Genomic DNA, 56657 nt, shown 5'->3' on the forward strand with positions numbered 1-56657 from the left:
GCGCGCGGCCGCGACGACCGCACAGCGCGAGGCGGCGATCCGCGAGGCGGCAACCGCCGCGGCGAACTTCCGCACGATCGCCGGCGCCTGATCCTGTTTCGAAGGACTTTCCGATGAAGAAACTCATGCACCTGGTCGGCGCGATCGTGCTGATCATGGTCCCGTCGCTTGCCAGCGCGCAGGCCGGTACCGCCAACTCGGTCGCCGCGCCGGCGGGCTTCGCCCCCATGCAGGCGCCGTGTGTCCAGCAGGCCGACAAGTCCTGCGTTGCCGTCAGCACGACCGCGCCGTTCCCGACGTCGGCCGTACCGCTGTCGGCCGCGGCGTCGACGGCGCTGACCGGTACCGTCACCAGCTCGGCCGTCACTCCGACGTCGGGCGCGGCGACGATCGCCGCCGGCGTCGCGACGATCGGCCCGCTCGCGCCCGAGCTCGGCCGCGGGATCCGCGTTATCCTGCGCGGCACCTGGTCCGGCACTTTCGCGCTCGGCACCTCGGTCGATGCCTGCGCGACGATCAATCCGCTGACGATCGGCGGGTCGACCTGGGGCAGCTTCACCGGCAGCGCGAACGAGATCGTCGATATCCCGACGCTCGCCGGCGTCGCCTACTGCGCCACGGCGACCGTCTCGGCCGGGACCCTCACCTATGGAGTCCGCCAGTGATCTCGATGATCATGCGGCGGCTGATGGCGCTCGCCGCCTTCGGCATGGTCGCCATGCCGGCGACGGCACAGGTAGATCCGGCCGCGCGCGGGCTGGCCGTGCAGGCGCAGCAGCAGACCGCGACGCTCGCACGCGAAGCGAGCATGCAGGGCGCGTCGCTCACGAAGTGGCGGGCGTGCCGGAGCAAGATCCGGGTCGCGGCGCTGGCGACGTGCAAGATGGCGATCGTCGGCGACAGCAAGTCGTTCGGCGCCGGCGCTGGTACCGGCGCGAAGTTCACGATCAACGCCTTCGGATCCTCGCGCCCGTCGCGCCTGGCGGCGCTGCTCGGACAGCAGGGCCTGGCGACGCGCACGAACAGTTGGTTCGGCGCTGGCGGTATGGCGACGCTCGCCGATGTCCTGGCGTATGATCCGCGCCGGACGGGGTTTTCTGCCTGGTCGGGCGGGTCCGTCTCCCTCGGCGGTGCCGCGCTCGCCACCGGCAACACGAACCCGGGCAATTTCCAGCCCTCGGTCGCAGTCGACCGCGCTTCGATCTTCTTCGTGCAGACGCCAAGCCAGGGCCAGTTCACCGTCTCCAAGGGCTCGGAGACGTTCACGCTCAACGCCGCGAACGCGACCAACGCGATCATCCGGAGCGAGATCACCTTCACCACGAAGGACGCCAGCCCGATCGTGATCACCCGCACCGCCGGCGGGTTCGTCAACATCGTCGGGATGATCGCCTGGGACAGTGCGACGCCTGGGATCGAGGTGAGCAACTTCTCGGTCTATGGTGTCGTCAGCGGGTACCAAGCCGATGTCAGCAACCCCTGGTCGCCGCTCAACGCGCTCGGTTACTATGCGCCGGATCTGACGATCATCAACCTGTGGACCAACAACCTCAACACGTCGGTACCGCTGGCGACGTCGGTTGCGGACGTCCAGGCGATCATCACCAGGGCGAAGCTGACCGGCGATTGCATCCTCGAATGGCCGTCGATCGCCGGCACGGCGCCGGCATATGGATCGGACGCGGTCCGCGCGCAGTGGCGGGCATCGCTCGTTACGCTCGCCTCGACCAACGGGTGCGCGTTCGTCGACGACGAGGCGTTGCTCGGAGGCCGCGCCGGGGCGGTTGCCAACGGCGCGACCGCGGACGGTGTCCATGAGGCCGGCTGGGCCTATGATGTCGAGGCGCAGACGCTGCTGCGCTACCTGCTCCAGTAGCGCGGTTGTCGCGGCGCCACTCACCAAGGCAGAGCTGACGCCGCGACAGCCTCTGATAGACGCCCGTTTGCCGATCTGACATAGCTGCGAGCGCCGACCGGAGCTTAGCCGCGACGACCGGCCCACGCGCGTGGTCACTCTGGGTCACCGGTTCGCCGGGTGGCCCGTGGAATATAAGACCCTTCGGGGAAATACGCGGGGCGTAGTTCCCAGAGTCTGCGCGGCTAACCACCCGGTCCGTCCGGTGGGTCGGCCGCGCAGTACCCCACCAATTCATCGAGATCGACGGCGATACGCCGTCTCCGACATCCTGCCGCGATCCGCGGCGGGCACCCGCCGATCGTCCCGATCGGCCCCCACCAGCGCGCGTAGCCGAGTGCTTTCATCCGGAAGGACCAAGCCCACCTATGCATGCCACCATCGCCGCCGCGCCGCCCGCCGCCTATCTCGGGGGCAAGCGTAACCTGGCGAAGCGCCTTTGCGCGCTGATCGAGGCAACACCCCACCGCGCCTATGTCGAGCCGTTCGTCGGCATGGGCGGCGTCTTCCTCCGCCGGCCGACGTCGGCGCCGGTGGAAGTGATCAACGACTTCTCCGGCGACGTCGCCAACCTGTTCCGCGTCATCCGCCGGCACTACGAGCCCTTCGTCGACGAGCTGCGCTGGCTGATCGCCAGCCGCGCCGAGTTCGATCGCCAGAACGCGATGGATCCTCGGCTGCTTACCGACATCGAGCGCGCCGTGCGGTTCATGTACCTCCAGCGCTTGGCCTTTGGCGGCCGCGTTGTCGGTCGGACCTTCGGCGTGCGCCGCGATATCGGTTCAAGGATCGACCTGGGCAAGCTGCGGGCGGAGCTGAAGCTGCTGCGCGATCGTCTCGCGCCAGTGACTATCGAGCAGCTGGACTATGCCGATGTCATCCGACGCTACGACGGCGACGGCACGCTCTTCTTCCTCGACCCCCCGTATGACGAGACGGCCGGCTACGGGATCGAGTTCGGCCGCGACCAATATCGAGCGATGGCGGAGCAGCTCGCGGGAATCCGCGGCCAATTCATCATGTCGATCAATGACACGCCGTTCATCCGCGAGACGTTCGCGCGCTTCGCGATCGCCGAGGTGGAGACGACATGGACGTTGTCGACGGCCGCGGCCGGCAGGGGGAAGAAGGTCACCGAGCTGGTCATTCGGAACGCAACGGCCTGAAACTTCGTGCTTTCGAGTAGCTATCCTGCGGTTTGGGGCGGGGTATCACTTGCCCCAAACCGGGGTACATGCCGCGTAAAACCGGCGGAAATGCGTGCTAGCGGCGGAGGGAATATCCGCCGTTCGGGAATGTCCGGAATGGGAAGGAAAGCGGACGGTCCGCTATTGGGAAGGCAGATGGCGTTAGCGGACGTCGCCTGACGCTGCGGCCTTTCTAAAAAGGATCGAATTTTGGAATGTCCGGGTTAGGAAGAAGGCGGGCGCCCCCTTTACGAAGTTAGTCTCGCCAACCTACTCTAGAATAGTCGAGCAGTTTGCGCACGACCGCTGCCGGCACCAGAACGGTTCTTCCATTAAGTCTCGCCCGGACCGGCGCAGGGGTATCCTGCCAGTCTGGATACTCTAGGAGAAGGGGGCTACGATCCCTTTCCCCTTCTACAAAGACGACGATCCGAGCCTCAAATATCGCTGATCTTGCATCAGCTTCTGGCAAATTCGGATCACAAATGCCGGCCATCGCCAAGCGCCAGAATTGTCGAACCATCGAGGCGCTACCTCCATGATCAATGATTTCATCAGGCGATGGAAAGACGCGGCGTTGAATGGTGATGGGAAATACGCGGACCTGGATTTGATCTCGGGGGGAGCCAGATGCACATATCGTAGATGACGCCCTATCAATGGAAGGCGCTGATCCGCTGGTCCCCGTAACAAGGGTCACAGCAGCGAATACGGTAATCCAGCTTCCTAACATCGCCTGCCACTCCGATCCTTTCCTACGGCTGTACACCAAGGGCGAATGTCAGCAATCGGCCGCTTGCTACCGATCCGTCTTCCCGAAATGGCCTGTTGGAGACGGAGAAACGGGAAGATGCGCTTAACGAACGGTCGTTATCGGGAGCCTTGATCGCCAGCCTGAAAGTCCGGGTGTGGGCGAAAGCGGCCGGGGTATCGATGACCCGAAATCGGGGGACGGCCTGCGCCCAAACCCGCTGAAAGGCGTGGTGGCGGCGGATAGGATATCCGCCGTCCGGGAATGTCTGGAATGGAGAGTTGAGGGGACATTCGTCGTCCACCTCCTACGCCACAGATACCCGATCGCTCAGGCGTTAGGCAGCAGCCAGCGGCTGACCTTGACCGGCATTCAGGGCGGCTGCCTGTAGATTGCGCTTCAATACACGCCACTGTTCATGGTGATAGCGTGCACGCGTCATGCATCGGTCGTTGATTTGTGCCGCTTCGTAGAGGCGCGAGACAAGCTTCGGGTATTTCTCCAACCGCTGCACAGGATCGACGCATTCTTCGACTTCGCGCACCGCCTCGCGGATCTTCTGCCAGCGTGAGAATGGCAGATCGATGCCCGTGTCACCGACAATGACCCCCGTAACGAGTCGCGGCGCTCCTGGCCGGAAGTCGCAGTCCTTGTGCGCGCGTAAGCCAGCACGGAAGATAAGGGTCCGCGCCTCGTGGAGCACCGCCCGCCCTGCACCGCGTCCCGACATGGTAATATCGTCGACGTAGCAGGTCATGGTGAGACCCCGACGATCGGCCAGCGCCTTCAGTTCGTCGAATAAGCCCTTGTAGGTATAGTAGGAAATAATCGGGCTCGCGGCGCTGCCAGTTGCCAGCTTGCCGTGAAAGCAGATCAGGTTCGCGAGCAACCCTGCCACATCCGGGGCACAATGCATCACATCGCGGAAGAAGTGCATAACCTTGTGCTGGGGCACTGACTGGTAGAACTTGGCGATATCCAGCTTGACGAGCCCACCAGCGCCGACATGCGCTTCAGCATTCGAGACGTAGGATCGACCCTTGACCGCTGAGTGAAGGTAGGCCGGTGCCTCAACGCGTACGAGGTAGTGATGGATTTTACGGTGAAGGGTTTGCAGAGCCTCACCTGGCTCTTGGATCATGCGACCGGTCTGCTTGTGCGGATAGACCTTGTAGCCGCCGTAGGCAGCTAGCTGGTCGAGCTTGTTCAAGTCCCACTTAAGCCGGTTCGCAAGCGCGTGCGGGGAGCGAATGCCGTACAGGTGACACCGCTCAATGGGTATGGGTTGGTTGCTTTTCCAGTTCGCTTTTGGCATCTTGATCGTCTTCCGCTATCCATTCCAGCATCTTGAGCACCTTGTCAGCGACATAGAGACGCGCTCGATCAAGCTTAGGACTCTGGGTCTGCTCGGCGAAAAGCATGAGCGATGATAAAGGGATGTCAAAGCGCTCTGCGTATTTCGTGAGTATGTCTAAACTTGGCTCTTTCCGCTTTCGTTCAATTTCATTAAGATATGATCGGGACATGCCAAGCTGTTCGGCTAACTCCGACTGAGTAAGCCTATGATAAAGTCTTAATGTTTTTAGCGCTCGTTCATACATGATCGTCTCCAACTAGACGTTGGAAGGAATTAAAGGGGACTTACGTAAGCATTTCCCCGATCTTCGCGACCACACGAATGATTCCATAGATTGCTCTAAGAATCGCCAACATGGTCGTCCAGGTCTTCGGTTTCAGAAGCGCATCCTTGATAGGATGCACCTTTCGACTATCCTCCGCACGCTTCTTCTCGGCATCCGGTACGGGTAAAGAACCCATAGGTACTCACTCCTGCATACTCGCCTCAGAATTAAGGCCAGCTCCACCGCAGCAGTGACAACGAGAGATGAAGCACCCCCCTAACCCTTCGCGCCCGCTCCACACGGGCGCGCCTTATCGGGGCCGGCGGCGGTCCCCGGGCGGGGTGCCTCCACACGAGCCGACAAGTAGGAGGACCGGCCGGAGCTGGTCCCGCAGGTGATTGCTCACCCAGAGGTTGAGTGGGATGTTGCCTTTTTCCCGAATGCTGAAGCCTATCTAAACGACGCAACGTAAGAGTCAACACTCTGTTCGCTGCCAGCGACAAAAATTCAGCCGGGAGTGTCTGCCTCGCAGAGTGGTTGCAGCGAAGGGCCTCTCCGCCGCAACTCGTTATGATTCCCAGTTCAGCGCAAGTAGCCGGCTTTCCCGGACGTGCCACTCAAACTGATCAGTCGTGATCTTCAGCACCCCCTCAGAGCTGGTAGCGTCTCTGGCTCGAAGCGGAAAATCGATGCCGTCGATGAACACATCGACGCTCTTCTGATCTGCCAACGCAGTGAAAAGGCGATGCGTCAAAGCTTCGGTCGCCTTCATATCCTCGTTTACCATCGACTTCGTCTCCCAAGTGGTCGTGGTAACTAGCTAACATGGAACCAGTATGCTGACTAACGCTGCGGTGAAAACCGCGCGGCCGCGCGCGGCCGCCTACAAGCTGTTCGATCAAGGCGGCCTGCACCTCTACGTGGCGCCGACCGGGAGGAAGTCGTTCCGCATTAAGTATCGCCTCGGCGGCAAAGAGCAGCTGCTGACGATCGGCGCTGTTCCCGAGGTGACGCTCGATGCCGCCCGGGATCGGTGCGACCAGGTGCGCGAGCAGCTCGGCCGCGGCGAGGATCCGAGAACTTGCGAACTTGCGCAAACCGGCAAGGCACGTGCTTTCGGGGACGTCGCGCGCCAGTGGCACGCCCACATGCGCCGGCGCTGGACGGAAGTGCATGCCGGCGACGTGATGGCGAGCCTTGAGCGCGACGTGTTCCCGGCGATCGGCGCGATGCCGATCGGCGCCGTTACCGTGCCGGTGATCCTGAACGCGCTGCGCGTCATCGAGGAGCGCGGCAGCCTGGTTACGGCCAGCCGCGTCCGCCAGCGGATCTCGGCCGTATTCGCCTATGCGATGGCGGAGGACCTGGTCGACCAGGATCCTGCGGCGATCGTCAGCCGCGCGCTCACCCCGCCGGCGCCGGCACAGCACCATCCCGCGCTACTCGAGATCGAGGATGCGCGCGCGCTGCTCGCCGCGGCCGAGCTTGTCGACGTCGCGCCGGTGGTGAAACACGCGTCGCGATTCCTGGCACTGACCGCGGTCCGTTTCGCCGCGGTACGCGGCGCGCGCTGGGAGGAGATCGAGGATCTCGACGGGGCCGCGCCGCTTTGGCGGGTACCGGCCGCGCGGATGAAGCTGGCGGCAGCGAAGAAGCTCGATGCGAAGAACGATCACGCGGTGCCGCTGTCGCACCAGGCGGTCGCGCTTATGCGCGAGATCCGCGGGAATATGCATCGGGACGATGCAAATATGCATGGTTTAATCTTCGATTGCGGCGCGGGCCGGATGATCGGCGAGAAGTCGATCGGCGCGCTGTACGATCGTGCGGGGTTCGAAGGGCGGCATGTCCCGCACGGCTGGCGCGCGTCGTTCTCGACGGTGATGAATGAGCGGGGATCGGACGGCGCCGACATCGAGCGGGCGCTGGCGCATACGCCGAAGGACAAGGTCAAAGCCGCGTACGATCGGAGCGAGCGCCTTCAGCGTCTGCGCGATCTGTTCCAGGAGTGGGCGGATCTGTTGGTCGACATCTGATCAGCGCCGCATGCGCGACGCCTGAAGCCGTTGGCACCGCTCGTGCTCCTCCCCCTCGATAGCCCCGGGGCGGCGCAAGCCGCCTCGCTCCGACAGCCGGGTCTTGGCGGTCGGGTTATCGGGTCAGGCCGTTGCGGCATGGGGGAGCATCAAACCTGCGTCGCGTAGCGACTCCTTTTGATCGTAGATCTATGAATCTGTCAGCGGTTCAGGACCGTTTCGGCACTCGCGCCCTGAGCATCGATGCGCGCACCGAGGCGAGCAAGAGCATCCCCCATAGGGCCGCTCAGGGTGGCCCTGGCGAGCTCGCGGCAGTTCAGCTGCGAAAGCATGTGCTGGCAATCTTCGTGCCGCTCAGCGTCCCTCTGAAGCTGGTCGACGGGGACGGGCGCAGGCCGCATCCAGCGCGGCAGGTACGCCAACACCGCCTGCGCTAAAGTCGGGCGGTAGGCATTCGATGTTTGTACATACCTCGGCTTGGCGCCCTCTTCCTCGACGCGTTTGAAACGCCGTTGCCGGAGCACAAATCCAACGTCCTCGAGGATCCGTATGCTTCGCGCTACGGTACGGCGGCCGAGCGAAGTTGCTTCGCTTAGATAGTCGTAAGAGGGGAACACCTTGCCCTGATTGAGCCGCGCAAGGGTAAGCATTTCCTCGAAGACGCGCACCGCGCCCGCGGTGAGCTTGGTGATCTTGCGCTCGGAAACGCTCAGGGTGCGCGCACCTGCCCTTTCGTCGCGCCGCAGCCGTCTGCCAGCATCAAGCGCACGTCGAGCGGTCAGGAGCAGCTTGTCGGTCTCTCCCTTCGCCGGGACGAACCAGAACATATCTTCGAAGGTGCCCGCCTCGCGACTGTCACGACGTACCGGCGCACCAGTTGGATGAGGGGCACCCGACTGCGATCGGCGACGCGCGCCGACGCTAGCGGTTGCCTGCTGGAAAACGGATGCGAACCGGCCGCCGATCGCGACGGCGTTCACAGGCCACCTCCGATCAGGGGTGTCGAGGCCCCTCGATCAGTTGCCCTGGTAGCATCTGCCCCACGCTGAGCATGTCCGCCCATTCCTGCGCGATCTCGCGACGTCGCGGCATGTAGGCGTAGCGATTGTAGATTGCCTCCACGCTGCCGGCGACGTGCGCCAGCATCAGATCGATGACCTCCCGATCGCCCTTGCGATCTTCCTCGGCCGCAAGCCTGTTCATCACAGTCGAGAAGGTTGCCCGCCAGCCGTGCGGCAGGTGAATTCCCGCGTACCCAGCCTCGCGATATAACTTGCTGATCGTACTGTCGCTGATCGGCCGATTCGCGAACCTGATCGAGCGGAAGATCAGCCCCTTCGCGTCGCTGAAGCCGATCGCGACCTGCACGATCTCGACCGCCTGGCGCGATAACGGCACGATGAATTCGTACGCTGGGTCGTTCCGGCGTTCCTGCGCAAGCTTCATCTTCGCAGCGGGAATTCGCCAGATCGGCGAATCGCCGTTCAGATCCTCGAACTCGTGCACCTCGGCGAGACGCAACACGCCCGATCGTACCGCGGTCAGCGCGAGCAACCTCGATGCCAACCGCGTCAGCGGATAGACGCGACGGCTCTCCACGACCGTCAGCAGCTTCCGCGCCTCGACGATCGTTTGCACCGCGGGATAGCGGCCGCGCCGAATCCTGCCGAGCGCTTTGCCCATTTCCGCCGCGGGGTTGTTCGTCGCGATCGCGCTGGCGATCGCATGGACGAAGATGTCCGAGATCCGCTGCCGGGCCCGATGCGCTACGTCCGCCGACCCACGCGATTCGATCGCTCGAAGCAACGCTACGATCTGCGGCGACGTGATCTGCGCGATCGGAATCTTGCCAATCGCCGGGAAGACGTCGTTCTCCAAGGTTCGCAGAACGTGCTTCGCGTGTCTGTCGCTGAACATCTTCGATTGGCTGGCGTGCCATGTCAGCGCGACTGACCTGAACGTGTGCTCGCTCTGCGCTGCCGCCTGCGCGGCCTGCACGAGGCGATCGATTGACGGATCCACACCCGACCGAAGCAGCGCTGCGGCTTGTTCCCGCGCGATTCGCGCCTTCTTCAGCGACACGTCCGGATATAGACCGAACGTCAGCCGCTTCTCCTTGCCGTGGATGCGGTACTTCCAACGCCAGGATCGAGCACCCGACTTCAGAATTTCGAGATAGAGCCCATGCCCGTCGAACAGCTTCGACTTCCCGTTGATCGGGGGCGACTTGCACTGAAGGTCGGTTAGCAACCGATGCCCCCAGCTCTAAAAAACCATGCCCCCATAATGCCCCCGAATGCCCCCGCCTAACATGGCGGCTTATGGAGGCTCCTGACGGCATCTGAAAGCCTGCAAAAGCCCGGAATTGCGTGCTATTTGACTGGCTATGACGGTCGATGGCGGGGGTGAATGGTGCCCGGAGACGGGGTCGAACCGCCGACACTGCGATTTTCAGTCGCATGCTCTACCAACTGAGCTATCCGGGCACGTCCGGTCAGGGACCGGAGAAGCGTCCGACCTTGCGATCGGAAGGGCGCGTTTAGTCGGGGTCTTCGGCGCTGTCCAGCCCCGTTTGCGCAATTGATCGGCCGGGAATGCGATAGCCTTCGCCGAGCCACTGCAACAGGTCGCGGTCGCGGTGGCGGCTCGAGCAGAACGGCTTGTACTCGGCCACCGCAGGCTGGTCGCAGATCGGGCATTTGACGGTGGGGGCGGTGGGCGTCATCGGGCACTCTCCAGTTCGTGGACGACGCCCGTACGGCGCGTGAGTTCCGCGAGCCAATCCGGGCGCGTCATCAGACGTGCATGGACGGCTGCGGGCAGGGTGTGGCGGCGCGAGGCGGTCGGCGGCGTGCGTTCGAGCGTACGGAGTGCCGCGCGGGTCGCGGCGCCAACCGGATCGGCGCGGAGGATCTCGGGGATCGACGCGCGGGGCCTTGGCCGGACGATCTGCAGAAAACCGAACCCGTTCATCGCGGTGCGCTCGAACGGTTGCGGCAGGGACTCGTCGATCGCAGCAGCGACGGCGTTGCGCTGCGACTTGCCGGCGATCGTCGGGAAATCGATCCCGATCGAGCCGCCGATGCCGTGTCGGCGTATCGCCCGCGCCACGCCATGAGCGGCGGCGACTGCGAGCGTATCCAGTGGCGGTGCGCCGTCGACGTCGAACAGAGTCATCGCCGGCGTTGGCGATAGCCGGAGCGCGCCGAGCGGGAACACGATCTCGCCGCTTACAGACTCGTCGAGGAGTTCGGACCAGCCCGCCGCCTCCAACGCGTCGGGTTCGTGGGCGCGCGGGCTGCGGATGGGCAGTCCGGTCGCCATAAGGCGCTCGTACAGTGTCGGGGCGGGGCAGGGCGGCAGGTCGCTGGGGACGGCCTTGGCGAGCTTCGCACGGCCCGCTTCGGGGAGGGCTTCGCGGACGATCTCGACGGTGAGGCTAGCGCCCTGCGTGATGCCGGGGGGGAGGTGGTTGATCAGCGCCTCGCCGCCGTCGAGCATGACGCGACCGCGACGGCCCGGGAGGAGTTCGACGAGCCGCGCGCGGGCGACGAGGCCGACCTTCAGTGCCTCGGTGTCGAGTTCGATCGCAGCTTCGACAATCTGATCATCGTCCACCAGCGCGGCGCGCGCCTCGCCGATACCGGCTTCGTAGAGCCATGTAGGCCCCGAGTCAGGCAAGCGCGACGCCTGCGGTCTTCAACAGCGCGCGCGTTTCGAACAGGGGCAAGCCGACCACCCCCGAATGACTGCCCGACAGGAAACGGACGAATGCCTCCGCGCGGCCCTGGATCGCGTAGCCGCCGGCCTTGCCCAGCCCTTCGCCGCACGCGAGATAATCGTCGATCTCGGCAGGGGAGAGCGGCTTGAACGCAACGATCGTATCGGCGATGCGCGTCCGGACCTTGCCGGTTGCGTCGATCACGCAGACCGCGGACAGACAATGATGACGCCGCCCCGAAAGCTTGCCGAGCAGCTCGCGCTGGATCTCGAGCGTGTCGGCGGGCGGCAGGATACGGCTGCCAAGCGCGATCGTGGTGTCGCCGGCGAGCACGATCTCACCCTCGGCGCGCGCGACGGCACTTGCCTTCTCGATAGCGAGGCGAAGCGCATAGGCGCGGGGCGGTTCGGCCTTGCGCGGGCTCTCGTCGATATCGGGGGATTCCACGCGCGACGGCACGACGCCGAGCCGTGCGAGCAGATCGCGGCGGCGGGGCGAGGAAGAGGCCAGGACCAGCATTGGTGCCTCGTTATAGAAGCGGCAGGCGCCTAGGCACCCACGGGCTTATTTGAAGCGGTAGGTGATGCGACCCTTGGTCAGATCGTACGGCGTGAGTTCGCACAGCACCTCGTCGCCGACCAGCACGCGGATGCGGTTCTTACGCATCTTGCCGGCGGTGTGACCGAGAATCTCGTGGTCGTTTTCGAGCTGAACCCGGAACATCGCGTTGGGGAGGAGTTCCACCACGCGGCCGCGCATCTCGAGCAGTTCTTCCTTGGCCAAATATAATCTCTGAATTGGGGGAATTTCGGGACGAGCGCCCTTACCGCAGGTTCGCGAAAAAGGAAAGCACGGCCAACAGCGCGCACAGGCGTGACGCCCGCACCCGCATGCGTTATCTGTATATCGGCGTTCGACTGCGATTGGACAAGAGCGTCAGACGCGAGCGGCGGACGAGATTCGTCACAACAGGCTGGGTTGAAGCGCGGTCGCCTCGCGGGCGGCGCGGCGGAAGGCGGCGCGGTCGACATTGGGGATGCGGGGGCGCTTTCCCTGGAACAGGTCGGCGAGCGTCAGGATCTGGAGCCTGGGAAACGTCTCCTCGACACCGGCGCGGTAGATGCCGACCGCGGCGGCGCGGCGCTCCATCTCGCGTGTCGGCTTGGCGTTCATGATGAGGATGCCGATCGGCGCCTTCTCGCGCGCGATCGTCGCCGCGAGCGTCTCGACCATGGCCGTGTCGGGGTTGCGCCCGCCCTTCACCGAGACGATCGCACGGTGCGTGACCATCTTCCCCGATGCGGCGTCGTGGTCGTTGAAATAGATCAGCCCGTCGATCCCGCCGTCCGCGCCCTTCTTCCGGCCACCGAACGGCAGCGCGTCGACCATCGACACTGCCCACCACTGGAACTGATATTTGTCGCGCAACGCCAGATCATAGGCGGAGGCGAGATCCTTTGGCGTGCCCTCGACCGTGAAGGTGACGGCGGGGAACGCATCCTTCATGCGCTTTTCGATCAGCGAGATGGCAAGATGGGTCACGTCGATCCCGATCCATTGCCGCTTGAGCTTCTCCGCCGCGTGTACGGCCGTGCCGCAGCCGCAGAACGGGTCTAGCACGACATCGCCTTCGTTCGACGAGGCGGCGATGATCCGCTCCAGCAGCGCCACCGGCTTCTGCGTCGGATAGCCGAGCCGTTCCTTCGAAACGGGCGCGATGATCGGAATTTCCCAGACGTCATTCATCGCGACGCCCACGGAGACACCGGATTCCCGGGTTGGATTTCGTGTGCCATCGGCCATGAACGTGACCTTCTGCATCGCGCCCTTCCACCTCTTGAGCGAACTCGGCGACTGCGGCCCGGTCAGCGTGTTGAACACGTTGCCCGTCTCGCTTTTGGTATAGAATAATAGGCAATCGTGCATCCGCTGGAACCGGTGCGAGACCGACGGCCACCGCCGATAGCTCCAGATGATTTCGTTCTGGAAATGCCGCTTGCCGAAGATCGCGTCGAGCAGGAGCTTCAGGTAATGGCTCGCGGTCGGATCGCAGTGCAGATACAGGCTGCCGGTCGGTTTTAGCACGCGGTGGAGTTCGAGCAGGCGGACCGCCATCATCGCCAGATACGCCATCATGTCGTTGTCGCCGAGGAACCCGCGCATTGCATTGAGCAGGTCGAACGCCTTGGTGCGGCCGCTGCGTGCAACCTGGTCGAAGGCGTCTTCGGCGCGTTCGTTCCAATGCCAGGTATCCTCGAACGCCTCGATCTGCGCGTTGGAGGACTTGCCGTCCGGTTCCTTGAAAAGAATGCCGTAGTTCGCGTTCGAATTGAACGGCGGGTCGAGATAGATCAGGTCGACGCTTGCGTCGGCGATCTCCTTGCGGAGGACGGCGAGATTGTCGCCGTAGAAGAGGTGATTCTCGGGACGGTTGCGCATCTCCGGAGGATGCGGGGACTATCGCCCGTGCGTCCAAGCGAGATGCATCCGTAGTCGGCGGATATGATCCGCAGTGGACACTTTCCGGCACTCAACCCTCGTGTTCGGCGAATCTATACTTTGGAAATGCGGTACGACCGCCTTTTCCGAATTGGCGCCGGTGATTGCCGAGCGGTCAGCATAACTTGGCCGCTCGGCGATCCGGTTCGATCAACCCACCCCGCCGCCGGCCAGTGCGGCCAGCAGCAGCAGAGCGACGATGTTGGTGATTTTGATCATGGGGTTCACCGCGGGACCCGCCGTGTCCTTGTAGGGGTCGCCGACGGTGTCGCCGGTGATCGCGGCCTTGTGCGCCTCGGATCCCTTGCCGCCGTGATTGCCGTCCTCGATGTATTTCTTGGCGTTGTCCCATGCGCCGCCGCCAGACGTCATCGAGATCGCGACGAACAGCCCGGAGACGATCACGCCCAGCAGCATCGCGCCGAGCGAGGCGAAGCCGGCGGCCTGGCCCGCAACCGCGGTGATGATGAAGTACACGGCGAGTGGCGACAGCACCGGGAGCAGCGAGGGTACTATCATCTCCCGGATAGCTGCCTTGGTAACGAGGTCGACCGTCCGTGCGTAGTCGGGGCGGCTGGTGCCGAGCATGATGCCGGGGTTGTTGCGGAACTGCTCGCGGACTTCCTCGACAACGGCGCCCGCTGCGCGACCGACGGCGGTCATCCCGAACGCGCCGAACAAATACGGGAGCAGCGCGCCGAGCAGCAGGCCCACGATCACGTATGGGTTGCTGAGGCTGAAATCGACCGTGACGTCGGGGAAATACGTCGCGAGATCGGTCGTGTACGCGCCGAACAGGACCAGAGCGGCGAGCCCGGCCGAGCCGATCGCGTAGCCCTTGGTCACCGCCTTGGTGGTGTTACCGACAGCGTCGAGCGCATCGGTTCTCTGCCGGACATCGTCGGGCAGCCCTGCCATTTCTGCGATGCCGCCGGCGTTGTCGGTGACAGGGCCATAGGCGTCGAGCGCAACCACCATGCCGGCCTGTGCGAGCATCGCGGTGGCGGCGAAGGCGATGCCGATGATCCCGGCGAGCTGGTACGCGACGATCACCGCGACGACGATGACGAGCGTCGGCAGCGCGGTGGATTCGAGGCTGATGGCGAGGCCCTGGATGACGTTGGTGCCGTGGCCGGTCTCCGAGGCCTTGGCGATCGACTGGACCGGGCGGTGATTGGTGCCGGTATAATATTCGGTGATCCACACGATCAGCCCGGTGACGACGAGCCCGATCATCATCGACCAGAACAGGTCCATGCCGGTGAAGCTCTGCGTCAGCGACGGTGCGGCCTGCGTGGTGAGGTCGTCCGTCGTCGGATCAAGGAAGCCTGCGCCGCCGATGACGCGGTGGAGGTCGCCGAGCACGTACTGCGTGGCGAGGTAGATCGCCGGGATCGACAGGATCGTCGAGGTGAAGAAGCCCTTGTAGAGCGCGCCCATGATGCTGCCGCCACCGAGCCGCACCATGTAGGTGCCGATGATCGAGGTGACGATGCACACCCCGCCGACGAGCAGCGGGAGCGTCATCAGCCGCATCAGCTCGGCGCCGCTCGCCTGGATCAGCAGCGCGATCGAGATCATCGTGACGCCGAGTGTAACGACGTAGGTCTCGAACAGATCGGCGGCCATGCCGGCGCAGTCGCCGACATTGTCGCCGACGTTATCCGCGATCACGGCGGGGTTACGGGGGTCGTCCTCGGGGATGCCCGCCTCGACCTTGCCAACCAGATCCGCGCCGACGTCCGCCGCCTTGGTGAAGATGCCGCCGCCTAAGCGCGCGAAGATCGAGATCAGCGATGCGCCGAATGCGAGTGCGGTCAGCGCCTCGACGATGATCCGGTCGTTGGGCGCATGGCCCGCGGGTCCGGTGAGGTACCAGAAGAACGCGCTGATCGCGAGCAGGCCGAGACCCGCCACGAGCATGCCGGTGACCGCGCCCGATCGGAACGCCAGCGTCAGGCCGGCCTGCAGAGAGGTGCGTGCAGCCTCCGCAGTCCGCACGTTGGCGCGGACAGAGATGTTCATCCCGACATAGCCGGCGACGCCCGAGAGCACCGCGCCGATGACGAAGCCGATCGTCGAGATACGCCCGAGCGTGAAGAGCAGGATCGCCGCGACGATGACGCCGACGATCGCGATCGTGGTGTATTGGCGGCCGAGATAGGCCTTGGCGCCTTCCTGAATGGCGGCTGCGATGTCTTGCATCTTTGCGTTGCCGGGGGAGGCGGCGAGCACCTGTCGACTGGTGACGAAACCATATAGGACGGCGATGACGCCGCAGATCATGGCCAAATAGACGGTCGTCATACGGCGCTATCCCTCTTGTCAGGTCCTCTCCGGTCTCGACTTTGCCGAGTCCCGATACAGCGAACCTATCAGTGCGGGGGTATTGCGCAAGTTATCCTCGGGGGCGGTGCTCATAGCCTAGACTTGGGGGGAGCGGGACGGGGGTGCCCGAGTCATGAAGGGTGAGGCCCGAGCCGGCTGAGAAAGCGCCGATCAGAGTGGCGTCGGTGGCGAAATCTTGCGGTGCAGCAAAAAGGAGTTGGTAGTCGTCGCCGGCGGTTGCGGCGGCGAGGCGGTCGCTGGAGAAGGCGCGGTAAGCGGCCGACAAGGGTATGCGCGAGAGGTCGACGCTGATGGCGAGGTCGCTGGCTAACGCCATGCGGGATGCGTCTATGAGGAGGCCGTCGGATACGTCCATCATCGCATGGACATGCGGGGCAAGTTTGCGACCGTCGGCGAGCCGTGGCTGCGGGCGCCGGTATGCGGCGAGGAGTTCGGCTGGGCCTTGCGCGCCGAGTGCGATGGTTAGCCCCGCGCCCGCGTCGCCGATCGTGCCCGTTACGTAGAGCGCATCGCCGTCGCGTGCGCCGCTTCGGGCGGGGGCCGCGGCGTTGCTGCCGAACGCGGTGAGGGTCAGGACTCGCGGCGCATTCGGGGGGAGCGTGACGGTGTCGCCGCCGATGATCCTCGTGTCGAAGGTGATCAGGACGTCGCCGAGCCCTTCGAGAAACGTGCGGTCCCACGCGTCGTCGCTGAGCGGATAGTTGAGGAGGACCCCCTCGGGTCTGGCCCCCTTTGCCGCGAGATCGGAAAGGTTGGTCGCGACTAGCTTCCACGCGACGTCCTGCGCGGGGTCGGTCGGGAGGAAGTGCACGCCTTCGACCAGCGTGTCGGTGGTAACGACGAGCGGGCCTGCGTCGAGCAGCGCCGTATCGTCGTTCAGTCCCCGAGCCGCGGGATGTAGCGGGAGCGCGCGTAAGGCATCAATGAACTCGGCTTCGGTCATGTTCGCCGCCTAACAAAGCCCCGTCATCCTGACGAAAGTCAGGATCCAGGGTAACGAACGCTGCGCATGATTACCCTGGATCCTGGGTCGAGCCCAGGATGACGATCGTTTACGCCCGCACTTCCTTGGCGATACCGTCGAGCAGCCCGTTCACGAAGCCGGACTCGCGCTTGTCGTAGAACGCGTGCGCGACGTCGACATATTCGCTGATCACCGCGGCGACGGGCACGTCCTTGCGCGCCAGCAATTCATACGTACCAACGCGGATAATCGCCTTCATCGGCTTGTCGAGCCGCGCGAGCGTCCAGCCCTTGGCCAGCTTGCCCTCGATCAGCACGTCGATCTCGCCGGCGCGCGCGTTGGCGCCGGTCACCAGATCGTCGAAGAAATCGACGTCCGCCTCGGCATATTCGACGTCTTCGATCGTCGCGCCGAGCCGGTGCTGGTGGAATTCGTTGAGCAGGACGGGCATCGCGGTGCCCTCCATCTCGTGCTGGTACGTGGCCTGGACGGCGGCGAGGCGAGCGGCGGCACGCGCCTTGGTGCGGGGGGCGGTTCGGGTCATAAGCGGTTGCCTGTAGGCGCGGGGGGCGTGTGTGTCAGCCCTTTGCGTTTCGGCGCGTGGAGTCGAAGAAGAATGGTTCACGCGGAGACGCGGAGGCGCGGAGATGTTGCATGCGGCGCAGCCGCTTCGATCTCTTCATCCGCTAGTGATCGAAGGGCCGCTACGCGGCAAGGTCGACACCTCCGCGTCTCCGCGTCTCCGCGTGAACCAATCTAACTGTTGAGCCGCAGCCGCAAAGCCACCGATTTTGCGTGTGCAGGGAGCCCTTCGGCGTTGGCCAGCGCAACGGTCGCAGGGCCGAGTTCGCGCAAGGCGGCTTCGTCCAATGCCAGGAAACTGGTGCGCTTCATGAAGTCGAGCACCGACAGCCCGCTGGCGAAGCGCGCACGGCGGCCGGTGGGGAGGACGTGGTTCGGGCCGGCGACGTAATCGCCGATCGCCTCTGGAGTGTAGCGGCCGAGGAAGACCGAACCTGCATGGCGGATGCGGTCGAAGAAACCTTGCGGGTCGGGGATCGCCAGTTGCAAATGCTCGGCGGCGAGGCGGTCGACCAGCGGGATCGCGTCCGCCAGCGTGTCGACGATGACGATCGCGCCGTTGGTATCCCACGCGACGCGCGCGACGGCTTCGGTGGCGAGGTCGCGCAATTGGCGGTCGACGGCGTCCGCGACCTTGTCGGCGAAGGCTGCGTCGTCGGTGAACAGGATCGACTGCGTGGTCACGTCGTGCTCGGCCTGGCTGAGCAGGTCGGCGGCGGTCCATTCGGGGTCGTTGAGCGCGTCCGCGACGACGACGATCTCGGAGGGGCCGGCGACCATGTCGATGCCGACGACACCGTAGACCTGGCGCTTGGCCTCGGCGACCCAGGCGTTGCCGGGGCCGGTGATGACGTCGACCGGTTCGATCCGGCCCGCGCCATAGGCCAGCGCCGCGACCGCCTGTGCACCACCGACGCGCCATACTTCGTCGACGCCCGCGAGATGCGCGGCGGCGAGGACCAGCGGGTTGATCTGGCCGTCGGGGGTCGGCGTGACCATCGCGAGGCGACCGACGCCCGCGACCTTGGCGGGGATCGCGTTCATTAGCAGCGACGAGGGGTAGGCGGCACGTCCACCGGGAACGTAGATGCCGGCGGCGTCGACGGGCAGCCAGCGTGCGCCGAGTCTCACGCCTGCGGAGTCGACCGAGTCGCTGTCGAGCGGGCGCTGTTTCTCGTGATACGCGCGAATGCGAGTGGCGGCGAGTTCGAGCGCGGTGCGGAGGTCGGGATCGAGCGCGTCGAACGCGGCTTTGCAGTCGGCGGCGTCGATCTGCCAGCCGGTGGTTTCGAGGTCGTGACGGTCGTGCTTTTGCGTGAGGTCGCGGAGTGCGGTCTCGCCTTCGCGGCGGACCGAGGCGATGATTGTGGCGACGTCTTGCGTGACGCCGGCGTCGGATTCGCGGCGGTCCTCGACCAGCGCGGTGAAGCGGGTGGCGAAGTCCGCGTCGGATGTGGAAAGGCGGATCACATTCCCCTCCCGCTTGCGGGAGGGGTCAGGGGAGGGGATGACATAGCCTCGCACGCTACGATCGGGGCGGGCGTGCCCTCCCCCGACCCCTCCCGCAGGCGGGAGGGGAGCAGAAGGTTGGCGCTCATGCTGCGATTTCCTGTGCTTCGACCGCGCGGCGGAATGCTTCGACCAATGGGACCACGCGGCTGCGCGTCTTCATCGCAGCGCGGTTGACAACGAGGCGGCTGGTGACTTCCATGATCGTCTCGACCTCGACGAGGCCGTTTTCCAGCAGCGTGCGGCCGGACGATACGAGGTCGACGATGCGCGGCGCGAGACCGAGCGTTGGCGCCAGTTCCATCGCACCATTGAGTTTCACGCACTCCGCCTGCACGCCGCGCGCCGCGAAATGCGCGGCCGTCACGTGCGGGTATTTGGTCGCGACGCGGACGTGACTCCAGCCGCGCGGATCGTCCTGCGCGGCCATCTCGGCAGGTTCGGCGACCGACAGCCGGCAATGGCCGATGCCGAGGTCGACCGGCGCGTAAAGCTCCGAATAGCCGAACTCGGCGATCACGTCCGACCCGACGATGCCGAGTTGCGCCGCCCCGTGCGCAACGAAAGTGGCGACGTCGAACGCGCGCACCCGGATAAGCGAGATCGCCGGATCGTTGGTCGCGAACCGGAGCGCGCGAGAGTTCTCGTCGGAGAACGATGCTTCCGGATGCACCCCGGCGCGCGCGAGCAACGGCAGGGCTTCGGCGAGGATGCGTCCCTTGGGGACGGCGATGATGATCTGGGACTCTGGCACGCGCCGGGCTTTACGGGGGGGGCTTGGCGGGTGCAACAACCTGCGCATGGCAAATGAACCGGCTAACCGTGCGGCGTTCGACATCCAGGCGGGCTATTGTGCCGCGATGGACGCGCCGATTACCGCGCGGGTCTGCACTGCGCTGGCGACTGCAGTGGATCGCGAGAGCGAGACGGGGCGGCGGGTGCTCGACTGGATGGGCGAGCCGGTCGCGGATGCGCTGGCGTTGCGGCTGGTCGGCGGATTGCATGCGCTGCACCGCGCGGGCTTCGATCCGGCGCTTTCTGCCGTGTTCGCAGGAGCGGAAACCGACCTGGTACGCGTGGCGGCCGCTTTGCAGGCGACGCTGGTCGCGCAGGATGCAGCGTTGCTGCCGTGGCTCGATGGGCCGCCACAGACCAACGAGGCGGCGCGGTCCGCGGGGATGATGACCGGGATCCTCCATTTGGCCGAGCGATACGGGCCGCGGTTCGAGGTGCTGGAGATCGGATCGAGTGCCGGGTTGAATCTGCTGATCGATCGCTATCGGTTCGATCTCGGCGGCGTGAATGTCGGGCCGGATACATCGCCGGTGACGATCCGTCCCGAATGGCTGGGGCCGCCGCCGCCGAACGCGCCCGTCAAGATCGGGTCGACCCGCGGCGTCGATATCCACCCGGTGGACGTCGCTGATCCGAACGCTGCGGCACGGCTGGAAGCGTATGTCTGGGTCGACGCGGTCGAGCGACAGGCGCGGCTGGCTGCGGCGATTGCGATGGTGCGCGACGGCGGCGTCGATCTGGCGGAAGGCGATGCGGCGGACTGGGTCGAGGCTCGGTTGGCCGAGCCGCAGCCCGGCGGCGTTACGCGCGTGCTGATGCATTCGGTGGTATGGCAGTATCTGCCGGCGACCTCCCGCGAGCGGATCCGGGTCGCGATGGACGCAGCGGGCGCGCGCGCGACGGTGGAACGACCACTCGGCTGGGTGATGATGGAGCCGAACCGCGACCTGCACCGCCACGAGGTCCGCGTACGCGGCTGGCCGGGCGAGCGGCCGATGGAACTGGTCGCGCTGACGCATGCGCATGGCGCGTGGGTCGAGGGGTTGTCGCCGCCGTACGAGACGCGCGATTATGTCATGCGTCGTGGCGCGTACGCAAAGAACTGAGGTCCCCCGTCATGCCGGACCCTTCGACAAGCTCAGGAGAGCCTCGTTCCGGCATCCACCGTTCCGCGCATCGATGGCTTCGAGTTTGCGGAACGGTGGACCCCGGAACACGTCCGGGGTGACGGAGTGGCGGTCCGGCTCAGTAGAAGAAGCCGTTGTTGACCTGGACCACCTGGCCCGAGCGCGTGTCGACCAGGACGACGTCGCGGCCGTAGCGGACCCACCGCTGATAGCCGTAGGCCGGGCGCGAAAGGCGATAGGTCTGATAGTCGTTGATCCAGTAGTTGCGGCCGTAATATTCCGGCGCGAATCGGTAGCCGACATTGACCGGACGATAGCGATAGCCGCGCGGGCCGGCATAGGCCGGACGGCGGTAGAGGTCGCCGTGCGTGCGGCGATAGTCGCGCCAGTCCTCGCGTGCTTCGCGGCGATCTTCGCGCAGTTCCTGGCGGGCTTCGCGGACGTCGCGGCGGTCACCGTAGCGGCGCGCACGCTGGAGGTCGCGCTGGCTCTCGCGGATCTCGCGCTGGTCGCGGCGGACTTCGCCGTAGCTCTGCGCGGTGGCGACGGTTGGGACGAGGGTGGCGGCGGCGACGGCCGCGAGGATCATCTTGCGCATGACTGCTCTCCTGTGTTCGACGCCGAATCGACGGCATGGACAGGGTTTTGCGCCCGCCGCGCTGAACGATCGCAGAATGCGGTCGTCAGGATTCAGACAGGTGGCGCATGTCCGCTTCTGTGTTCCCTGCCCTACTAACAGTCAAACCACCCCGGCGAAGGCCGGGGTCCAATTGGAGAGGTTGCAGTAACGTAGCGCCGTTCCAAATTTCGGTCGTTACCCGATTGGGCCCCGGCCTTCGCCGGGGTGGTTTCAACGTAGGCCAGCGGTACGTACAATGCTGACTGGTGGTCGTGTCAGACACCCCCAACGGCGCATCGCGGCGATCACCGCATCGGGCTTTTGCCACGGCACGAAATGGCCTGCGTCGATCGTCTCGATCGTGAGGTCGGGTACATACTCGGCGAGGTCGAGCTGGCTCGGCAGCAATGCGCTGTCCTGTATTCCCCAGATCACCAGTACCGGCATCGCGGTCGGCGGGAACGGTGCGTCGAGAAAGGCCGGGCGGGGCGGAGTCTCGTCCATCTCGGGAACGACGATCGCGCTCGCGCGGTACCAGTTGAGCATGCCGGTGATCGCGCCGGGCTGGCCCCATTCGTCGAGATAGGCGGCCTTGTCCTCGGCCATCGCGGCAAGGTCGGCGTGCTTGGAGAAACTGGTGTCGAAGAAGGTTTCGAGGCCGATCGCGGCGATATGCTTTTCGAGATCGGGGTTGCGGAAGGCGCGGATATACTGGCTGGCGGCGCGCTGTTCGAGATCGTCGAACATGGTGCGCTGGAAGACGAGCGGGTGGGGGGCGTTGATGATGACGAGCTTCGCGATGCGCTCGGGGTGGCGGAGCGCCGCCATCCACGCGACCGCGCCGCCCCAGTCGTGGCCGACCAGCGTGAAGCGGTCGATGTTCAGGTGATCGGCGAGCGCGATCAGATCGGCGACGATCTTGTCGGGGGTGTAGCCGTCGATGCCCTCCGGCTTGGAGGATCGCGCGAACCCGCGCTGGTCGGGGGCGACGACATAGTGATCGCGGGCGAGGTCGGGGGCGATGTCGCGCCACGTCCGATGCGATTCGGGGAAGCCGTGGAGCAGGATGACGGGCGGGCTCGCTGGATCGCCGGTTATGGCGACATCGAGTTCGACGCCCGTGGATAACGCGATGTGTTGCAGGTCCGACATCATTCCCCCCCCCGCTGGCGGGAGGGGTTAGGGGAGGGCCTACCCGTCTCGCTGCCCGCCGGTCATGCCCTCCCCCGACCCCTCCCGCAAGCGGGAGGGGAGCAGAAGGTGGGTTCTCCCCTCCCGTTTACGGGAGGGGCCGGGGGCGGGCTCGCGGCCAGTTTCAAATGGAGCGGGCGGCGTTAGCGCGTGCCCACCCCTACCCCCTCCCGCTTGCGGGAGGGGGGGGAATCATGGATAGCTGACGGTCTTCGGGATTGCCGGGATCTCGATCCATTCCTTCTCGTCGCCGGGCACTTTCGGGAAGTTGCCCGCATTCCAGTCGCGCTTTGCCTGTTCGATGCGGTCGCGGTTCGAGCTGACGAAGTTCCACCAGACGTGGCGCGGCGTCGTGAACGCATCGCCGCCGCATAGCATTGCACGGCCGCCGTGCGCAGACCGCAGCGTCGCGGAAATTCCGGGGCGCAACACGTACAGCACCTGCGGTTCGAGGCTCACACCCTCCAGCGTCGCCTCGCCCATCGCGAGATAGATCGCGCGCTCCTCCGCCGCGGCGTCGATCGGCACGCTCGCGCCCGGATCGAGCGCGATGTCGGCGTAGATCGTCCCCGAATAGGTCGTGGTCGGCGCGGTCTGGCCCCAGAGGCTCCCCATGATGATCCGCGAGCGCGCGCCGTGCGCCTCGATCGTCGGCAGTTGCGCCTTGGTGACGTGCTCGAACGCGGGGTCGATCTCCTCGACCGCCTCGGGCATCGCCAGCCAGGTCTGGATACCCGACAGGTTCGGCCCCTCGGCACGCTCGTCGCCGGGCGAGCGTTCGGAATGGACGATGCCGTGGCCCGCTGTCATCAGATTGACCGCGCCGGGTTCGATCCGCGCCTGCGTGCCGAGCGAATCGCGGTGGTCGATCGCGCCGTCGAACAGATACGTCACCGTCGACAGGTTGATGTGCGGGTGAGGGCGCACGTCGATGCCCTGGCCGACCTCGAGATGCGCCGGGCCCATCTGGTCGAAGAACAGGAACGGACCGACCATCGTCCGTTCCTTGTTCGGCAGCGTGCGGTGGACCTTGAAGCCACCGAGATCGTGCGTCGACGGCAGGATGGTCTGGAGGACGAAATCGTCGAGCATGGCGTTATCCCTTGGCAGGTTCCGTGGCGTCGAGCAGTTCGACCAGGTCCGCTGGATAGAGCGTTTCGTGGAAGCCCGCGATGTCGTTTCGGGAAAACCAGCGGTGACCGACGAGCAGTTGCTTCTCCTGTTCGGTGAGATTGCCCGCCCTTACGTCGCAGGTATCGACGTCGATACGGAAATAGCGTTCGTCCGCGGTGACCTCCACGCCCTCGAAGGTGCGGAAGTCGACGACGCGGCGCGCGACTTCGGGGCCACAGTCGATGTCGAGGCCGACTTCCTCCCAGAGTTCGCGGCGGGCGGCGGCGGCGTAGGTCTCGCCCGGATCGACCGCGCCGCCGGGCGTGCACCAGAGCGGTGGGCGGTCCGTCGGGGTGAAGCGGAACATCAGCACGCGGTCCTGGCCGTCGACGAGCAGGATACGCGCGGCTGGGCGTGGGGCGCGCTCGCTCATCGATCCTCCCCCGCCAGGGGGAGGTGGCGCCGAAGGCGACGGAGGGGGAGGACACGGAGCAGCGGTCATCGCTTCCCGCCCCCTCCGTCTCGCTGCGCGATCCACCTCCCCCTGGCGGGGGAGGATCGAGAGCGGCTCATGCCGCGTCGAGTTCCGGATACGCGCGGAAGATGCCGTCGGTGTTGAAGGCGAGGCGACGGTCGCTTTTCAGATAGGCCTTGATGCCGGGCAGATCGGCGATCTGGTCGTGGATGCGGACCAGATTCGGATAGTCGGGTTCGAGCGTCTTCATCCGCTTCGGGAACATGTACCGCAGCCCCTCGATCACCTGGAACAGCGACGTATCGGCATAGCTCCATTTGTGATCGATCAGCCAGTCGCCCGTATTGGCCTGCGCCGCATCCTCGAAATGACCGAGATATTTCGGCATCCGCGCCTCGCGAAACTGCTTGGCGGCACGCGCGGCCTCGGGCTTCTGGTCGTCGTAATAGTCCATCATCGCGACCGGATGATGGACGTTGTGGACCTCCGCGATGAGGTCGGCAATCGTCAGCTGGAGCTGGTTGAGCCAGAGCCGGTCGGCCATGTTCGACGGCGCAAGACCGTGGCGCTCGCCGAGATACATCAGGATATTGGCGACCTGCGCGATCACCAGGCCGTCGAGCTCCAGATACGGCGGCGCGAACGGCGTGCGGCCGGTGCGATCGTTGAGGTTCGCGAGCAGCCCCTCTTCGCCGACCGTCCGCGCGCAATCCTCATACGCGATCTCGGCGCCCTCGAGCGCGAGCCGGACGAACTCGCCGCGGCCCTGCAGCGACGGCCAATACCAGAGCTTGTAGGACATCGATCACTCTCCCGGCGCGCGGGCCTTTATGGCGAGCGCATGAATCTGCGTACTCAACAGATCGGCGAGCGCTTGGTTCACGAGCCGCTGGCGCGCGACGCGGGTAAGGCCTTCGAAACGCGGCGTTTCCACTTCGACACGAAAATGCGTCTCGCCGGTGCCGTCGTCGCCCATATGGCCGGCATGGAGCCCGCTCTCGTTGACGACGGTCAGTTGTGTGGGCGTGAGCGCCGCGGTGAGGCGGGCGGTGATCTGGTCCTGCATGGAGCCGGTGGCGAGGTCTGTCATGCTCCCTATATAGCCCGTTTCAGAAAGCGCGGGGAGCCGGTGAGCGAAGACGGTCAGAACAATCGCAAGGAGCGACCCAGCCCACGGTTTCACGGCCGCGTGGAAGGGACCGGGCGCGTCTGCATGTGGCGCGACTGCGAGGAACCCGGCGAATTCCGTGCGCCGCCGCTCGAAGGACCGAGCGACGGCGGTCCGCCGCAGTTCCGCTGGTTCTGCCTCGAGCATGTCCGCGCGTTCAACTCGGGGTATAATTTCTTCGACGGGATGACCGCGGACGAGATCCACTATGCGCAGCGGCCGATGGCGGGCTGGGAACGCGAAACGCGCGCGTTCGCGCATGGCGGCGGCGACACTCCGCCGAAATGGGCGGACTTCGCCGATCCGATCGATGCGATCGGCGCGCGCTTCGGCGAGCGGATGGCGGCGGCGCGCAAGGACGGTCGCCTGCTGTCCGACGGCGAACGGCGCTCGTTGCGCGTTCTGGGACTCGGCACGGACACCAACCGGACGGCCTTGCGCAAACGCTACAGTGAACTCGTCCGGCGCTATCACCCCGATCGCAACGGCGGCGACCGCGCGCATGAGTCGGAGTTGCAGAAGGTGATCTCGGCGTACCAGCATCTGAAGGGCGCCGCCGCGTTCGCATGATACCCGACGTCTCGTTTGCCGTCCGCATTAGGTCCCTCGCCCGGCGATGACGTCGCTACGTCCTTATAATCGCCGCGCGACCTCTTCGAGTTGATCGGCTGCCGCGTTCCAGCCCGTTTCGAAGCCCATTGCCGCATGGCTGTCGCGCGCCTCGGCGGTCCAGTGGCGGGCGGTGGCGGTGTAGCGGGTCTTGCCGTCTTCCTCGAAGAATTCGTCGAGGCGAGTCATGAACGGGGTCTGCGGCACCCAGCCCGCTGTGAACGCGTCCGTGGAGACGATGCGGCAGCACGGCGTCACCTCGAGATAGACGCCTTCGAGCGCGTTTTCCTCGGCGTTGGGCCCGCGCAGGACCAGCGCGCAACGGCCGCCGGCGCGGAAGTCGAGTTCGACGATCTCGGTTGTCCAGGGGCGCGGGCAGAACCAGTCGGCGAGATGCTCGGTCCAGGCACGCCACACCGTCTCGACGGGGGCGTCGATCAGGCGGGTGATCGACAGGTCGTACGCGTCGGTCATCCAGTCTCTCCCTGTGCCGCCAGCCATGCGGCGAACGCGGGCGGCGGTGCGCCGGTGAACCCGGCCATCTGATTGGCGAGTGCCTGGCCGAAGGCCGGACGCGCTTCGCTCCGCGCGACATACTCGATCAGTGTCGGATACGCGTGAGCAACGGCGTGCCGCCGAGCATGCGCAACACCGCCACCATCATCAGGTCGCCCGCCTCGTACGTCGGCACCTGCCCGAAGGGTCGACGATCGCGGTGCGGTGACTGTTTCTGTTCGCCCTGCTGAAGATACGGCACGTCATAGGCCTGGCCGACTCCTCGATCGCCCAACCGACGCGCAGGTCCCGCATCTGGCCCTTCGCGAAATCGGGAGCCCAGTCATAGGCCGTGATGATCGGTCGCATCGTTTCCCTTTCCAGATGTCACGAGGTCGGCGCAGTCTCCCCGGCTGGATCAGGTGGCGGGATCAGGCGGGCTGGGTCTCGCCCATCGCTTGCGCCGCCGCGGCCATGTCCATCGAGAACGGTCCCCAGCCATGCCCGTCGAGATCCTCGAAGGCGCGGCTGTACATAAAGCCCAGGTCTTCGGGATCGTGCAATTCGCGCCCGCCCGCCGCCAGAGCGGCTTCCGTGATCGCATCGACGTCGGCCGGGCTGCCGAACGACAGCGCCAGTAGCACGCCGCTCGTCGTCTTCGCATCGATGATCTGCTTGGCCGTGAAGGTCGCATAAAAGGCGCGGTCGAGCAGCATCACCATGATCGTGTCCGACCACGCCATCGCCGATCCCCGATCGTTCGAGAACATCGCGTCCCGCTCGAACCCGATCGCCGCGTAGAACGCCGTCGCGGCCACCACGTCAGCGACCGGCAGGTTCACGAAGATGGCTTTGCTCATGGCTGCTCTCCTGGTTCGACTCGGTTTCGCACCGTATTTGCATTGCATGCTGATAATGGTTACTTAAAACAACTATGAAGTTAGAAAATGTAACCAAAACCTCGTCGAGGCGATGGTATGACGATGCGTGCGGTACGGCGATGGCGCTCGAACTGGTGGGAGAACGCTGGTCATTGCTGGTCGTGCGCGAACTGATGTTCGGTCCGCGGCGGTTCGGCGAACTGAAGGCCAACCTCGGCGGGATCAGTGCGAACGTCCTGACGCAGCGGCTGGAGGGGCTCGCGCGCGCCGGCATCCTGATCCGGCGCATGCTGCCGTCGCCCGCCAGCGTGCAGGTCTATGAACTGACGCCGTGGGGGTATGAGAGCGAGACCGCGATTCGCGAACTCGGTCGATGGGCGGCGCGGTCGCCTGCGCACGATACCACCCTGCCGCTCAGTGCGGCCTCGCTGATGCTGTCGTTCCGGACGATGTTCTCGCGGCAGCGCGCCGATGGCTGGATCGCGGTCGTCGGTTTTCGGCTGGGCGGCGAGGGGTTCGTAGCCAGGATCGATGGCGACTGGATCCAAGTCGTGCGCGCCGACCCCTCGGTCGCGGACGTCACGTTCGACGGCGATCCGATGACGATCGCATCGCTCGTCTATGGCGCCAGGCCCTTTCGCGATGCGGAAGCCGCGGGCACATTGCAGATCACCGGGAACCGTGCGCTTGCCGAGCGGTTCGTCACACTCTTCCCGCTTCCGGACAAGGTCGCGGTTGAGTAACGCCCCTCGCTTGTCCTAGAGCGGTGGGGAACACGAGGCCAACATGACCGATATCCCGAATACCCAGCCAGACAGCCGCGAGACCACGATCCTCGACGCACCCGACCGCATGGTGAAGGTGCGCGAGATGTTCGGGATCGATTCCGACATGGAAGTGCCGGCTTTCTCCGAAGCCGACGAGCGCGTCCCTGATCTCGATCCGGCGTACGTCTTCGACGCCGACACCACGCTCGCCGTGCTGGCGGGGTTCGCGCATAACCGTCGCGTGATGGTCCAGGGCTATCACGGTACCGGCAAGTCGACGCATATCGAGCAGGTCGCGGCGCGCCTCAAATGGCCGTGCATCCGCATCAACCTCGACGCGCACATCAGCCGTATCGACCTGATCGGCCGCGACGCGATTGTGCTGAAGGACGGCCAGCAGATCACCGAATTCCGCGAAGGCCTGCTGCCCTGGGCGTTGCAGACCCCAACCGCGCTCGTGTTCGACGAATATGACGCGGGTCGCCCGGACGTGATGTTCGTGATCCAGCGCGTGCTGGAGACCGAGGGCAAGCTGACGCTGCTCGACCAGAACCGCGTGATCCGTCCGAACCCGTGGTTCCGCCTGTTCGCGACCGCCAACACCGTCGGCCTCGGCGATACGAGCGGGCTGTATCACGGCACGCAGCAGATCAACCAGGGCCAGATGGACCGCTGGAACATCGTCGTCACGCTCAACTATCTGCCTGCCAAGGTCGAGGCGCAGATCGTGCTCGCCAAGTCCGGCGAATACGACAAGCCGGAGGGCAAGAAGACCGTCGAGAACATGGTCCGGGTCGCCGACATGACGCGCAAGGGCTTCGTCAACGGCGACATCTCGACCGTGATGAGCCCGCGTACCGTTATCACCTGGGCCCAGAACGCGCTGATCTTCGGCGACGTCGGCTTCGCGTTTCGCCTGTCGTTCCTCAACAAGTGCGACGAGGCGGAACGACCACTCGTCGCCGAATATTACCAGCGCGTGTTCGGCAAGGACTTGCCTGAGAGCGTGGTGGGCAAGGCCTAAGCCTTTGGCCAACGAAACCCCTCTCGATCGCTTCAAGGCGGTTCTTGCCGGCACCGCGCGTGCGATCTCGGAGGAGCCGGAGGTCGAACTCGCCTTCACCGCCGATGCGCCGACGCAGAGTGGCAAGCACATCAAGGTGCCGATGCCTGCTCGCGCCCTGCCGCTAGAGCAGGTGGCCGAGGCGCGTGGGTTTGCCGACGGGTTCGCGCTGCGGTTGAAGCATCACGACATCGCGCTGCATAATCGTGCGGCGCCGGTCGAGGCGGTTGCGCGTGCAGTGTTCGATTCCGTCGAGGCTGCTCGAGTCGAGGCACTCGGATCGCGTGGCTATGCCGGCATCACCGAGAACCTCGACCGCGCGCTCGACGTCCGCCTAAGGGCAGACCCGATTACACGCGCGCGCAATCGCGACGAAGTGCCGCTGTCGACCGCGCTCGGTCTGATGGTGCGCGAGCGGCTGACCGGGCAGGAATCGCCCGCGATCGCCGCGCCCGGTCTCGCGCTGGTGCGTGAGTGGATCGAGAGCAAGACCGACCTCGCCGCGCTGGCCTATGCGCTCGACGACCAGAAGGCGTTCCAGGGTCTTGCGCGGAAAATGCTGCAGGAACTCGAACTGGTCGAGGGCGATCAGGTCCCCGAGGAGAGCGACGAAGGCGGCTCCGAGGACGAGGGCACCGACGAGCAGCAGCAGGACGAGGGCGACGAAGGCGACGACCAGGGCGAGGACGGCCAGGGCGAAGTCGAAGCACGCGGCGAACAGTCCGAGCAGCAGAACGAGGAAAGCGACGGCCAGGAGCAGAGCGATGAGTCGATGGACGACATCGACGGCGAGCCCGGCGACGATGGCGAGGAAGGCATGCAGCCGGTCCGCCCGAACCGTCCCTTCGCGGACATGGGCGGCGCGTTCGACTACAAGCCGTGGACGACGCAATTCGACGAAGTGATCGCTGCTACCGAGCTGTGCGACGCCGACGAACTGGCGCGGCTGCGCGGCTATCTCGACCAGCAACTCGTGCATCTGCAATCGACCGTGTCGAAGCTCGCCAATCGGCTCCAGCGGCGGCTGATGGCGCAGCAGTCGCGGTCGTGGGATTTCGACCAGGAGGAGGGCATCCTCGACGCGGCGCGGCTAGCGCGCGTGATCGTCAACCCGACTCTGTCGCTAAGCTACAAGGCCGAACGCGAGACCGATTTCCGCGACACCGTGGTGACGTTGCTGATCGACAATTCCGGCTCCATGCGCGGTCGCCCGATTTCGATCGCGGCGATCAGCGCGGACATTCTCGCGCGCACGCTGGAGCGCTGCGGCGTGAAGACCGAGATCCTCGGCTTCACGACGCGTGCGTGGAAGGGCGGGCAGAGCCGTGAGACGTGGCTGGCCGCAGGACGTCCGCCGCAGCCGGGTCGGCTCAACGACATCCGCCACATCGTCTACAAGCGTGCCGACGAACCGTGGCGCCGCGCGCGCAACTCGCTCGGCCTGATGATGCGCGAGGGGTTGCTGAAGGAGAATATCGACGGCGAGGCGCTGATGTGGGCGCATGCGCGGCTGGTCGCACGGCCCGAGGAACGCCGCATCCTGATGGTGATCAGCGACGGCGCGCCGGTCGACGATTCGACGCTCAGCGTGAACTCGGGTTCGTATCTCGAACGCCATCTGCGCCAAGTGATCGGCTGGATCGAGAGCAAGTCGCCGGTCGAACTGGTCGCGATCGGCATCGGTCACGACGTCACCCGTTATTACGCGCGCGCCGTGACGATCATGGACGTGGAGCAATTGGGTGGGACGATCATCGAACAGCTGGCCTCGCTGTTCGATACCGAGTGATCCTTAGGCGGGCGGCGTGATCGCTGCGCCGGCCGGGGGATTCCATGGCCCCGTCAAGCGCTCGATCACGATCGCCGGCCACCAGACCTCGATCAGCCTCGAGCCCGTCTTCTGGCAGGCGCTCGAGGCCGTAGCGGTGCGTCTCGGTTTGCCGCTGTCCGCGCTCGTCGCCGAAATCGACGCGATCCGCATCGTCGCGGACGATCCACCGAACCTAGCTAGCGCGTTAAGAACATGGCTGTTCGATGATATAGGTTGAGAACTACTCGCATTAGCGTTGACAGTGCGAACGACTCTCAATAGCGAGCCCCTCAAGAGCAAAGGGGTTTGTCTATGTCGCTACCATCGCCGCGCGCATCCGTGCCGCGTTCGTCCACCGTGCCAGCATTTCTCGCGTTGTCGTGCGTCGGCGCCTTCGCGACCGCGCCGGCCTATGCGGCGGATGCCGATAAACCCGCGGCACCGGTGACCGACGCACAGCAACGCGACGAAATCCTCGTCAACGGTCAGCGCGAGCGCGACTCCGGCCCCAAGCAGGTCGCGCCACTGGTCGACACGCCGCGCTCGGTGATCGTGCTGCCGAAGGAAGTGATCGAACAGACCGGATCGAACAGCCTCGCCGACGCGCTGCGGACCGTGCCCGGCATCACCTTCGGCGCGGCCGAGGGTGGCAATCCGATCGGCGACCGCCCCTTCATCCGCGGCTTCGACAGCCAGGGCAGCATCTATGTCGACGGCGTCCGAGATCTCGCCGCACAGACGCGCGAAGTGTTCGCGGTCGACTCGGTGCAGATCGTCCGCGGCTCGGATTCGACGCTCGGCGGCCGCGGCTCGGCGGGCGGCACGATCAACATCCTGTCGCGCCTGCCGCAGCTCGAGAACTTTGGATCGCTCAGCGGCAGCTACGGCGAGGCGGACTACAAGCGCATCACCGGCGACGTGAACCTCAAGATTTCCGACACCGCCGCGTTCCGCATCGAAGGCATGTGGCACGATCAGGACGTCGCCGGGCGCGATGCGATCTGGGCGAAGCGCTGGGGCATCGCGCCGTCGTTCGCGGTCGGGCTCGGCACGCCGACCCGGCTGACCGCCAGCTTCTATCACATGGAGAGCAAGGAACTGCCCGACAGCGGCATCCCGTATCTCTATACGATTGCCAACCACCCCGGCACCGGCAACATCTCGACCCAGCCTGCGCTCGGCACCGTGACGACCGCCGGCGGCCAGACCGGCTACGTCTCGCGCAAGAACTTCTACGGCTTGGCCAATCGCGACTTCCGCGATGCCAACACCAATCAGGCGACGATCCGCGTCGAGCATGATTTCGGCGGCATCACGCTGCGCAATACCGCGCGCTACACGCACAGCGACCAGAGCTACATCTTCACGTTGCCCGACGACAGCCAGGGCAACGTCTACGGCACCACCGCGACCAACACCGGCGCGAACGTGACCAATGGCGGCTATGTCTGGACGCGCGGCAACACGCGCTACGGCTATAGCGAGAGCATCGTTGACCAGACCGACCTGTACGGCAAGTTCGACACCGGCGGGATCGAGCACAGCTTCTCGCTCGGCACTGAAATCTCATGGGAGAAGACGCGCCGCGGCGCGTTCGTGTCCGCCAACGGATCGACGATCTCGCCACGCTGCAACACCGCGACGATCGCGCGGTCCTATTGCGTGAGCCTGTTCGATCCGAACCCGAACGCACCGTGGGTGAACTACACGAGCGACACGTCGACCACGCCGACCCCGATCGTGAAGGGCGCGACGTCCGCCGAAACCCAGAACGACGCCAATACCAAGGCGGTTTATGCGTTTGATTCGATCACGCTGATGCCGGCGCTGATCCTGAACTTGGGTGCGCGCTACGATCGGTTCGAATCCACCATCACCCTTCCGGGCGCGACGCAAACGAAGGTCAAGCGCGTCGACAACCTGTTCAACTGGCAGGCCGGCTTGGTGTTCAAGCCGACGCCGGAGACCAGCCTGTACGCAAGCTATGCGACCGCCGCGACGCCGCCCAACAGTCTGCTCGGCGAAGGCCGCGAGGATAATGCGATCACGGTCGCGACGCTCAGCCTGCTGAAGCCGCAGAAGACCAAGTCCTACGAGGTCGGCGCGAAGGCCAGCCTGTTCGGCGAGAAGCTCCAGCTTGGCGCTGCGGCGTTCCAGACCGAGATCTCGAACGCGCGCGTGCTCGACGATTCGAACACCGCGTCGTTCATTGGCGAGACCCGTATCCGTGGCGTCGAGTTCAACGTCAGCGGGACGATCCTGCCAGGCTGGACCGTCTTCGGCGGGTTCACGCATCTCGATCCGAAGATCATCGACGGCGGCTCGACGATCCTGACCGCGCCGGCGATCACGCGCACCGCGAACGGCGTTACCACCGTCATCCAGCCGGCCCGGACGATCGGCGTCGTGTCGGTCAACACCGGCAAGCAGGTCCCGCAGACCGCGAAGAACAGCTTCACCGCGACCACCAACGTCGCCGTGACCAAGCGGCTTCAGATCGGCGGCACGGCTCTGTACATGGACGAGCAGATCGGCGGCTATGCCGACAACCGCACCGCGACGCAGACTGCGGCGGGGGTCGTGTCGGTCAACCCGGCGACCAAGGTCCTGACGCGCAGCACGCCCGACTACTGGCGCTTCGATGCACGCGCGAGCTACAAGCTGACCGACAATGTCGACCTCAGCGTCAATGCGCAGAATTTGACGAACAAGACCTATTTCTCGCAGACCTATGCCAGCCACTATGCGACGCTTGCGGCCGGTCGCACGATCTTCGGCACGGTGAACCTGCGGTTCTGAGGATGATATGACGGCGATCGATACCCTCACGCCCGGCGCCATCGCCGCGCGCCTCTCCGGAAGCCCGGAGGAGCGCGCGGCGTTCGTGCGCGAGGCAGCGGATGCGGGCGTGGCGGAGGCGCAGGCGGTTTACGGGCAGATGCTGCTCGACGGCATCGGCGTCGTGGCCGATCCGGTAGCGGCGCTTGGGTGGTTCACCAAGGCGGCGGCGCAGCATCACGTGATGGCACTCAACATGGTCGGACGGTGCTACGATCTCGGCTGGGGCACGGCCGTCGACAAGGCGCGCGCGGCGCAATGCTACCGGATCGCCGCCGAGCGCGGGCTCGATTGGGCGATGTATAATTACGCGACGCTGCTCGCGCTGGGGGAGGGTGTCGCCGAAGACAAGCCGGCGGCATTGGCGTTGCTGGAGACGGTCGCGGGGATGGATTCGGGGCTCGCCATTGCGAAGGCGATCAACTTCGTCGGCAGTTTTGCGGAAGACGGCTGGGCGTGCGAGCGCGATCTGGTGCGGGCCGCTGAATGCTATGCACGGGCAGCGGAGGGCGGCGATTTCCGCGGATGCTTCAATCACGCGCGGATGCTGGGCGCGGCGGGGGATGTCGACGCGGCGCTGGTCTGGTTGAAACAAGCCGGCGCGCGGGGCAACGCGGCGTTTCGGGACAAGGCCGTAGCATGGCTGGCGGCTAGCGATATTCCCGCGTTCCGCACTGCTGGCGTGGCCGCATTGCGTGAAGGTGCGGCATGTTGATCGCCGTTCCCGAGGTGCTCGATCCGGCGGAAGTGGCACGAGTGCGGAGCGTCATCGATGCGGCCGAATGGATCGACGGCAACGCGACCTCCGGCCAGCAATCGGCGCTCGCCAAGCGCAACGAGCAACTGCCCGAGGACTCCGGCGCAGCGCGCGAGGCTGGTGGGATCATCCTCGACGCGCTCGGCCGCTCCGCGCTGTTCGTCGCCGCCGCGCTGCCGCTGAAAGTGTTCCCGCCGCTGTTCAACCGCTATGCCGGCGGCCAGGATTTCGGGCTCCACGTCGACACTGCGATCCGGATCAAGCGCGGCTCCGACTTCCGCATCCGCAGCGACCTGTCCGCCACGCTCTTCCTCGCCGATCCCGAGACCTATGACGGCGGCCAACTCGTGATCGAGGACCAGTTCGGCCCGCAATCGGTCAAGCTCCCGGCCGGGCACATGGTAGTGTACCCCGCCTCCAGCCTGCACCGCGTCGCACCGGTCACGCGCGGTGTGCGCATCGCGTCGTTCTTCTGGTTGCAGTCGATGGTCCGCGACGACGGCGCGCGGCGGATCCTGTTCGATCTCGACCAGGGCGTGCAGGCGGTCGCAGCCGCGCAAGGGCAGGGCGATCCGGCGACGGTGCGGCTGACTGGGGTGTACCATAACCTGCTGCGTCGCTGGGCGGATGTCTGAGCACGGTCCGCCATCCTGACGAAAGTCAGGACCCAGAGCCAAGCGGCGTAACGCCCGTGATCCTGGGTCCTGACTTTCGTCAGGATGACGGGGAGGGGAAGGATGGACTTGCGTACGCCTGCCATGCCACGCTCCACGAACGGGGGAATATTCGATGAGTAATTTGGCGATGCGGCGGGCGTGGTTTCAGGTCCACAAGTGGATCGGGCTGATTCTCGCGATCCTGATCATTCCGTTGTCGCTCAGCGGCGCGGCGCTGGTGTGGCATGACGCGCTCGACCGGATCGTCGATCCGACGCGCTATGCGGTGTCGGGAACGACGGTGCTCGGCCCGGACGCCTATGTCGCGGCGGCGGCGGCGCGGCTCACGCACGGCGAACGGATCGCGCAGTTGACGATGCCCGAGGACGGCGGGCCGGTCGTCATTGCCGCCGCCGCCGCCGTCGGGACCGTATCCAAGCGGCCGGGACCGCCGCAGCGGACGATGGTGTATCTCGATCCGCCGACCGCGCGCGTGCTGGAGGTGTCCCCGTCGAACGGTGGGCTCGTGCGGTTTCTGCACGTGCTGCACGGCAGCTTGCAACTGCCCGGCGTAGGGCGCTCGATCGTCGGCTGGATCGGCGTGGCGATGATGGTGTCGTGCTTTACCGGGCTGTGGCTGTGGTGGCCGACCGTGGGCAAATGGTCGCGCGGGCTGCGGTTCCGGCGACATCGTAATGTCGATACCAACCTGCATCACCTGTTCGGGTTCTGGATCGTGCTGCCGCTGTTCGTGCTGTCGCTGACCGGCGCGTGGATCTCGTTCCCGCAATTCTTCGGGAAGATCACGGGGGAGGCGTCGCGGCCCAGAGGCGGTCCCGATCGCGGCGCTATGATGCGCGCGAAACCACTGGCCAAGCCGGCGCAACCGCTCGCCGTGGCGATCGGCAAGGCGCGCGTCCTGGCGGGTGGCGCGCCGCTCCGCAGTGTCGCATGGCCGACCGATCTCAGCGCCGACTGGACCGTGACGTTCGCCCGCGGGACGACGCCGGTTGGGGTGAAGATCGCCGACGACACCGGCGGCGCGACCGCTGCCCCCGCGCGGCCGCAGGGCGGGGTGGCGCGATGGATGCGGCGGATCCATGACGGCACCGACATGGGCACGCTGTGGCAGGTGGTTATCTTTCTCGGCGGGATATTGCCGGCGGTGCTGGCGGTGACCGGGGTGATCATGTGGTGGCGCGCAAGGGGGTGGAAGGCGGAACTGGCGGCGCGGCGGGCGGCGTAAGCTTTCCCTCGCCCCTTCGGGGAGAGGGAAGGAGGAGCTCTCGCGACGGGAGGGTGAGGGGGGGGTGGGATTTTCGCCCCGAGCCTCATTCCCCTCACCCTCCCACGCGCAAGAGCACGCGGGCCCCTCCCTCTCCCCGCAGGGGAGAGGGGTTAAGTTACCGCCCCAACAATACCCGTGCTTGCCCGGCGATCTGCGCTAGCATTGCCGCGTTGGGCACCGCCGCGTGGCGAGCGCGGTCGATGACCGCCTTGAACTGCGCAACACGCGTGGCGTTCGTCAGCAGCCATGTATCCACCGCACCTTGAGGATCCTGCGCGCCGCGGCGGGCGAGGAATTCGAGCCGTAGCTGCTGGAAATCGCGCGCCAAGCCCGCGATCAGCAACCGCTCCCACGGATCGGTCGGGCTGATCCGGGCCGCATTCGCCTGCGCCCAGTCAAGCCCGAGCGCCTGCCCGAGATGCGTGAACGCGCGTGTGAGGATCGCCTCGTCGAGCGCCATCCGCTCGCCGAGATCCGCCAGCCCGACCGCACCGTCCATCTCGAACAGGCGCACTACCTTGCGCACCAGATCGCCCGGTGCACCGACCGCCTCGAGCTGTGCCGCGATACGGCTGCTCTGCGCGCTCGCCTCTTCGAGCAGCAACGCCGCGGTCTGGCTGTCGAGCTGCGTAATCCCCTTCGCCAGCCGCGCGAGGACTTCGCCCGGCACGGCGCCCGGCGCCGACACGCGCAACAGGTCGGCGATCTGCGAGCGAGTCGCGACCGCCACCTCATCGAACAATGCAATCCGCGCAGCCTCGGGCATTACGGCCGTTTCGATCTCCGCCCACAACGCAGGCAGGTCGAACAGGCGCTCGGCGACGACGAACATCGCCGCGATATCGCCCATCGCCGCGCCTTCCTCTTCCGCCAGTTCGAACGGGTAGAGGATGCCCAGGCGGTTGACGATCCGGTTGGCGAGCTTGGTCGCGACGATCTCCGGCCGCAGCCGATGCTCGTCGATCGCCGTCTCGAACCGCGCGCGCATCGCGGCAGGGAATGCGGCATGCAGGTCGGGCTTCAAAGCATCGTCCTTGGCGATGTCGCTATGCTCGATCGCATCCTGCAACCCGAGCTTGGCGGTCGCCAGCAGCACCGCCAGCTCAGGCCGCGTGAGGCCCAGACCGTCCTGACCGCGACGCAGCAAAATGTCGTTCGACGCCAGCCCCTCAACCGCACGATCGAGCCGCCCGGTGCCCTCGAAGATCTCGATCACGCGGACATAGCTCGGCATGGCGACCGCGCCGTCCGCTTCCGCGATCGACAGTGCCAGCGTCTGGAGGCGGTTGTCCTCGAGCACCAGGTGCGCGACGTCGTCGGTCATGCTGGCGAGCAGCGTGTTGCGGTCCTCGTACTCCAGCCGCCCCTCGATCATCTCGCGGTTGAGCGCGATCTTGATGTTGACCTCGTTATCCGAGCAGTCGACGCCCGCCGAATTGTCGATGAAATCGGTGTTGATCCGCCCGCCGCGTGCCGAGAACGCGATACGCGCCGCCTGCGTGACGCCCAGATTGGCACCCTCGCCGATCGCGATCACGCGCAGGTCCTCGGCGTTGACACGCAGCCGGTCGTTGGCCGGATCGCCGACCGCGACGTTCGCCTCCGACGCCGCCTTCACATAGGTGCCGATGCCGCCGAACCAGAGCAGGTCCGCCGGCGCCTTGAGGATCGCCGAGATCAAAGCGCCCGGCTCCATCTCGCTCACCGTCACGCCGAGCGCAGCCTGCACCTGCGGCGACAGCTTGATGACCTTGGCGGTGCGCGCGAACACGCCGCCGCCCTTCGAGATCAGGCTCGTGTCGTAGTCCGCCCAGCTCGACCGCGGCAGCGCGAACATCCGGTTGCGCTCTTCCCAGCTGGTCGCCGGATCGGGATCGGGATCGAGGAAGATGTGGCGGTGGTCGAACGCCGCGATGACCTTCAGCGTCTTCGAGAGCAGCATGCCGTTGCCGAACACGTCGCCCGACATGTCGCCGCAGCCGACCACGGTGATGCTCTCGCTCTGCACGTCGAGCCCGCGTTCGGCGAAGTGCCGCTGGACGCTCAGCCACGCGCCCTTGGCGGTGATCCCCATCGCCTTGTGATCGTACCCGACAGAGCCACCGGAGGCGAACGCGTCGCCGAGCCAATAGCCGCGTTCGAGCGCCAGCGCGTTGGCCACGTCGCTAAACGTCGCGGTGCCCTTGTCGGCGGCGACGACGAAATACGGGTCCTCGCCGTCGAGGATCGTCACGCCCTCGGGATGCACGACCTTGCCCTCGACGATGTTGTCGGTGATCGACAGCAAGGTCCGGATGAAGATCCGGTAGCTCTCCGTGCCTTCGGCCAGCCACGCGTCGCGGTTAGACGGGGCAGGGAGCTGCTTGGGATAAAATCCGCCCTTCGCGCCGGTCGGCACGATCACCGCGTTCTTGACGCGCTGCGCCTTCATCAGCCCGAGGATCTCGGTGCGGAAATCGTCGCGACGATCGGACCAGCGCAGGCCGCCACGTGCGACCGGACCGGCGCGGAGGTGGATGCCCTCGACGCGAGGCGAATAGACCCAGACTTCGCGCCACGGCACGGGGGCAGGGAGGCCGGGGATCAGATGGCTGTCGAGCTTGAACGCGAGCGCCTCCGACGCTGCGAGCGTGAACGCGTTGGTGCGCAGAGTCGCCGCGATCAGGTTGCGATACGCGCGCAGGATACGGTCGTCGTCGATCGCCGTGACTGCATCGAGCCCGGCTTCGATCGCCTGATCCGCCTCGATCGCGTTACCCGGGTGCTCCGGATGATGGACCGCGGTGAAGCGCGCGATCAACGCCGCGGCGACTTTCGGCGCGCGGCGGAGTGCATCGACCACGGTGGTCAGGCCATACGGAAGCCCCGCCTGGCGCAGATACCGGAACCACGCGCGGAACAGCACGATCGCCTCGGGACGCATGCCGAGTTCGACGATCAGCCGGTTGAACGCATCGTTCTCGGCCGCGCCTTCCAGGACCGCCGCGATCGCGCCTTCAAGCACGGGCGCGTCGCTCTGCTGCGCGGCATCGTTCGCCTCCAGCACGAAATCATGCACGAACGGCACGCTGTCGTCGCGCAACCGCGTCGGCAGTTCGCCGATCACGCGGAAGCCGAAATTCTCCAGCACCGGCACCGCGTCGGACAACGGCAACGCGCCGCCGAGCTTGTAGATCTTCAACTGCGGATCGGCGCCGGCTTCGCCCGGAACGAGGCGCACGCCGCGCGCATCCGCGTCGGCAAGCGCGGCGATGCGCTGGATATCCTCGGCGGCCTCCGCGGGCGTGCTGAGGTTGCGATAATTCTGCGGGAACGCCGCGGCCCATTTGAGCGCAAGACGCGCCGCACGCGGCGGTGGCAACGTCTCGACGAGAGCGGCCTCGACGTCCGACACCCAGCCGCGCACCATCCGTTGCAACCGGAGCGCGAGCGGGGCGACGTCGGGCATCCGACCATCGCCGCGCAGATCGAGCGTGTAGCGGATCATCGCGACCTCGCCGTCTTCCAGCGCGATCGACCAGTTGAGCACGCTCGCATTCGCCGCTTCGGCCAGCATGTCGCCGATCGCGACGCGGCGGCTGGTGGTGACATCGTCGCGCGGCAGCCACACGAACCCGAACAGATGCCGCCCGAGCGCCGATTCGACGAGCACGAGCGCCGGCCGCGGCCGATCCGCGATACTCATCGCCGTCAGCGCCAGATCCTCCAGCGCATCGGGTGCGAACGCGATCACCAAGTCATGCGGGAGTGCGGTGAAGGCGTGGGTCAACGCCTTGCCGGCATGACCGCGCGGATCGAAGCCGAATTTGGCCTTCATCGCCGCAAGGCGCGTGCGCAACACCGGCACGTCGCGCGGCATCGCGGCCAGCGCGGCGCTGGTCCACAGCCCGCTGTATATCGACAGCCCGGCGACCGTCGCGCCCTCCATCACCGGCACGACGACCAGGTCGAGCGGCACGGCGCGGTGTACGGTCGAGATCAGGTTCGACTTCAGCAACAACGGCGCGTCGTTGCCCGCCTCGAACCATTCGATCGCCAGTGCGCGCGAGGCTTCGGCGAGAATCGGCACGCGGTGTTCGTTGCGCGCGATACCGAGCGCGGCATGGCCGCTCCCGTCACGATGCCAGATCTGATGTCCGAGTAGCGTCAGATGCCCGCCCAGGAACCACTGCAACAGCGCCGCGCCTTCGCCCTCGGACAGCTTGGCGATATCGTCGTCGAGCGCGGCTTGCATCGCACGCCAGTCGGTCACCGCCGCGCGGACGTCGGCCAATACAGCCGTGAGATCCTCGATCAGCCCTCGACGGTCGCGCGCATCGGCGCGCTCCATCTCGAGATAGATCATCGATTCGGGTCGACCTGCACCCTGGCCGTCGGCGTCGATCGCGTGCAGCGTGCCATCTGGCGCGCGTGTCGTACGGACGACGGGGTGGATGATTCGATCGACCGCGATGTCCTGCGCGCCGATCGCCGCGGCGATTGAATCGACCAGGAACGGCATATCGTCGTTGACGATCGCGAGGCGCATCCGCCGCCGCGTGTCATCCGCGCTGATCGGCTCGATCGCGATCGCCGGCGCACCGTCGTCGCGGTGCGCGGCGGTCGCTGCGACGAACGCCGCGGCCTGCGCGACCTCGCTCGCTCCGAAGTCCCTCAGTTCGCCCGGAAGGGCCCGTTCGGTCAGCCGGCCCGCGAGGGTTTCGGTGAGCGTGTTCAACGATTGGTTCGCCATAGGTCAGGGCCTATGCGCCCGCAATTCGCCTATCTCAACCCTTGTGGCAGGTGCGAAGGCGAATGCTGCGGCGCACCTAAGATGCGGCGTGTTCGGCGACTGCGATCGCGATCAGATCACCATCCAAGCCGCCGAGAAAGCTTGCAAAACCTCCTGCGGGCACCTGATGCCGTTGCGCGTGGCGCAGCACCGCCGCGAACGTCTCCAGCCGGGTCGCCTCGAAATTGACGCCGAAGACCAGCGTGACGATCTGCATCATGACGTCCGTCTGGCCGGGCAGGCAGGCGGCGGCGAACAGCGTGGCGAAATCGCCCTCGTCATGCTCGGTCGACACCGCGAGATCATGCGCCCGACCCAGCGTACGGTGCAGCGCCGCACGACTGCGCGCTTCGGCAGCCCGCACCTGCGCCGCACTCTCGCGCGCCATCGCCAGCTGCTCGCCGAGCGGACCGGCGAGCACATACTCGGCCGGCAAGGGATCATCCAGGACAAGCGCCGGCATAGGCATCGGCTCGGCCGGCATGATATCGAACCCGCCGCTCGGGCCATCGGCCCAGACTTGCGCGGCCGCACCCGAGATCCGCGGCGTGCCCTGAACCGCCGCATCCAGTTCGGCCGACAGCGCCGCCTGCAGATCGGCGTCTGCGAGTTCCTTCCAATTGATCACGCCGTAGATGAAGTCGATCGTCACCCCGCCCGATGCGAACGGCATCAGGATGCCGCGGTACAGCGTCGTCCGCCCCCGGCTGCTGACGAATTCCGCCTCGAAACCGATCGGTGCGCGATTGGCGATGATCTGGAGATAATGATCGGTCAGCAGCGAGCGGCTCGGCACGTCCGCGATCGTCGCGATCGGCCCCTCGAGCCCGCATTCCTCGCGTAGCGCACGCCCGAGATACGCGATCCGGGGGTCGCCCATGCCGCGACTGAAATCCAGCAGCACGCTGTGCGGGCCGAAATCGGTGATCGTCTCTGGCTCGAGATCCGCGATCGACGGGTAGGGGCGGTCCTTCAGCAGCGACACCCAGTGGTTGTACGCGCGCACGTGCATCCGCCGCTCATCGCCGCCGAGATCGAACATCACGTCGTTGACGCCCGCATCGGTCGAATGACGCGCATCGCTGGACGTCGCGCGGTCCGTGCCGTCGAAATCCGAACTTCCGAAATCGGAACTCCCAGAACCCGAATTTCCGAAACCCGAACTCCCCGAACTCACTGCATCATATCCTCCGCGAGCGACCGGACCATCTGGACCCTCGCTGCGTTCGTTGTCCAGGCCGCGTACCGTATCCATGCCCAAGGGCCCCCGTTTTTCAGCCCTGCTTTTGCACGCCGTTTGGTAAACGCCCGGTAAAGACGCAAACCGCTTGTCAGCCCGCAAATCCCTTGGTATTCGCCGCGACCTCGACCGGATACGTCCGTCGTCGGGCCGCTTTAGCTCAGCTGGTAGAGCATCGCATTCGTAATGCGGGGGTCACAGGTTCGAGTCCTGTAAGCGGCACCATTATAGGTCCAGGGCGGCCCTAAATAACCTCGCAAAGTCGCTGAAATCCTGGTAAAATCGACCAGAGGCTGTTCGCAGCGTTCCGTATCTGTTCTCCCCAATCCGACCGATTCGGGGGCCGATGTGGGGGCCTCGTGATTTTAGACGAAATTGGAGGCCCCCAGATGGCGCTGACAGTCGCAGAAATCCGTGCGTTACAGCCGAGAGCTGCTCCCTACAAAGTGGCCGATGAGAACGGGCTGTACTTGCTCATCCCCCCTTCCGGCACAAAGCTGTGGAAACTCAAATTCAGGTTCCGCGGCGCTGAGAAGAAGCTCTCTTTCGGGCAGTTCCCGGAAATTTCGCTAAAGGCGGCCCGCCTGAAAAGCGAGGACGCCCGGCGGCAACTCGCGAATGGAATCGACCCGGCTGACGCAAAGCGCAAGGCCGTGGTCGAAGCGGCTCTGTCGAAGGCGAATACCTTCCGCCTAGTCGCCGACGAATATATCGAGAAGATGGAAAGGGACGGCAAAGCCCCCGCCACGATCGTCAAATCAAAGTGGTTTCGCGACCTGCTCGATCGCGACCTCGGACATCGTCCGGTCCGGGAGATCACGCCCCACGACCTACTTTCTGCGCTCAAGAAGATTGAGGGCAGAGGTCATCACGAATCAGCGCAGCGAGCCGGGCGTTCGCGGGGCGGGTTTTCCGATATGCCGTGGTGACGTTGCACGCCGATGCCAATCCCGCCGACGTGCTGCGCGGGGCGCTGACTTCGCCTACTGTGAAGCATCATGCGGCGATCATCGATCCGGTCGCGCTCGGCGGACTGATGCGGGCCATCGGCAATTACGACGGTCGCCCGGAGACCAAGATCGCCCTCATGCTCGCGCCCCGGCTTTTCGTTCGGCCCGGAGAATTGCGAAAGGGGGAATGGTCCGAGCTTGATCTGGACGAAGCTGTCTGGCGCATTCCGGGGGACAGGATGAAAATGGGCCGGCCTCATGTCGTGCCGATGTCTACGCAGTCGGTGGCGCTGTTCCGGCAGCTCAGGGCAGTGGGCAATCCCAGGAATTTTATGTTCCCGGCCTACCACACTTCGCTGCGGCCGATGTCCGAGAACACGATCAACTCGGCGCTGCGGCGATTGGGCTATGATGCGAACGAGATGACCGGTCATGGTTTCCGCTCGACCGCCAGTACGCTGCTAAATGAATCGGGCCTTTGGCATCCCGATGCCATCGAGCGGGTGCTTGCGCACAAGGGCGTCGATCGGGTGCGAGCGGCGTATCATCGAGGCGCACATTGGGCGGAACGGGTCAGGATGGCACAATGGTGGTGCGACTATCTCGACCAGCTTCGCGACGGTGCCGAGATTCTGCGCTCAGCTTTCCGCGCAAGTAGCGGGTAAAGCAGTTCAGGATGAACAAGTAACACATCGGCGGCCTTTTCAAACGAGCGCAATGATCGACTTAATACTTGCATATTGCCTATCTGGATCGATGCGTTAATCTGCTCGGGCGCTGCGGAAGCGGCGCCGAGGCTTGAGAACCTCGCTTGGGATGAAATGACCCGCCATCGAGCCGGCCGGGTGGCCGTTGCGCATGTCCAAGCCGCTTGCGGCCAAAGGCAGCGGCGCATGTCTCAAGCATGTTCTCTACACCCGGCTCGTCGCCGGCGTCGCCTCGCGGACGAAGGTGAGGCGCTGTGCAGATACGGTCGAACCAGCAGGAAGCCAGTTCAGCCAACCGGATGGGGGCAAGGCGTTGAGCGCGGGCATGCCCCACCAGCGCGCGTTGCTCGAAGGCGATCCGCTCACGCCGGACGATCGAGTCATTCACGCAGGCCCGTCGCCGATCGACCTACTATATCGCGAGCAGCGCCCGAGCCTGCTGCGCTTCTTCCGCCGCCGTACGTCTCTCGACGATGCGGGCGATCTCGTCCAGCGGGTGTTCGCTCGCTTCGCCGGGCTCAGCCCGGAGACACGGGTGGATATCGTCAACCCCGCCGGTTATCTGCAGCGATCCGCTGCCAATCTCGCGCTCGACGATGCCAGGACCGAGCTCCGACGCGCCTCTGCCCACCACGTACCCGTCGACGAGATCGACCCCTGCGCACCCGACCAGATCGCGGCTCTCGAAGCGCGCGACATGCTCCGCCGTCTCGAACGCGCACTACAGCGCCTGAAGCCGCGGACCCGGGAGATATTCCTCGCGCATCGCATCGATGGCTATTCTTATGTAGAGATCGCTCGGCGGACAGGACTGAGCGTGAAAGGCGTCGAAAAGCACATGACTCAGGCAATCGCGTTCGTCGATCGCGTCCTGGCCGCCCGATGAGTGACGGGCGCGGCGAAGCCGCGGGTGACCGCGCGCCGGCCGATGCCGAGGGCTGGTTCGCAAGGATGCGCGGATCTGACGCCTCGCAATGGGCAGACGACCTTGACGTGTGGCGCGCCTCGGATCCCGAAAACGACGCGGCCTATGCGCGGCTGCTGCAACGTTGGGACCAGAGCGCGTTCCTGACCAACACGGCGCTCGGCCGAGGGCGCGACCTTCGTCGTGCCGCTATATGGTCCCGTCGCCCGGCGGTCCGCTATGCTGTGATCGCCGCTTCGCTCCTGCTCTTCGCCGCAATCGGCGTGCTAACGATGGGGCGGCTCGGGAGTCCGGGAACACCGCCGGCAATCCACGAATATGCGAGCAGCGACCGGGCGGTTCACACCGTAACGCTCGCCGACGGTGCGCGTGTCACGCTGGATGCCGGCGCGGCCATCGCGGTCACCGACGCCGAAACAGGGCTTCAGGTTCGATTGATCAAGGGGCGCGTCCGTTTCCACGTAGCGCGCGGTGACGCGGGCCTTGTCGTCACAGCGCCGAACGGTACGCTCGTCACCGGTGAGGGGCAGTTTGATGTCGCGCAGGACGATCGATTTGTCCGTGTGGTCGCGTGGCGGGAGGACGTGGTGCTCTCAGGACCAGATGGCGGGACAACCCGGATCGCGTCAGGGCAACAAGCTGTCTTCGACCCGGCCCACGGCGTTTCGTCACTCGGGCGGGTGGAGCCGGGCGAACTGGGCTGGATTCGCGGCATGCTGTCGTTCGACCGCGCGCGCCTTGCCGCCGCGATCGCCGCGATCAACCGCTACAATAGCCGCCAGATCGAATTCCCGGACCGCGAAATAGGAGAGTTCAGGATCACCGGCGCATTCCGGGCTTCCGATCCAGATGGTTTCGCCCCAGCCGTCGCCGACATGTTCTCCCTGTCGCTCATCAAGCGGCCGAGTGGCACGATCGTGCTGACCGTCGTGAAAAAAGCGTAGGGTAGGGCGCGACACCGTCGTCGTCCTCTTTGAACGGCACCGCACACTGCGAGCCGAAAAAAGGGGACCATCGATGCGACATACCGGCCTGCGCGACGCGCTTTCGCTCGCGCTGGGAAGCGCGACCCTTATCGTCGCGGCGGTGCCTAACGCATATGCCGGGCAACCTGAAACTGCGATCTATGCCCTGCCTACGCAGGCGCTCGGCAAGTCGTTGCGCGCCGTCGCGCTTGCGTCTCGTCGAAACATTCTCGTGCCGGCGTCCCTCGTGCGAGGCCGACGGGCGCCCGCGCTAGAAGGGGCTTATACGGTCGAGCGCGCAGTCCTTCTGAAATCGCCACGCTTGGCCGAACTGGCATCGATGAATGGACCGCAGTCTGGTTCGAGGCCGACATCAATCCCGGACCAGTGCGCAGAACGGAAATCGAGAGCAAGCTCAAGGCAATGCTCTGCCCGCACCAGGCAGGCGCGCGGTTCGTGTACCGCCATCCAGCGCAGCACCAAGGTGCCGCCGATCCGGTGATCGTTGGCCAGGATTACTCGGTCGTCGCGAAGCATAGCGCCGATCCGGAAGCGACCGAGCGCGACGTACAAATCTGGGCCCACGGGCAATGCGCGCTGCTTGCCCAGCGCATCCACGAGCTGTCGGGCTGGGCTATCCTAGAGCTAGGAATCAACCATTTTCTGGTCCAGCGCCCCGACGGAGCGCTCGTGGATGCCTACGGCGTGCAACGTCCAGCGCACGATGAGGACACCTCCTACTTCGAGGAAATAGCTGATCGCTACGATGCGCATGGCGCCAATTGGAAGAAGGGCAATTCCGATTCCTACGGCTCGATGACTGCGGACGAGGACCGCGCCGAGACGGACGAATACCTCGAGACGCCTTGGATGCTCGCAGTCTTCCCCAGGCAGCATCGTCTCGCCCTCCCGCTGAGCTATATGGCTCTCGAGGAACGTCCCGATGATCCATGCGACGAGATGGAAGAGTGAGACTTGCGAAGTCTGAGCTTGCTCGGCAATCAAGCCTTGCGTCCGCTCCGCGCCAGTAGCCACCCTTCGTCGCCTGATACCTGAGCAGCGGCTTCGTCTCACTTCTAGCCGTTTCCGCGCCGGTCATGTGGCTGCGTAGTCCTCCGAGCATGTCATATTAACGAGCGTCCGAAGCTGGGAGCGGGTCAAGCAGGTCTGAATGACTGCATGTGGGTCTTGCCAGCCTCATGCTGGCGGGGAGTTTCGCCCATTCGTTAAGCGCGATCTTTCCCGTTTCTCCGTCTCCGATTGGCCATTTCGAGAAAGAGCAATTGGGAACAGATTTTGAGAAAGCGATACCCGCAGGCGCCGTCAGGGCGATCGAGGCAGCGAGGTTCCCGCCAGACGTTCCTAATCGGGAAAGCTAAAGCCGCTCCGATCGCTACCCGTCGCACTGGATCATGCTGATACCCCGCATCGGGAGCGATCGAACCAGAACCGCTTCGCCTGATGATCGTAGACCACCCGCAGTCCCTGCATCGCGTTGATGCCGAAGATCATGGTCGGCTTTTTCTCCAGTCCCCAGGTCTTGAAGACAGCCAGATCGGCGACGCGGACCGTCAGGCCCCTGATCGTTTTGCCCGCGAAGGACACGCTATCGACTTTGCCCTCCCGCGTTTCTGTTGCGCGCAACGCTACCCCATAGAGGGTTTCGCCGGCACCGAAGGCGGAACCGTTCACATCGAGAGCCGCCGATCGGGCAAATAGCCCGTTCACCTGTGTGCCGCGTGACCCCGTGTCGAGAATTGCCGTCCCGGTGGCGCCGTTGAGGGTGACGGGGAACGTGAGCTGCGTTCCTTCAAGAACCGATCCCCCCTCGATCATCACGGCCTTGGGCGAAACCAGTTTCCGCATGGATGCCGGCTTGGGCGTGAGCGTCACCGTGCGGCACGGATAGTCGAACGTTGCGATCGAGCCATCCATGAGGTCGTTGCCGGCGACTCCGGCGGTGATCGCGGCGTCCTTGCGATCAGGAAGTCCCGTCGCTTCGACATCACGGATCGTCCGGCCATCCAGCGTAAGGCTATGAAGGCGATAGGTTGCCATCATTGCGGCGCCGGTCATTCCCATCACGCTGGTCGCCGCGCCGGTGGGAAGACGCTGCTGCTTCGCGAACCAGTCATAGACACCGGACCCGTCCGCCCCGGTATCAAGAATGAAGGGGACGGTCCCCTTCCCATTGACGAAAGCCGGAACGACCAGGTGGCCGTCCCCGGCCGGGGTGAGAAGGACGGATGCTCCTGCATAGGTGCTGAGCAGCACCCATGAGGCAGCAATCGCGGAAATCGGACGCATGGGTTTCTCCATCATTGAGTGTGAAAGGGCGGCTGACGGCCGCTAGTTCAAGTGCCGGTAGGGGTATCGGGGTCGTATTCGAGAAGGTCGCCGGGCTGGCAGTCGAGATGACGGCATATCGCTTCCAGCGTTTCGAAGCGGAGCCCTTTGACCTTGCCCGATTTGAACAGCGAGAGGTTCGCCTCGGTCGCGCCGATCGCCCGAGCTAGGTCTTTCGACCGCATCTTTCGCCTTGCGAGCATCACGTCCAGTCGGATGACGATCGCCATCAAAAGAACCCGGCACGGTCGCGCTCGATCTCCGAACCGAAGGCGACGACGTTCACGAACGCGAACAAGAGGGTGCCCAGGACCGCCGCGTCGAGCTGGCGGAGTTCCAGCTTGACGGCGACAGGGCTCATGCCAGCGAAATAGAGGGTGGCATGAGTGACAAGCGGAACTACGGCATAAGCGATGAGCGCCCACGCGATCCGGCGCATCAGCACTTCATTGTCGGCGGTGAAGATCAGGCGTCGGGCATAAAGGCGAAAAAGGCCGGTCAGATTCGATAGGATCACCAGCCCGGGGATCAGGCGCAACGTCAGCAGGCCCGCCGCCAAGGTCGATTGCCAGATCGCATAGCGCGAGATCGCCACGAAGCCGGCCGGTATCCCAATCTGATCCTCGGGCGTGACGATGAAGGAAAAACCGCCGTTCATCATACCGGCACGATCCCCGGCACGGAAAAGCAGCATGAGAACCTGAAGCGCGGCGGTTGCCGCCATCAGCGCCATCACGACGGACGCGATTACAAAGAACAACCGTCCCCGGCGCGCAAGCCTATCGGTCGTTGCGGGCATTTCGCCACTGTCCGCCTTCGTCTGACGCCGAATCATTCTGCCTCCAATCAGGCATTCCATGCACCTCGAGTTATTGTCTAGCAATAATTAATTCGATTCTTATTCAGCCACCCCATTCTCGAAGTCCGATCCCTTTTGAGAAAGCCTGGCGGTCAGAGGGAGGGCTCGCCGCCCTAACGCCCCGCTGGCCGCGGACATGAACAAGGGGCCGAAGTTGGGGAGCTGACCGATGCTCTGAGCGTCCGCGTCTGGCCGGAAGCCGTAGCGCAGGGCGCGTTCACCCACACCTGACCGTTCAGGTAATCGATCCGGACGTCCGGTAACAGCCATTCGTTAAGCGCGATCTTTCCCTTTTCTCCGTCTCCGACAGGTCGTTTCGGTAAAGAGCAATCGGGAACAGGTTTTGGAAAAAGGGTTGCTTCGGACGTCTGTCGGCGCGAGCGTCGAGGCGACTGTCTCGTTATGGTTTCGTTTTGGGAAGGTCTCTTTAGCCACCCCGCCGACATCACTTTTCCTGTTGAGCGCCTCGCAGATCGGCATTGATCAGGGCCGCAACGTCGGTGACCGGAAGACCCTGCCGATCATTGAACGTGCCCGCCTTCGGCCACGACACACCGCGACCGATCGCGAAGGCGGCGCGGTATTTGCGCATCATGTTTTTCGGATCGTTCGTTAGCTCTTCCATCAGGAAAGGCACGGTCCAAACCGACCGTTTGAAGGGCCGGCCCAGTGCCACCTCCAACTTGTTCGCGACCTCGCCATAGGTGACGGTGTCACCGGCCAGGAAGACGATCTCGTTGCGGATCGTCGGCTCGAAGAACACGATCCCGGCGGTCAGCACACCGATGTCATCCGGCGTCGTCAGCGTCACAGCGGTATCAAGGCTGCCGAGCGCGTGGACTTCGCTATTCTCCAGATCAACAACACCAAAGTCCGGATCGAACAGGTAGTTCATGAACATGCCCGTCGAGATGATGACCCACTCGGTCTTGTCTTGTGAGCGTAGCAGCTCGCGGACGTCGAGCTGGGCATCGAAGATGTCCTGCGGCCCGCCGCGGCCGATCGCCTCGAAGTCGACGCCGAACTGCCACGGGAAATAGCGCGGGATACCGGATTGCAGTGCGGCCTTGGCGAGCTTCATCGGCGTGTTGATCCCCGCTGCGTAGCCTGCGCAGCCGATCACCGTATCGTAGTCCGAGAAGAGCGATGCCAGCTCATCGATCGTATCGTTCACTAGGTCGCCGAGAACGATCTGGATCCCCGCTTCGCGGATTTCAGCAATGTCACGCTGCTTGGAGGGATCGCCCGACTCTACGGCACTCTCGCGGAGAAGGACGCTGATCTTGGCACCGTCGATGCCCTTAGCGCGACGCGCCAGATTGCGGAGCACTGGCATGCCAAGCTCGCCGGCACCCAGGACGAGGATATTCCGCGACTTCACTGTGGAGACTGTATCGTTCATCGTTCTAACTCGTTTCACCCTTGGATGCCGGTGATCTGGCAAGCCGCGGGCAAGCGCGAAAGATAGGTACATGCGTGATACTGCTGTTAAATCTCTAAGCCAGGAGGACATCCTCCGATATTCGCAAACGGTTTGCGACGGCCTCCGGGACGATGACGACGGGGTTCGCCGCGAGGTGTTGGCCCATGCCGGCAACCGCTGGTCGCTTGGTGTCATCCATACGCTCGGCGTGTACGGTCGGCTTCGCCATGCGGAAATCGGCCGACGGATGCATGGTATTACACAGCGGATGCTGACGCGCACGCTGCGCCATCTGGAGCGCGATGGATTAGTGGTGCGTCACGACTTCGAGGAGGTAGTTCCCCACGTAGAATATGCTCTGTCCGAAACCGGCTTGAAGCTACTGGTCAGGATGGCCCCCCTGTGGACGTGGATCGTCGAGAACGTCGACAGCTTTCGCACATCACGGGAACTGTTTGATCGGGAGCACGCGGGAGAAGAGCCCTGAAGACGTATCGGCTTACAGGCTTAGCTTTTCGATATACCATCCCTTTTGGAAAATTGGCTGTGGTCAACATTGATCTTTTTCACATGGTCGGCATGTTATCGACGTGCATCACGTGGGGCGGTCCCGAACTGACGCCGGAAGGCGCGACTGGCGGCGGTTCGAGATAAAAATCCGTTTTGCGCTGCGATATCGGCAAACGCCCGGTCGCTGGTAGCGAGCGCATGGCGGACGCGTTGCATTCGCCATGCGCTCACATACGCCATCGGCGTCATACCGACGCGGGCGAGAAAACGCTCACTGAACGCCGATCGGGACATGCCGCCAGCCTTTGCCAGTCTATCGACTGACCAGGCTTCACCTGGAGTGCTGTGGAAGTTTTCCAGCGCGCGAGCGATGCGAGGATCGGACAGGCCGGACAACCATCCAACAGTCGTCCCACCGGATTGCAAATGGGCGCGCAGTGCCTGGACGAGAAGCACATCGGACAGTCGTTCGCTGATGAGCCCCTGCCCTGGTCCGGCATCAACTGCTTCTGCCGCCAATAACGCCAGCGTAGCGCGGATCGGGGCCGCGGCAGGCATATGTGCGGCGATATGAATGAGGTTCGGCACGCTTGATCGCAGCCATTCCAGCCCAATGGTATCAAAGACGAACCGGGCTCCGATCACTATCGTCATCGCCAAACCGCTACCCCAGCGAACCACACCGTCCGCCCCTTTGTTCGCTGCAAACAATCCCGCGGCATCGATGTCATCAAGGGGGTCGGCACTGACAGAAGATGTGCGATAGGCGCGACCGTCCGTCAGCAGGTAGCAATCGCCTTGTTCGATCCGTACGACCTCTGACGAGCCGACGATTTGCAGATCGAACGCACCGTCGATCGCGGCGCCGATCTTGACGTGGTCATATGCAGGCATTCGAAGTGCAAACGGCTCGGCCGCCTCGAAGCGCGCCGAGACGACGCGTTGCAGCGTGAAAGTCGTCAGTACCTCGGATAACGGATCGATTTTGGACTGTGAGCTACGCATAGGAGCGTTTTGGGCTCTTATGCGCCGGCACACAACAGCCGAATAAGCGTTTTGATGGGACGCTATCGCCTTCTCATACCGGGGACCCCACTATGAACCCTGTCATTTCGACATTCTTCCGTAACTACGGTCTGCTGCCCGACTTCGATGCCTTTCGAGAGGCACAGAGCCAGTTGATGCTGCCCGACGTGCATGTCGAAAGCCGCGACCATCGCGGTTGGCAGGTGCTCGATGGCGTCGATGCCTATGTCGAGTCGGTTCGGGAATGGTCGCGATCCTATGACAACAGCGACGACCGCGGATTTGAGCAGGTGCTCGATAACGGCACCGATGTCGAGGTGAAGGTGACGGGTACGATCGTGTTTCGCGAGCCGATCGCGGGCGTTTCGCGCATCGCCGATTCTAACCACGACTGGCGGGAACACTTTGTCCTGCGCGATGGGCGCATCGCCTCTGCCCGTATCGATATGGGTATCGAAAAACTGGCGTGAAACCATTTCGGGCTGCGGCCAATCAAGGAATTGACGATGCAATATGAACAACTTGGCCAAACCGGGCTATTCGTATCCCGGTTCTGCCTCGGCGCCATGACATTTGGCGGCGCAGACAATCCGGCCGGCAACGCGATCGGTCGCCTGTCGGCAGGCGAAGCGGACGCCATCGTCGGCATGGCGCTCGACGCCGGTATCAACTTTATCGACACGGCCGATGTGTACGGCGGGGGTGGCTCAGAGACGGTGCTGGGCGAAGTCTTGAAAGAGCGTCGCAGCGATGTGGTTCTCGCGACCAAGGTCAGCAGCAAAGCGGGTCGCGGACCGAACGATATCGGGCAGTCGCGCGGGCGCATCATGGCCTCTCTCGAAGGAAGCTTGCGCCGCCTCAAGACCGACCATATCGACTTGTATCAGGTACATACGTTCGATCCATTCACGCCGATCGAGACGATGTTGCGCTCGCTCGACGACGCCGTGCGGCAGGGCAAGGTACGCCATATCGGCTGCTCCAACTTTGCCGCGTGGCAGCTAATGAAGGCACTGGGCGTATCCGCGCGCGCGGGCCTCGAACCGTTTGTTTCTATCCAGTCCTTCTATTCGATCGCAGGCCGCGACGTCGAAGCCGAGGTAATTCCGGCGGTGACCGACCAGAAGCTGAGCCTGCTATGCTGGAGCCCGCTTGCGGGTGGTCTGCTGTCAGGCAAGTTCGATCGGCATGGCAACAGCGATGCCTCGGCGCGCCGGGCAAAGATCGCCTTTCCACCCGTCGATGAAGCACGCACATTTGACATGATCGACGGACTGAAAGCAGTAGCGCAGCGGCGGAAAAGCGAACCCGCTCAGATCGCGCTGGCGTGGCTGTTGGCGAAACCAGCCGTCACCAGCGTCATCGTTGGCATCAAACGTCCTGATCAGCTGGCCGCGAACCTGTCGGCTCTCGACCTCGTTCTTAATAAGGAAGATCTCGATCTGCTCGATGAGGCCAGCCGAATTCCTGCTTCCTATCCAGGATGGATCCAGAGCTACAACGCTGCAGGCCGTGTTCCGGCTGGCTATCCCTTCGACGGACCAAATTGGACGCTTGGCGAGCGGCCGCGTTAAACGGGATTGCCTTGATCGTTCACAGACCCTGCCGGGAAACACTCCTAATCGCCTGTTCTCTGGAAGCTACCCTTTAATCTATTCGAACTCGACATTCCCAAAGCGCCAATCTCTTTCAGGAAAGTCCCCACCGTCAGGTGGCGTCAGCTAACGCCATCTGCTTCACAATAACGGACGGTAAACCTTCCTCTCATCACAACATTCGCGACTGGATAGCCAGACTTCAAAATCGGTCATTCGCAAAGATGAACCAACGTCGGAAGTTGGGAAGAGGGTTAGGCGGCCTGAGTACCCGGAACTGGGTCACCAAAGGCCGATATGAATTCGGGCCGCGCTGACATATCAAGAGCGTCTTCTCTACCACCTGCACCGCACTTTCCGCACTTAGGGCGGTATTGGGCACATCGCGGGTCGTCAAGCTAATGATCCCGCTCGGGCATATGCCAAGAACTTGTAAATTGAAAACGGCATGGTGTCTACACTAATTTGGCGTCGCAGGAAACGCATAACGCCAAAGATACCGATTCGATCAGGCTGATCGGAATTAGGTGATCATCTCCGTCGAATTCTGACGAATGTTTAATTAAGATTTTTGGCCTCCGCTAGGACTAAGGCCGCATTTCGAGCGTGTCTTGTTTCGAAAAGTAGGCGTGCTCAAAAAAAGTTATAGATCAATATAGCATGTAAAGAGATCATCGGCAACTGACATATCAGTATACCACATCGACAACTTACTGAGTATTTTATGGTCGGGTCGAGTCGTGTTAGGAGAAATGCTATGTCCGCCGATGAAGAAACTGAACTAGTTTGCACGCCGAAGGGCTTAGGCTCAGATATGAGGTTCAAAGCAGCGATACACGCCATCAAAATTAACCCGCTCAATCGTCCACCAGTTGAACGCATGCTGAAGATTTCGTCCTCCGAGGGGCTAATTCACCCCTATATCTCTGTCCTAACAACTAAGCGATGGAGAACGAACGATGTTCGTCTCTCGGTGCAATTTATGGACAATCCTGACAGTGCGCTTCGGAAGCGTATATTGGGGCACATGAACGCTTGGGGTGATCAAGGAAATGTTGCTTTCACCGAGACTCACAGCCAAGGACAAGTTCGAATAGCGCGCGAACCCGATGGCTACTGGTCCTATCTTGGCACGGACATTTTGCTCATCGATCCCGACCAGCAAACGATGAATCTGCAGGGCTTTACAATGAATACCCGCGACAGTGAGTTTTACCGTGTCGTGCGGCACGAGACGGGGCACACCCTTGGCATGCCGCACGAACACATGCGGCGCGAACTGGTGGAGCAGCTTGATGTCGAGAAAACCGTCGCGTACTTCGGCGCCACGCAAGGGTGGACGCGCGAAGAGGTCGTTGCCCAAGTGCTGACGCCACTGGAAGAATCGTCACTGTTTGGAACGCCGTACGAGGATGCGCAGTCGATCATGTGTTACCAGATCCCCGGGCAGCTCACTAAAACCGGCCGACCGATCCCCGGCGGCGTCGATATTAACCCGCTTGATCATCAATTTTGCGGAATGTGCTATCCCAAATGACCTCAATCGAGATCGAGGCGGCTACAGCGCCGCCTTGATTTCAAAGGCTGGTGGCGGACGCCAAATTGGAAGCGCACTCTATCCAAATCATTGTAGTAAGCGCGCGGAATAATCGCATGATCAGGCGGACTATCACCGCCAAACCGGCTAGCATCGCCGCTGGCGTTTAAAGAATCTAAGGGTTGATCGGCCGATGCCGGACAATTTACTTGATGGCTGAGATCTTCCCATGGGCATCTTTAACATCTTGTCGCAAGGCGTCGGTGCTCGGCTCAAGGCGTGCGATGACTTTAGGGTTCTCAGTATAAGATGAACGGGCGGCTGCTTCACGAAGCGGGGAGCGCCGATACATCTCGGGCTCTGGGTCATGCCTCGCTCCGGCCTAGTTTCTGGCGCTGGCGTAGCGTCGTCGCCAGAACGGCGCATCGGCCCATCGCTGCTCAAGCGCGTAGAAATACGCGCGGCTGCGCAGATGGTCGTCGAATTCGGCGCGGGTGGCTTCGGCATAGGCCGGTGCAATGTCTTGATCGTCGGACTGCGCGCGAGCCAACGCGTCGCCGGCGCGCAAGGCATCGCTGAGCGCCTTGTATAGGCCTTGCGACGACATCGGATCGTAGCTCGCCGCCGCATCGCCGACGGCAAGCCACCGGCGCCCGCTGGCGCGATCGAGCCGCGCAACCGCCGCTGCGCGTACCATCAGGCTGTCAGGGCGGAAGCGGCACCCAAACAGCCGGCGCGCGATGTGTGTCGTGTTTTCTAGCTGCGCGAACCAGCGGTCGCGGTCATCGAGCCGCAGGTCGCGCGCGATGTCGGGATCGGTCGCGAACGCCACGGCGAGCCCGTCGCCCGGGACGGCGGCAGCGTACCACCAGCCGTCGGGTGCTGCCTCGGCCATGGTCAATTGCGATGTGGAGCGCGCATCGGCCGCGTCGAAAAAGGCGTAGAAGCACGTCAGTTGATCGAGCGGGAGGCGCTCGGCGCCGAGCCTGCGTGCCACCGCGCCGCGCGCGCCGCTC

The 56657-nt window shown here is 64.5% G+C and carries 56 protein-coding genes and 2 tRNA genes (1 of these 58 running past the window's edge); 24 read left to right on the plus strand and 34 right to left on the minus strand.

All coding sequences use genetic code 11. The features are described from left to right. Positions 1-113 precede the first annotated feature (113 nt). The 3 genes from C8J43_RS19015 (at position 114) to C8J43_RS19025 (ending at position 3081) form a co-directional block, all read left to right on the plus strand. Positions 114-665 carry a hypothetical protein gene (locus tag C8J43_RS19015; RefSeq protein WP_133032202.1) on the plus strand — a complete coding sequence of 184 codons (552 nt, stop codon included), beginning with the start codon at positions 114-116 and terminating at the stop codon, positions 663-665. After that, on the plus strand, positions 662-1876 hold the full coding sequence (locus C8J43_RS19020) for an SGNH/GDSL hydrolase family protein (RefSeq protein WP_133032203.1): 1215 nt from the start codon (positions 662-664) through the stop codon (positions 1874-1876). The genes C8J43_RS19015 and C8J43_RS19020 overlap by 4 nt, the downstream gene beginning before the upstream one ends. A gap of 407 nt (positions 1877-2283) precedes the next feature. Continuing rightward, entirely contained in the window at positions 2284-3081 is a 798-nt protein-coding gene (locus C8J43_RS19025; protein ID WP_133032204.1) for a DNA adenine methylase, read from the plus strand. Positions 3082-4190: 1109 nt separating this feature from the next. Here the strand turns inward: C8J43_RS19025 and C8J43_RS19030 are convergent. From C8J43_RS19030 to C8J43_RS19040, 4 genes are all read right to left on the minus strand, one after another. Next, positions 4191-5063, minus strand: a complete 873-nt coding sequence (locus C8J43_RS19030) for a reverse transcriptase family protein (RefSeq protein ID WP_165899689.1) — start codon at positions 5061-5063, stop codon at positions 4191-4193. 61 nt (positions 5064-5124) lie between these two features. Further along, positions 5125-5454 (minus strand): helix-turn-helix transcriptional regulator, encoded by a 330-nt coding sequence (locus C8J43_RS19035; RefSeq protein WP_133032206.1) that lies wholly within the window; start codon positions 5452-5454, stop codon positions 5125-5127. Between the two features lie 40 nt (positions 5455-5494). After that, complete coding sequence (locus C8J43_RS22030; protein WP_165899690.1) at positions 5495-5671, minus strand: hypothetical protein; 177 nt, start codon at positions 5669-5671, stop codon at positions 5495-5497. 372 nt (positions 5672-6043) lie between these two features. Then, positions 6044-6247: a hypothetical protein gene (locus tag C8J43_RS19040; RefSeq protein WP_133032207.1), complete on the minus strand. Its 204-nt coding sequence runs from the start codon at positions 6245-6247 to the stop codon at positions 6044-6046. A 64-nt stretch (positions 6248-6311) separates the two neighbouring features. Here C8J43_RS19040 and C8J43_RS19045 point away from each other — a divergent pair, with 64 nt between their 5' ends. After that, positions 6312-7511, plus strand: a complete 1200-nt coding sequence (locus C8J43_RS19045) for an integrase arm-type DNA-binding domain-containing protein (RefSeq protein WP_133032208.1) — start codon at positions 6312-6314, stop codon at positions 7509-7511. Between the two features lie 200 nt (positions 7512-7711). Here C8J43_RS19045 and C8J43_RS19050 read toward each other — a convergent pair whose 3' ends face one another. From C8J43_RS19050 to hisG, 13 genes are all read right to left on the minus strand, one after another. Beyond that, positions 7712-8491 (minus strand): helix-turn-helix domain-containing protein, encoded by a 780-nt coding sequence (locus tag C8J43_RS19050; RefSeq protein ID WP_243645685.1) that lies wholly within the window; start codon positions 8489-8491, stop codon positions 7712-7714. A gap of 13 nt (positions 8492-8504) precedes the next feature. Next, a complete protein-coding gene (locus tag C8J43_RS19055; protein ID WP_133032209.1) occupies positions 8505-9761 on the minus strand; it encodes an integrase arm-type DNA-binding domain-containing protein in 1257 nt (418 codons plus the stop codon). Positions 9762-9921: 160 nt separating this feature from the next. Then, positions 9922-9997: transfer RNA gene (locus C8J43_RS19060), tRNA-Phe, on the minus strand. A 53-nt stretch (positions 9998-10050) separates the two neighbouring features. After that, complete coding sequence (yacG, locus tag C8J43_RS19065) at positions 10051-10236, minus strand: DNA gyrase inhibitor YacG (protein ID WP_060525858.1); 186 nt, start codon at positions 10234-10236, stop codon at positions 10051-10053. After that, complete coding sequence (locus C8J43_RS19070) at positions 10233-11192, minus strand: ribonuclease (protein ID WP_133032210.1); 960 nt, start codon at positions 11190-11192, stop codon at positions 10233-10235. The genes yacG and C8J43_RS19070 overlap by 4 nt, the downstream gene beginning before the upstream one ends. Further along, positions 11185-11751, minus strand: a complete 567-nt coding sequence (locus C8J43_RS19075; protein WP_133032211.1) for a nucleoside triphosphate pyrophosphatase — start codon at positions 11749-11751, stop codon at positions 11185-11187. The genes C8J43_RS19070 and C8J43_RS19075 overlap by 8 nt, the downstream gene beginning before the upstream one ends. Before the next feature lie 45 nt (positions 11752-11796). Further along, a complete protein-coding gene (infA, locus tag C8J43_RS19080; protein WP_031441079.1) occupies positions 11797-12015 on the minus strand; it encodes a translation initiation factor IF-1 in 219 nt (72 codons plus the stop codon). 180 nt (positions 12016-12195) lie between these two features. Beyond that, complete coding sequence (locus C8J43_RS19085) at positions 12196-13671, minus strand: site-specific DNA-methyltransferase (protein ID WP_133032212.1); 1476 nt, start codon at positions 13669-13671, stop codon at positions 12196-12198. A 210-nt stretch (positions 13672-13881) separates the two neighbouring features. After that, entirely contained in the window at positions 13882-16038 is a 2157-nt protein-coding gene (locus C8J43_RS19090) for a sodium-translocating pyrophosphatase (RefSeq protein ID WP_133032213.1), read from the minus strand. Between the two features lie 91 nt (positions 16039-16129). Beyond that, a complete protein-coding gene (gene thiL, locus C8J43_RS19095) occupies positions 16130-17023 on the minus strand; it encodes a thiamine-phosphate kinase (protein ID WP_133032214.1) in 894 nt (297 codons plus the stop codon). A gap of 109 nt (positions 17024-17132) precedes the next feature. Continuing rightward, entirely contained in the window at positions 17133-17588 is a 456-nt protein-coding gene (gene nusB / locus C8J43_RS19100) for a transcription antitermination factor NusB (RefSeq protein ID WP_056488135.1), read from the minus strand. Between the two features lie 212 nt (positions 17589-17800). Further along, the gene (gene hisD, locus C8J43_RS19105) at positions 17801-19096 is read right to left on the minus strand and encodes a histidinol dehydrogenase (protein ID WP_133032215.1); all 1296 of its coding nucleotides are present in this window, start codon (positions 19094-19096) and stop codon (positions 17801-17803) included. A gap of 124 nt (positions 19097-19220) precedes the next feature. Then, a complete protein-coding gene (hisG, locus tag C8J43_RS19110; protein ID WP_243645686.1) occupies positions 19221-19889 on the minus strand; it encodes an ATP phosphoribosyltransferase in 669 nt (222 codons plus the stop codon). 46 nt (positions 19890-19935) lie between these two features. Between hisG and C8J43_RS19115 the strand changes: the two genes are divergently transcribed. Next, entirely contained in the window at positions 19936-21036 is a 1101-nt protein-coding gene (locus tag C8J43_RS19115) for a DUF2332 domain-containing protein (RefSeq protein ID WP_133032217.1), read from the plus strand. Positions 21037-21175: 139 nt separating this feature from the next. Here C8J43_RS19115 and C8J43_RS19120 read toward each other — a convergent pair whose 3' ends face one another. The 6 genes from C8J43_RS19120 to C8J43_RS19145 all read right to left on the minus strand — a co-directional run bounded on the left by C8J43_RS19120 (position 21176) and on the right by C8J43_RS19145 (position 25545). Continuing rightward, positions 21176-21655, minus strand: coding sequence for an RcnB family protein (locus C8J43_RS19120; RefSeq protein WP_133032218.1), 480 nt, complete (start codon positions 21653-21655; stop codon positions 21176-21178). Positions 21656-21907: 252 nt separating this feature from the next. Next, positions 21908-22828 carry an alpha/beta hydrolase gene (locus C8J43_RS19125; protein ID WP_133032219.1) on the minus strand — a complete coding sequence of 307 codons (921 nt, stop codon included), beginning with the start codon at positions 22826-22828 and terminating at the stop codon, positions 21908-21910. Positions 22829-23059: 231 nt separating this feature from the next. Then, the gene (locus C8J43_RS19130; RefSeq protein WP_133032220.1) at positions 23060-23959 is read right to left on the minus strand and encodes a pirin family protein; all 900 of its coding nucleotides are present in this window, start codon (positions 23957-23959) and stop codon (positions 23060-23062) included. A gap of 4 nt (positions 23960-23963) precedes the next feature. Then, positions 23964-24413, minus strand: a complete 450-nt coding sequence (locus C8J43_RS19135) for an NUDIX domain-containing protein (RefSeq protein ID WP_133032221.1) — start codon at positions 24411-24413, stop codon at positions 23964-23966. Positions 24414-24549: 136 nt separating this feature from the next. After that, positions 24550-25257, minus strand: a complete 708-nt coding sequence (locus tag C8J43_RS19140; RefSeq protein WP_133032222.1) for a glutathione S-transferase — start codon at positions 25255-25257, stop codon at positions 24550-24552. A gap of 3 nt (positions 25258-25260) precedes the next feature. Continuing rightward, complete coding sequence (locus tag C8J43_RS19145; protein WP_133032223.1) at positions 25261-25545, minus strand: BolA family protein; 285 nt, start codon at positions 25543-25545, stop codon at positions 25261-25263. Between the two features lie 123 nt (positions 25546-25668). Here C8J43_RS19145 and C8J43_RS19150 point away from each other — a divergent pair, with 123 nt between their 5' ends. Then, on the plus strand, positions 25669-26193 hold the full coding sequence (locus C8J43_RS19150) for a J domain-containing protein (RefSeq protein WP_133032270.1): 525 nt from the start codon (positions 25669-25671) through the stop codon (positions 26191-26193). Positions 26194-26256: 63 nt separating this feature from the next. Here C8J43_RS19150 and C8J43_RS19155 read toward each other — a convergent pair whose 3' ends face one another. From C8J43_RS19155 to C8J43_RS19165, 3 genes are all read right to left on the minus strand, one after another. Further along, positions 26257-26706 carry an SRPBCC family protein gene (locus tag C8J43_RS19155; RefSeq protein WP_133032224.1) on the minus strand — a complete coding sequence of 150 codons (450 nt, stop codon included), beginning with the start codon at positions 26704-26706 and terminating at the stop codon, positions 26257-26259. Positions 26707-26833: 127 nt separating this feature from the next. Further along, positions 26834-27022, minus strand: a complete 189-nt coding sequence (locus C8J43_RS22425; protein WP_243645687.1) for a hypothetical protein — start codon at positions 27020-27022, stop codon at positions 26834-26836. Between the two features lie 136 nt (positions 27023-27158). Beyond that, a complete protein-coding gene (locus C8J43_RS19165) occupies positions 27159-27587 on the minus strand; it encodes a VOC family protein (protein ID WP_133032225.1) in 429 nt (142 codons plus the stop codon). 74 nt (positions 27588-27661) lie between these two features. Between C8J43_RS19165 and C8J43_RS19170 the strand changes: the two genes are divergently transcribed. The 8 genes from C8J43_RS19170 (at position 27662) to C8J43_RS19205 (ending at position 36745) form a co-directional block, all read left to right on the plus strand. Further along, positions 27662-28351 carry a winged helix-turn-helix transcriptional regulator gene (locus C8J43_RS19170; RefSeq protein WP_133032226.1) on the plus strand — a complete coding sequence of 230 codons (690 nt, stop codon included), beginning with the start codon at positions 27662-27664 and terminating at the stop codon, positions 28349-28351. 43 nt (positions 28352-28394) lie between these two features. Then, a complete protein-coding gene (gene cobS / locus C8J43_RS19175; RefSeq protein WP_056052421.1) occupies positions 28395-29399 on the plus strand; it encodes a cobaltochelatase subunit CobS in 1005 nt (334 codons plus the stop codon). Between the two features lie 4 nt (positions 29400-29403). After that, a complete protein-coding gene (gene cobT / locus C8J43_RS19180; RefSeq protein WP_133032227.1) occupies positions 29404-31227 on the plus strand; it encodes a cobaltochelatase subunit CobT in 1824 nt (607 codons plus the stop codon). Positions 31228-31243: 16 nt separating this feature from the next. After that, the gene (locus C8J43_RS19185; RefSeq protein ID WP_133032228.1) at positions 31244-31486 is read left to right on the plus strand and encodes a ribbon-helix-helix domain-containing protein; all 243 of its coding nucleotides are present in this window, start codon (positions 31244-31246) and stop codon (positions 31484-31486) included. A 74-nt stretch (positions 31487-31560) separates the two neighbouring features. After that, complete coding sequence (locus C8J43_RS19190; protein WP_133032229.1) at positions 31561-34047, plus strand: TonB-dependent receptor; 2487 nt, start codon at positions 31561-31563, stop codon at positions 34045-34047. Positions 34048-34054: 7 nt separating this feature from the next. Beyond that, positions 34055-34801 carry a tetratricopeptide repeat protein gene (locus tag C8J43_RS19195; RefSeq protein WP_133032230.1) on the plus strand — a complete coding sequence of 249 codons (747 nt, stop codon included), beginning with the start codon at positions 34055-34057 and terminating at the stop codon, positions 34799-34801. Continuing rightward, on the plus strand, positions 34795-35478 hold the full coding sequence (locus C8J43_RS19200) for a Fe2+-dependent dioxygenase (RefSeq protein WP_133032231.1): 684 nt from the start codon (positions 34795-34797) through the stop codon (positions 35476-35478). Before C8J43_RS19195 ends, C8J43_RS19200 begins: the two co-directional genes overlap by 7 nt. Before the next feature lie 154 nt (positions 35479-35632). Further along, entirely contained in the window at positions 35633-36745 is a 1113-nt protein-coding gene (locus C8J43_RS19205; RefSeq protein ID WP_133032232.1) for a PepSY-associated TM helix domain-containing protein, read from the plus strand. A gap of 157 nt (positions 36746-36902) precedes the next feature. Here the strand turns inward: C8J43_RS19205 and C8J43_RS19210 are convergent, their stop codons facing one another. Beyond that, complete coding sequence (locus C8J43_RS19210; RefSeq protein ID WP_133032233.1) at positions 36903-41519, minus strand: NAD-glutamate dehydrogenase domain-containing protein; 4617 nt, start codon at positions 41517-41519, stop codon at positions 36903-36905. A gap of 76 nt (positions 41520-41595) precedes the next feature. Beyond that, positions 41596-42735, minus strand: a complete 1140-nt coding sequence (locus C8J43_RS19215; RefSeq protein ID WP_133032234.1) for a hypothetical protein — start codon at positions 42733-42735, stop codon at positions 41596-41598. A gap of 212 nt (positions 42736-42947) precedes the next feature. Here C8J43_RS19215 and C8J43_RS19220 point away from each other — a divergent pair. The 6 genes from C8J43_RS19220 to C8J43_RS19240 all read left to right on the plus strand — a co-directional run bounded on the left by C8J43_RS19220 (position 42948) and on the right by C8J43_RS19240 (position 47317). Continuing rightward, a tRNA-Thr gene (locus tag C8J43_RS19220) sits at positions 42948-43023 on the plus strand. 164 nt (positions 43024-43187) lie between these two features. Beyond that, positions 43188-43727: an Arm DNA-binding domain-containing protein gene (locus C8J43_RS22625; RefSeq protein ID WP_347812522.1), complete on the plus strand. Its 540-nt coding sequence runs from the start codon at positions 43188-43190 to the stop codon at positions 43725-43727. Continuing rightward, entirely contained in the window at positions 43724-44413 is a 690-nt protein-coding gene (locus tag C8J43_RS22630) for a site-specific integrase (protein ID WP_347812523.1), read from the plus strand. Before C8J43_RS22625 ends, C8J43_RS22630 begins: the two co-directional genes overlap by 4 nt. A gap of 193 nt (positions 44414-44606) precedes the next feature. Continuing rightward, positions 44607-45341: a sigma-70 family RNA polymerase sigma factor gene (locus C8J43_RS19230; RefSeq protein ID WP_243645688.1), complete on the plus strand. Its 735-nt coding sequence runs from the start codon at positions 44607-44609 to the stop codon at positions 45339-45341. After that, positions 45338-46324 (plus strand): FecR domain-containing protein, encoded by a 987-nt coding sequence (locus C8J43_RS19235; RefSeq protein WP_133032235.1) that lies wholly within the window; start codon positions 45338-45340, stop codon positions 46322-46324. The genes C8J43_RS19230 and C8J43_RS19235 overlap by 4 nt, the downstream gene beginning before the upstream one ends. A gap of 477 nt (positions 46325-46801) precedes the next feature. Continuing rightward, positions 46802-47317 (plus strand): hypothetical protein, encoded by a 516-nt coding sequence (locus tag C8J43_RS19240; protein WP_133032236.1) that lies wholly within the window; start codon positions 46802-46804, stop codon positions 47315-47317. A gap of 438 nt (positions 47318-47755) precedes the next feature. On the opposite strand, the gene C8J43_RS19245 is transcribed toward C8J43_RS19240, so the two are convergent. The 4 genes from C8J43_RS19245 to C8J43_RS19260 all read right to left on the minus strand — a co-directional run bounded on the left by C8J43_RS19245 (position 47756) and on the right by C8J43_RS19260 (position 50952). Continuing rightward, positions 47756-48652, minus strand: coding sequence for a retroviral-like aspartic protease family protein (locus tag C8J43_RS19245; RefSeq protein ID WP_165899691.1), 897 nt, complete (start codon positions 48650-48652; stop codon positions 47756-47758). Between the two features lie 47 nt (positions 48653-48699). Next, a complete protein-coding gene (locus C8J43_RS19250; protein WP_133032238.1) occupies positions 48700-48921 on the minus strand; it encodes a helix-turn-helix transcriptional regulator in 222 nt (73 codons plus the stop codon). After that, the gene (locus tag C8J43_RS19255; protein ID WP_133032239.1) at positions 48921-49490 is read right to left on the minus strand and encodes a hypothetical protein; all 570 of its coding nucleotides are present in this window, start codon (positions 49488-49490) and stop codon (positions 48921-48923) included. The genes C8J43_RS19250 and C8J43_RS19255 overlap by 1 nt, the downstream gene beginning before the upstream one ends. A 505-nt stretch (positions 49491-49995) precedes the next feature. After that, positions 49996-50952 carry an aromatic alcohol reductase gene (locus tag C8J43_RS19260; RefSeq protein ID WP_133032240.1) on the minus strand — a complete coding sequence of 319 codons (957 nt, stop codon included), beginning with the start codon at positions 50950-50952 and terminating at the stop codon, positions 49996-49998. A gap of 70 nt (positions 50953-51022) precedes the next feature. On the opposite strand from C8J43_RS19260, the gene C8J43_RS19265 reads away from it, so the two are divergent. Next, the gene (locus C8J43_RS19265) at positions 51023-51460 is read left to right on the plus strand and encodes a helix-turn-helix domain-containing protein (protein WP_133032241.1); all 438 of its coding nucleotides are present in this window, start codon (positions 51023-51025) and stop codon (positions 51458-51460) included. A 95-nt stretch (positions 51461-51555) separates the two neighbouring features. On the opposite strand, the gene C8J43_RS19270 is transcribed toward C8J43_RS19265, so the two are convergent. Then, complete coding sequence (locus C8J43_RS19270; protein ID WP_133032242.1) at positions 51556-52488, minus strand: AraC family transcriptional regulator; 933 nt, start codon at positions 52486-52488, stop codon at positions 51556-51558. A 92-nt stretch (positions 52489-52580) separates the two neighbouring features. On the opposite strand from C8J43_RS19270, the gene C8J43_RS19275 reads away from it, so the two are divergent. From C8J43_RS19275 to C8J43_RS19285, 3 genes are all read left to right on the plus strand, one after another. Next, positions 52581-52979 carry a hypothetical protein gene (locus C8J43_RS19275; protein ID WP_133032243.1) on the plus strand — a complete coding sequence of 133 codons (399 nt, stop codon included), beginning with the start codon at positions 52581-52583 and terminating at the stop codon, positions 52977-52979. 36 nt (positions 52980-53015) lie between these two features. Further along, positions 53016-54083, plus strand: coding sequence for an aldo/keto reductase (locus tag C8J43_RS19280; RefSeq protein ID WP_133032244.1), 1068 nt, complete (start codon positions 53016-53018; stop codon positions 54081-54083). A gap of 778 nt (positions 54084-54861) precedes the next feature. Further along, entirely contained in the window at positions 54862-55641 is a 780-nt protein-coding gene (locus tag C8J43_RS19285; protein ID WP_165899692.1) for a M12 family metallopeptidase, read from the plus strand. A 382-nt stretch (positions 55642-56023) separates the two neighbouring features. Here the strand turns inward: C8J43_RS19285 and C8J43_RS19290 are convergent, their stop codons facing one another. After that, positions 56024-56657, minus strand: partial view of an FAD-dependent monooxygenase gene (locus C8J43_RS19290; RefSeq protein ID WP_165899693.1) — the 3' portion only. 494 nt of this gene lie beyond the right edge of the window; the window shows 634 of its 1128 coding nt (coding positions 495-1128); its start codon lies off the right edge, out of view; it ends in the stop codon at positions 56024-56026.

The sequence above is a fragment of the Sphingomonas sp. PP-CE-1G-424 genome, assembly GCF_004341085.1.
Taxonomy (GTDB): Bacteria; Pseudomonadota; Alphaproteobacteria; order Sphingomonadales; family Sphingomonadaceae; genus Sphingomonas.

Bases quoted from the DNA above. Each gene is read 5' to 3' on its own strand.
- C8J43_RS19015 (WP_133032202.1), top strand. From the start codon at position 114: ATGAAGAAACTCATGCACCTGGTCGGCGCGATCGTGCTGATCATGGTC.
- C8J43_RS19025 (WP_133032204.1), top strand. From the start codon at position 2,284: ATGCATGCCACCATCGCCGCCGCGCCGCCCGCCGCCTATCTCGGGGGC.
- C8J43_RS19035 (WP_133032206.1), bottom strand. From the start codon at position 5,454: ATGTATGAACGAGCGCTAAAAACATTAAGACTTTATCATAGGCTTACT.
- C8J43_RS22030 (WP_165899690.1), bottom strand. From the start codon at position 5,671: ATGGGTTCTTTACCCGTACCGGATGCCGAGAAGAAGCGTGCGGAGGAT.
- C8J43_RS19040 (WP_133032207.1), bottom strand. From the start codon at position 6,247: ATGAAGGCGACCGAAGCTTTGACGCATCGCCTTTTCACTGCGTTGGCA.
- C8J43_RS19045 (WP_133032208.1), top strand. From the start codon at position 6,312: ATGCTGACTAACGCTGCGGTGAAAACCGCGCGGCCGCGCGCGGCCGCC.
- yacG (WP_060525858.1), bottom strand. From the start codon at position 10,236: ATGACGCCCACCGCCCCCACCGTCAAATGCCCGATCTGCGACCAGCCT.
- C8J43_RS19075 (WP_133032211.1), bottom strand. From the start codon at position 11,751: ATGCTGGTCCTGGCCTCTTCCTCGCCCCGCCGCCGCGATCTGCTCGCA.
- C8J43_RS19085 (WP_133032212.1), bottom strand. From the start codon at position 13,671: ATGCGCAACCGTCCCGAGAATCACCTCTTCTACGGCGACAATCTCGCC.
- C8J43_RS19090 (WP_133032213.1), bottom strand. From the start codon at position 16,038: ATGACGACCGTCTATTTGGCCATGATCTGCGGCGTCATCGCCGTCCTA.
- thiL (WP_133032214.1), bottom strand. From the start codon at position 17,023: ATGACCGAAGCCGAGTTCATTGATGCCTTACGCGCGCTCCCGCTACAT.
- nusB (WP_056488135.1), bottom strand. From the start codon at position 17,588: ATGACCCGAACCGCCCCCCGCACCAAGGCGCGTGCCGCCGCTCGCCTC.
- C8J43_RS19115 (WP_133032217.1), top strand. From the start codon at position 19,936: ATGGCAAATGAACCGGCTAACCGTGCGGCGTTCGACATCCAGGCGGGC.
- C8J43_RS19120 (WP_133032218.1), bottom strand. From the start codon at position 21,655: ATGCGCAAGATGATCCTCGCGGCCGTCGCCGCCGCCACCCTCGTCCCA.
- C8J43_RS19125 (WP_133032219.1), bottom strand. From the start codon at position 22,828: ATGTCGGACCTGCAACACATCGCGTTATCCACGGGCGTCGAACTCGAT.
- C8J43_RS19130 (WP_133032220.1), bottom strand. From the start codon at position 23,959: ATGCTCGACGATTTCGTCCTCCAGACCATCCTGCCGTCGACGCACGAT.
- C8J43_RS19135 (WP_133032221.1), bottom strand. From the start codon at position 24,413: ATGAGCGAGCGCGCCCCACGCCCAGCCGCGCGTATCCTGCTCGTCGAC.
- C8J43_RS19140 (WP_133032222.1), bottom strand. From the start codon at position 25,257: ATGTCCTACAAGCTCTGGTATTGGCCGTCGCTGCAGGGCCGCGGCGAG.
- C8J43_RS19145 (WP_133032223.1), bottom strand. From the start codon at position 25,545: ATGACAGACCTCGCCACCGGCTCCATGCAGGACCAGATCACCGCCCGC.
- C8J43_RS19150 (WP_133032270.1), top strand. From the start codon at position 25,669: ATGTGGCGCGACTGCGAGGAACCCGGCGAATTCCGTGCGCCGCCGCTC.
- C8J43_RS19155 (WP_133032224.1), bottom strand. From the start codon at position 26,706: ATGACCGACGCGTACGACCTGTCGATCACCCGCCTGATCGACGCCCCC.
- C8J43_RS19165 (WP_133032225.1), bottom strand. From the start codon at position 27,587: ATGAGCAAAGCCATCTTCGTGAACCTGCCGGTCGCTGACGTGGTGGCC.
- C8J43_RS19170 (WP_133032226.1), top strand. From the start codon at position 27,662: ATGAAGTTAGAAAATGTAACCAAAACCTCGTCGAGGCGATGGTATGAC.
- cobS (WP_056052421.1), top strand. From the start codon at position 28,395: ATGACCGATATCCCGAATACCCAGCCAGACAGCCGCGAGACCACGATC.
- C8J43_RS19190 (WP_133032229.1), top strand. From the start codon at position 31,561: ATGTCGCTACCATCGCCGCGCGCATCCGTGCCGCGTTCGTCCACCGTG.
- C8J43_RS19195 (WP_133032230.1), top strand. From the start codon at position 34,055: ATGACGGCGATCGATACCCTCACGCCCGGCGCCATCGCCGCGCGCCTC.
- C8J43_RS19200 (WP_133032231.1), top strand. From the start codon at position 34,795: ATGTTGATCGCCGTTCCCGAGGTGCTCGATCCGGCGGAAGTGGCACGA.
- C8J43_RS19205 (WP_133032232.1), top strand. From the start codon at position 35,633: ATGAGTAATTTGGCGATGCGGCGGGCGTGGTTTCAGGTCCACAAGTGG.
- C8J43_RS19210 (WP_133032233.1), bottom strand. From the start codon at position 41,519: ATGGCGAACCAATCGTTGAACACGCTCACCGAAACCCTCGCGGGCCGG.
- C8J43_RS22625 (WP_347812522.1), top strand. From the start codon at position 43,188: ATGGCGCTGACAGTCGCAGAAATCCGTGCGTTACAGCCGAGAGCTGCT.
- C8J43_RS19230 (WP_243645688.1), top strand. From the start codon at position 44,607: ATGTCCAAGCCGCTTGCGGCCAAAGGCAGCGGCGCATGTCTCAAGCAT.
- C8J43_RS19235 (WP_133032235.1), top strand. From the start codon at position 45,338: ATGAGTGACGGGCGCGGCGAAGCCGCGGGTGACCGCGCGCCGGCCGAT.
- C8J43_RS19245 (WP_165899691.1), bottom strand. From the start codon at position 48,652: ATGCGTCCGATTTCCGCGATTGCTGCCTCATGGGTGCTGCTCAGCACC.
- C8J43_RS19250 (WP_133032238.1), bottom strand. From the start codon at position 48,921: ATGGCGATCGTCATCCGACTGGACGTGATGCTCGCAAGGCGAAAGATG.
- C8J43_RS19255 (WP_133032239.1), bottom strand. From the start codon at position 49,490: ATGCCCGCAACGACCGATAGGCTTGCGCGCCGGGGACGGTTGTTCTTT.
- C8J43_RS19260 (WP_133032240.1), bottom strand. From the start codon at position 50,952: ATGAACGATACAGTCTCCACAGTGAAGTCGCGGAATATCCTCGTCCTG.
- C8J43_RS19265 (WP_133032241.1), top strand. From the start codon at position 51,023: ATGCGTGATACTGCTGTTAAATCTCTAAGCCAGGAGGACATCCTCCGA.
- C8J43_RS19270 (WP_133032242.1), bottom strand. From the start codon at position 52,488: ATGCGTAGCTCACAGTCCAAAATCGATCCGTTATCCGAGGTACTGACG.
- C8J43_RS19275 (WP_133032243.1), top strand. From the start codon at position 52,581: ATGAACCCTGTCATTTCGACATTCTTCCGTAACTACGGTCTGCTGCCC.
- C8J43_RS19280 (WP_133032244.1), top strand. From the start codon at position 53,016: ATGCAATATGAACAACTTGGCCAAACCGGGCTATTCGTATCCCGGTTC.
- C8J43_RS19285 (WP_165899692.1), top strand. From the start codon at position 54,862: ATGTCCGCCGATGAAGAAACTGAACTAGTTTGCACGCCGAAGGGCTTA.